The organism is Oharaeibacter diazotrophicus (assembly GCF_004362745.1).
GTDB lineage: Bacteria > Pseudomonadota > Alphaproteobacteria > Rhizobiales > Pleomorphomonadaceae > Oharaeibacter > Oharaeibacter diazotrophicus.
The window spans coordinates 1-54150 of the sequence record NZ_SNXY01000012.1 but is presented as its reverse complement, the minus strand read 5'-3'; the positions used below and the strand labels follow the sequence as shown (position 1 = coordinate 54150).

The following is a 54150-nucleotide window of genomic DNA, read 5'->3' as shown; positions in this document are numbered from 1 at the left end:
GACACCTACCAGTGGTTCGTCGACATCGTCGCCGAGCGCCGCGGCCTCGACCGCGCCACGGCCCTGAAGCTCGCCGACGGTTCGATCTGGTCGGGCCGGCAGGCGCTGCCGCTGAAGCTGGTCGACGAGATCGGCGGCGAGGACGAGGCGATCGCATGGCTCGGCACCCGGAAGGTCGACACCGCCCTGCCGGTGCTCGACTGGGAGCCGAAGCGCGACCAGGGTCCGTTCGGCCTGTCCGGCATGGCACGCGCCCTGGTGGCGAACGTGCTCGGCTTCGATGCCGGCGCGCTCGCGCCGATCGGATCGCTTGACGGTCTGGTTTCGGTTTGGCAGGCTGGAACCTCCGACCTGAAATAGGAATTTCGGTTTACCGATCCGGAGGGACCGTTCGATGATCAAGTCGGAACTCGTCAGCCGCATCGCCGCGCAGAACCCGCATCTCTACCAGCGGGACGTCGAGAACATCGTCAACACCATCCTCGACAAGATCACCGAGGCCCTCGCCAACGGCGACCGCGTCGAGTTGCGCGGCTTCGGCGCCTTCTCGGTCAAGGCGCGCGACGCCCGGATCGGGCGCAACCCGCGCACCGGCGAGAAGGTCGCGGTCGACAAGAAGTCCGTGCCCTTCTTCAAGACGGGCAAGGAGATGCGCGAGCGGCTCAACCCGGATTCCGATCAGGCCTGATCCGGGCCCCCGCGCGCCGGCCGGCCGATCCACCGGTCGTCGGATGGAACGAGCCGGGCCCCTCGGGCCCGGGAACGAAGGGAGTTCGGCGTTGAAGAGCCTCGTCCTGCTGCTCGTCGGCGGCCCGGTCGCCGTGGTGCTGATGGCGATCGCGGTGGTCAACAACCAGCCCGTCACCATCGCCTTCGACCCCTTCACGCCGTCGACGCCCTTCCTGGCGCTGACGGTGCCGCTCTACGTCGTGTTCTTCGGCGCGCTGCTGCTCGGCATCGCGCTCGGCGGCGTCGCGACCTGGGCGCGCCAGGGCCGCTTCCGCAAGGCCGCCCGCGTCAACCGCCGCGAGGCGGCGCGCTGGCGCGTCGAGGCCGAGCGCCTCAAGGAAGTCGCGGCCGCCCCGGCGCCGTCAGGCGGCACCGCTCTCCCCGCCCCGCGCCGCGCCGCCTGAGCGGCCGCGATGCGCATCGTCACCGGCGAGGACATCGCCGCCGTCCTGACGCCGTCGGCGGTGATCGACGCGCTCGACGCCGCCTTCCGCAGCCCGATCGAGGTGCCGCTCCGGCATCATCATCCGATGCCGCGCGCCGGCGAGCCCGAGGCGACGCTGCTGCTGATGCCGGCGTGGCACGGCGCCGCGGCCGCCGGCCCGCACTACACCGGCATCAAGATCGTCTCGGTCGTGCCCGGCAACGCGGCCCGCGGCAAGGCGACCGTGATCGGCTCCTATCTGCTGATGGACGGCCTCACCGGCGCGCCGCTCGCCGTGCTCGACGGCCGCGAGCTGACGCTGTGGCGCACCGCCGCCGCCTCCGCCCTCGCCGCCTCGTACCTCGCCCGGCCCGACGCCCGCCGTCTGCTGATGATCGGCGCCGGCGCGCTCGCGCCGTTCCTGATCCACGCCCACGCCGCCCGCCGCGGGATCGACGAGGTCGAAATCTGGAACCGCGATCCGGGCAAGGCCGCCGCCCTCGCCGCGCGGCTCGGCGGCTCGCTCGCCGGCCGGCCGGCGCGGATCTCCGCCGTCACCGACCTCGACGCCGCGCTCGGGCGCGCCGACATCGTCTCGGCCGCCACCCTCGCCGGCGAACCGCTGGTGCGGGGCGAGCGCCTCGCCCCCGGCACCCACGTCGACCTCGTCGGCGGCTTCACGCCGGACATGCGCGAGGCCGACGACGCCGCGATCCTCCGGGCCGAGCTCTACGCCGACACCCGCGCCGGCGCCTGCCACGAGGCCGGCGACCTCGTGCAGCCGATCCGCGCTGGCCTGATCACCGAGGACGACGTCCGCGCCGACCTGTTCGAGCTCTGCCGCGGCGCCCATCCCGGCCGGACGTCGGCCGAGGCGATCACCCTGTTCAAGTCGGTCGGCACCGCGCTCGAGGACCTCGCCGCCGCGGCGCTGGTGATCGGGCGGCTCGACGCCGCGGCGTGATCGCCCCGGCTCTCCTCGTCGACGCGCCCGTGGTGCCGCGCGGCACGCTCGTCCTTGCCCACGGCGCCGGCGCGCCGATGGACAGCGCGTGGATGGCCTCGGCCACCGCCGCCCTGGTGGAGGCGGGCCTTCGCGTCGTCCGCTTCGAGTTCCCCTACATGGCCGCCCGCCGCGACGGCGCCCGCCGGCCGCCGCCGAAGGCCGACAGCCTCGTCCCGGCTTGGCGCGCCGCCCTCGACGTCGTCCTCGCGCGCTTCGACGGTCCCGTCCTGATCGGCGGCAAGTCGCTCGGCGGCCGGGTCGCGACGATGACCGCCGCCGATCCGCTCGACCCGCGCGTCGTCGGTGTCGTCGCGCTCGGCTATCCGTTCCATCCGCCCGGCGCACCGGAGAAGCTGCGGCTGGCGCCGCTCGCGGCGGCCCGGCTGCCGGTGACGATCGTCCAGGGCGAACGCGACCCGTTCGGGAACCGCGTCGAGGTCGCGGGCTACGATCTGCCGGCCGGTGTCGCGATCCGCTGGTGCGCCGACGGCGACCACGACCTCGCGCCACGCCGGGCGAGCGGCCACACGCTCGCCGGCCATCTCGCCACGGCCACGGCGGCCGCCGTCGCGGCGCTCGCCGGGACGGCTCAGTCCGCGATGTCGTAGTCGGCGGGATCGAAGTCGTAGTGGCTGGAGCAGAATTCGCAGGTGACGCCGATGCGGCCACCCTCGATCATGTCGCGCCGCTCTTCCGGCGTGAAGCTCTTCAGCATGTCGTCGACCCGCTCGCGCGAGCAGCGGCAGCGCTCGACCAGCGGCTGGCGCTCGAACACGCGGACGCCGCGCTCGTGGAACAGCCGGTAGAGCAGCGTCTCCGCGGGGACTGCCGGATCGGTCAACTCGACGTCTTCGACGGTGCCGACGAGGCTCAGCACCTCGTTCCAGGCGTCGTCCTCGTCGACCGGCGGCACCACCGTGCCCTCGGGCGCGTCGCCGGGGGCGAGGTCGCGCTGCTTCACGCGGTCGGCGCTCTCGGGCAGGAACTGCACCAGCAGGCCGCCGGCCCGCCAGGACCGCCGCGGCCCGCGGCCGGGATCGCGCGTCAGCACCTCGGTGACCGCGAGGCGGACCCTTGTCGGGATCTGCTCCGACTGGGCGAAATAGAGGTGGGCCGCCTCCTCGAGCGAGCGGCCGTCGAGCGGCACGATGCCCTGGTAGCGCGCGGTGTAGCCGCCCTGGTCCACCGTCATCGCCAGCGTGCCGGTGCCGAGTAGCGCCTCGGGCGAGTCCGCACCGGCCGCGCTGGCGGCGACGACGCGGTCTCGATCGAAGCGGGCGCAGGCGCGGATGCGGTCCGGGGTCTCGAAGTCGACCACCAGCATGTGCACCGGCCCGTCGGACTGGGTCTGCAGGATGAAGCGGCCCGAGAACTTCAGCGACGTGCCGAGCAGGGCGGTGAGCGCCACCGCCTCGCCGAGCAGGCGCGACACCGCCGGCGGATAGTCGTGGCGGTGCAGGATCGAATCCACCGCCGCCCCGAGCGTCACCACCCGGCCGCGGGCGTCGAGCCCCTCGACCGCGAAGGGCAGCACGCTGTCGTCGCCGGGAACCGGGCCGTCCGTCACGGGATCCACCATCAGCCGATCGCTCCGAGGCACCAGGCCAAAATGCCCTTCTGCGCGTGCAGGCGGTTCTCGGCCTCGTCGAAGACGATCGACTGCGGACCGTCCATCACCGAGCCGGTGACCTCCTCGTCGCGGTGGGCGGGAAGGCAATGCATGAACACCGCCTCCGGATCCGCCGCCGCCATCAGCCGGTCGTTCACCTGATAGGGCGCGAGCAGGTTGTGGCGGCGCTCGGCGTCGTCGTCGCCCATCGACACCCAGGTGTCGGTGACGACGCAGTCGACGCCGTCGACCGCCTCGTAGGCGTCGGTGGTGACGTGCACGATGGCGCCGTTGGCGCGGGCCCAGTCGACCACCTCGCGGCGCGGCGCCAGCTCCGGCGGCGTCGCCACCCGCATCTCGAAGCCGAAGCGGGCGGAGGCGTGGATCCACGACGCCAGCACGTTGTTGCTGTCGCCGGTCCAGGCCACCTTGCGCCCGGCGATCGGGCCGCGGTGCTCCTCGAAGGTCATGACGTCGGCCATGATCTGGCAGGGGTGCGACAGCCGGGTCAGGCCGTTGATCACCGGCACGCTGGCGTTGGCGGCGAGCTCGGCGAGGGCGGCGTGGTCGAGGATGCGGATCATCACCGCGTCGACGTAGCGCGACAGCACCCGGGCGGTGTCGGCGATGGTCTCGCCGCGGCCGAGCTGCATCTCGTCGCCGGTCAGCATCAGCGTCTCGCCGCCGAGCTGGCGCATGCCGACGTCGAAGGAGACCCGGGTGCGCGTCGACGGGCGCTCGAACACCATGGCGAGCACCTTGCCGGCGAGCGGGCCCTCGCCGCGGCGGGTGCCGCGGCCGGAGGCCTTCAGCTCCGCCTTGATGGCGGCGGCGCCGTCGAGGATGCCGCGCAGGGTGGCGCCGTCGAGGTCGGTGAGGTCGAGGAAGTGCCGGGGCGTGGTCATGGCGTCGGCTCCCCTCACGCGGCCTTGGCTTCGATCGCGGCGGCGGCCGCGTCGATGCGGGCGATCGCCTCGCGGACCTCGGCCTCGTCGACGATCAGCGGCGGCAGCAGCCGGACGACGTTGTCGCCGGCGGCGATCGTCAGCAGCTTTTCGCCGCGGAAGGCGGCGGCGACCTCGGCCGGCGCCAGCTTGCACTTGAGGCCGAGCATCAGCCCCTCGCCGCGCACGCCCTCGAACACCGTCGGGTGCTGGTCGACGACCTGGGCGAGGCCCTGCTTGAGGCGGAGACCGAGCGTCTGCACGTGCTCGAGGAAGCCCGGCGCCAGCACGACGTCGAGAACGGCGTTGCCGACCGCCATCGCCAGCGGATTGCCGCCGAAGGTGGTGCCGTGGCTGCCGGCGGTCATCGCCGCCGCCGCCGCCTCGGTGGCGAGGCAGGCGCCGACCGGGAAGCCGCCGCCGAGGCCCTTGGCCGAGGCGAGGATGTCGGGGGTGACGCCGGTCCACTCGTGGGCGAACAGCTTGCCGGTGCGGCCGATGCCGGTCTGCACCTCGTCGAAGATCAGCAGGATGTCGTTCGCGTCGCAGATCTCGCGCAGCGCCCGGAGGTCCTGCGCCGGGATCGGGCGGATGCCGCCCTCGCCCTGGATCGGCTCGACCAGCACGGCCGCCGTCTCCGGCGTGATCGCCGCCTTCAGCGCCTCGAGGTCGAAGAACGGCACCTGGTCGAAGCCCTCGACCTTCGGGCCGAAGCCGTCGAGATACTTCTGCTGGCCGCCGGCGGCCAGCGTCGCCAGGGTGCGGCCGTGGAAGGCGCCCTCGAAGGTGACGATGCGGATCCGCTCCGGCCGGCCCTTGGCCCAATGGTAGCGCCGCGCCGTCTTGATGGCGCATTCCAGCGCCTCGGCGCCGGAATTGGTGAAGAACACCCGGTCGGCGAAGGTCGCCGCGACGAGCCGGGCGGCGAGCCGCTCCTGCTCCGGGATCCGGAAGGCGTTGGAGACGTGCCAGAGCCGGCTCGCCTGATCGGTCAGCGCCGCCACGAGATGCGGGTGGGCGTGACCGAGGGCGTTGACGGCGATGCCGGAGCCGAAGTCGAGCCAGCGGCTGCCGTCCGAGGCGACCAGCCAGGCGCCCTCGCCTCGCTCGAAGGCCACGTCCGCGCGCGCGAAGGTCGCGAAGAGCGGATCGGCGGGACTTGCGGCGGTCATCGGCAGGGTTCCTCTGGTCCAAGGGTGGTCTGGGTCGGGGGGCTTCGGGCTGAGTGCGGCCTCGGGTCTGGTTCTTCTCGCGCGCCCGCGTGCGAGCGGGGCGCCGACAAAAACGTCAAGCCGCGCCCCCGGTTCGGCGGCGCGGCCTCGCCATGGCCTATAGCACGGACGCGACCTGCACTGTCAATGCTTTTGCCGGGGCGAGCAGCGCCGGGGGATTCATCTTGGCGCCTCCGTGCGAATGCTGACGGCCCGCCCGGATTCGTCTGCCTCCGGGTGTCGCGACGAAGCCACGATATTTGGGGAAAAGTCGTGTCGCGCCCGAAACGGAGTCCTGCGCCGCTTGCCACGGATTCAACGGCTATTGTAGCGTCCGATCGATCGCTACGAGATCTCGTAGAGCCACGACAATCACCGGGTCATTCGAGTACGCGGAGTGCGTTTCCGGACAGAGCCATGTCCGGGCGGGGCCGACGGGATTCTGCCGCGGCGGCGGCGATGAGAAGGAAAGACGACATGTCCTGGACCGATGAACGCGTCGAACGGCTGAAGACGTTGTGGGCCGAGGGCCTCAGCGCGAGCCAGATCGCCGCCGAGCTCGGCAGCGTCACCCGCAACGCCGTGATCGGCAAGGTCCACCGTCTCGGCCTGTCCGGCCGCGCCAAGCCGCAGGTCCAGGCCGCCCGTCCGGCGGCGGCCGCCGCGGCCGCGCCGCGCGTCAAGTCGCCCGCGCCGCCCCGGCCGGTCGCTCCGGTGGCGCCCGTCGCGGCCCGCCCGGCGCCGCGCACGATCAGCATCGGCAACGTCGCGGTGAAGGCCGAAGAGATGCCGGAGACCCGCCTCGTGCCGGCCGCCCCGCGCGTCCTCGAGGCCGAGGCGATCGTCTTCGAGAAGATGACGATCCTCAATCTCACCGAGCAGACCTGCAAGTGGCCGATCGGCGACCCGGGCCGGCCCGACTTCTTCTTCTGCGGCCGCAAGTCCGACAGCGGCATCCCCTACTGCGCCTACCATGCCCGCATCGCCTACCAGCCCTCCGCCGACCGCAAGGCCCGCGACAAGCGTCAGGCGGGCTGAGGCAGAAAGTGGGTCCCGGGGCGGGCGATGTCTTTGCCCGCCCCGAGTTCTAGTGTCCTTCGTCAGGCGTACTGGATCAGCACCCAGACCACGGCCTTCTGATCGTAGGGAGGCATCACGTTGCCCTCAGCGATCGGTGCGGTGGCAGTGCGATGTTCGACCTGCCAGACCCCGCTTTCGGGGCACCGGCTACCGGTCGAGGCCTTCGTTCCAAGCGGCTTCCTGGCCATGCTGCACTCCTTCGATTGCTCGTCCGAGGAGTTGACATGCCGAATCGCGGGATTCATGATCCCGATGTCTGCACGACAGAGTTCGCCCTCGGACACAATTCGATGCGAACTTCGGTTCGCCCGACGCGCCAACGTCGGGCGAACCTTATCAACTTGCACGAGTCTTCACGCGATTCCCGCAAGCCGTCAAGAGCAGCCCGTTTTCTGCACAGCAATTGGCACCGGGATACTCACACGCGCGCGCCGTGTACCAAGTTGTGCAGCCCTCAGAGCTTCCTGAGCATCACCGTCTCGATGGCGTGGCGGCCGCTCTTCTTCAGCACGAGGTCGGCGCGGTAGCGCGTCGGCAGCACGTTCTCGCGCAGGTTCGGCAGGTTGATGCGGTCCCACAGGCCGTTGGCGATGCCGATCGCCTCGTCCTCGCCGACCTCGGCGTAGCGCGTGAAATAGGAGCGCGGGTCGCGGAAGGCGGTGTCGCGCAGCCGCATGAAACGCTCGACGTACCAGCGGCGGAGGTCGAGGTCGTCGGCGTCGATGAAGATCGAGAAGTCGAAGAAGTCCGAGACGAACGGGATCGCCTTGCCGTCCTTCGGGCCGCGGCCCGCCTGGAGCACGTTGAGGCCCTCCAGGATCAGGATGTCCGGCCGGTCGATCGTCACGGTCTCGCCGGGCACCACGTCGTAGACGAGGTGGCTGTAGACCGGCGCCGTCACGTTCGGCGTGCCGGCCTTGATGTCGGAGAGGAAGCCGAGCAGGGCGCGCTGGTCGTAGCTCTCGGGGAAGCCCTTGCGCTCCATCAGTCCCTCGGCCTTCAGCACGGCGTTGGGATAGAGGAAGCCGTCGGTGGTGATCAGGTCGACCTTCGGGCTCGACGCCCAGCGCGCCAGCATCGTCTTCAGGATGCGCGCGGTGGTCGACTTGCCGACCGCCACCGAACCGGCGATGCCGATGATGAACGGCATCTTGGCGCCGGAATGGCCGAGGAAGCGGCTGGTCGCCCGGTGCAGGCCCTGCGTCGCCTCGACGTAGAAGGACAGGAGCCGCGACAGCGGCAGGTAGATGTCCTCGACCTCGGCCAGCGACACCGGGTCGTTGAGCGAGCGCAGGCGGATGACGTCCTCGATGGTGAGGGTCATCGGCGTGCCGCGCCGGAGCTCGGCCCACTCCGCCCGCGAGAACGTCTGGTAGGGCGAGAGGTTGGCCCGAACGCTCTGATCCATGACCCGAACCCCGGCCGCGCGGCCCCGCGCGGCGATGCGCCGAGCGCCGCCGCCCCGGGTCGCCCCAGGGCGCGACGGCGCCGTCATGGCCGCGTCATACCACGAATGGAATGGACGGACCGTTATTCTTTCGGCCGTGCGGCCTTCTCCTCGAGACCGGACCGTCCGGTACGCGCGGCGAGTTCCGCCATCACGTCCGACAGCGGCACGCCGGCGAGTCTGAGCACCACGATCAGGTGGTAGAGGAGGTCGGCGGTTTCCGAGGCGAGGCCCTTGCGGTCGCCCGAGACGGCGGCGATCACCGCCTCGACCGCCTCCTCGCCCACCTTCTGCGCCGCCTTGGGCATGCCCTTGGCGGCGAGCTTGCGGGTGTAGGACGTGGCGTCGCCGTTGGCGAGGCGGTCGTCGACGATGTCCTCGAGGTCGAACAGGGTGAAGCCGGTCATGCCGCCGCTCCCGGGCCGTCGAGGCGCATCGGCAGGCCGGCGGCGGCCATGTGGCGCTTGGCCTCGCCGATGCCGAAGGTGCCGAAGTGGAAGATCGAGGCCGCGAGCACCGCGGTGGCGTGGCCGTCGCGCACGCCCGCGACCAGGTGGTCGAGCGTGCCGACGCCGCCGGAGGCGATCACCGGCACGTGCACCGCGTCGGCGACGGCGCGCGTCAGCGGGATGTCGAAACCGGCCTTGGTGCCGTCGCGATCCATCGAGGTCAGGAGGATCTCGCCGGCGCCGAGCGAGACGACCTCGCGCGCGAAGGCGACCGCGTCGATCCCGGTCGGCTTGCGGCCGCCGTGGGTGAAGATCTCCCAGCGCGGCGCCTCGCCCTCGGCCGAGACCCGCTTGGCGTCGATCGCCACCACGATGCACTGGTCGCCGAACTTGTCGGCGGCGCGGCCGACGAAGGCGCGGTCGGTGACCGCGGCGGTGTTGATCGAGACCTTGTCGGCACCGGCGAGCAGCAGCGCGCGGATGTCGTCGGTGGTCCGCACCCCGCCTCCGACCGTCACCGGCATGAAGCAGCGCTCGGCGGTGCGCCGAACGACGTCGAGCAGGGTGCCGCGGTTCTCGTGGCTCGCCGTGATGTCGAGGAAGCACAGCTCGTCCGCCCCGGCCGCGTCGTAGGCCGCCGCGGCCTCGACCGGATCGCCGGCGTCGACGAGGTCGACGAAGTTGACGCCCTTGACGACACGGCCGTCCTTGACGTCGAGGCAGGGGATCACGCGGGCTTTGAGCATGACGGCGGATGTCCTCGGATTCGATCGGAGCTATAGCCGGCGGCGCGTTACGGCGCCACCGCGAACCCCTTCGCCGTCAACCGGCGGCGGCGATGGCGGCCAGCGCCGCCTTCGGGTCGAGGCGGCCGTCGTAGAGGGCGCGGCCGGAGATGGCGCCGTCGAGGATGAGGGCGTCGGGCTCGAGCATGCGCTCGACGTCGGCGATCGAGGCAAGGCCGCCGGAGGCGATCACCGGGATCGAGACGGCGCGGGCGAGTTCGAGGGTCGCCTCCATGTTGAGGCCCTTCAGCACGCCGTCGCGGTCGATGTCGGTGTAGACGATCGCGGCGACGCCGGCGTCCTCGAACTTGCGCGCGAGGTCGACGGCGGTCAGCTCCGAGGTCTCGGCCCAGCCCTCGACGGCGACGCGGCCGCCCTTGGCGTCGATGCCGACCACGATCCGGCCGGGATGGCGCGCCGCCGCGGCGCGCACCAGCGCGGGGTCGCGCAGCGCCACGGTGCCGAGGATGACGCGGGAGACGCCGCGTTCGAGCCAGCCGTCGATCGCCGCCATGTCGCGGATGCCGCCGCCGAGCTGCACCTTCATGCCCGGCGCGACCGCGGCGAGGATCGCCTCGACCGCGGCGCCGTTGACGCTCGCGCCGGCGAAGGCGCCGTTGAGGTCGACCACGTGCAGCCAGGGAAAGCCGATGTCGCGGAAGGCGCGGGCCTGGGCGGCCGGATCGGCGTTGTAGACCGTCGCCCGGTCCATGTCGCCGAGCACCAGCCTGACGCAGGCGCCGTCCTTGAGGTCGATGGCGGGATAGAGGATCACGGCGTCCACTTCAGGAAGTTGGCGATCAGCCCGAGGCCGAGGCCCTGGCTCTTCTCGGGATGGAACTGGGTGCCGACCATGGTGTCGCGCGCGACCACGGCCGTGACCGGCCCGGCGTAGTCTGTGACGGCGACGACGTCGGCCGGATCGGCGGGGACGAAGTGGTAGGAGTGCACGAAATAGGCGTGCAGGCCCTTGTCGCCCGTCGGCAGGCCGGCGAGCACCGGGTGCGCGCGCAGCACCGTCAGCGTGTTCCAGCCCATGTGCGGGATCTTCAGCGCCGGATCGGCCGGTTCGATCAGCCGGACCTCGCCCGGGATCCAGCCGAGCCCCGCGGTCACGGTCTTCTCGAGCCCGCGGCTCGCCATCAGCTGCATGCCGACGCAGATGCCGAGGAAGGGCGTGCCGCGGCCGCGCACGGCCTCGGTCAGCGCCTCGACCATGCCCGGCACTGCGTCGAGCCCGGCGCGGCAGTCGGCGTAGGCGCCAACGCCCGGCAGCAGGATGCGGTCGGCGGCGCGCACCACCTCGGGGTCGGCGGTGACGTGGACGGCGCCGACGTAGCCGCTCTCGCGGGCGGCGCGCTCGAAGGCCTTGGCGGCCGAGCGCAGGTTGCCGGAACCGTAGTCGACGATCGCGACGCTCATCGCTCGCGTCCTCCGCTGGAGGGGAACAGGCCGATCACCCCGCTCGGCATCGGCCGCGGCGCCCGCGAGGGGACCGGCACCTTGGGCGCCGGCGCGTCGGGCGCGGCGTAAGGCAGGTCGGTGCCGTCCCACGAGGGCGCGACGGCCGGGTCGGCGGACGCCGGCGCGGCGGCGGGGTCGACGAGCAGGGCGTCGAAGAAGCGCCGTTCGGCGACGTCGCGATCGCCGCCCTCGACGACGCCGACGAGGCGCCAGCCGCGGCGCTCCAGCGTCCAGCGCAGAAGGTCGCGGGCCTCGAGGGCGAGGAACAGGCCGAACAGCGCCGCCGCCAGCGGCACGTAGGGCCCGGGCAGCGCCCGGCCGGCGAACTCGAAGGCGACCATGGCGGCGAGCCAGCCGAGGAAGACCAGCCACATCCGGTTCCACAGGAACCAGACCCCGGGCAGCACCAGCGCCCAGATGGAGAAGCCCTCGCGCACAAAGCGGACCTCTTCGGCACGGCTCGCCGGCGGATCCTCCCCGGGCGGGGCGTGGACGGTGTAGATCGCCATCTCAGCCCTCGAGCACGCCCTTGGTGGACGGGACGCGGTCGGCCTGGGCCGGGTCGATCGCCACCGCGACCCGGAGCGCCCGGGCGAGCGCCTTGAAGCAGCTCTCGGCGATGTGGTGGTCGTTGGCGCCGTAGAGCGTCTCGACGTGCAGCGTGATGCCCGACTGCATCGCGAAGGCGCGGAACCACTCCTCGACCAGCTGGGTGTCGAAGCTGCCGATCTTCGGGGTGTGGAAAATGGTGCGGAACACCAGGAACGGCCGGCCGGAGATGTCGAGCGCACAGCGCGTCAGCGCCTCGTCCATCGGCAGGTAGGCCGAGGCGTAGCGGGTGATGCCGCGCTTGTCGCCGAGCGCCTGTCGCACGCACTGGCCGATCGCGATGCCGACGTCCTCGACGGTATGGTGGTCGTCGATGTGCAGGTCGCCCTCGGCGTGCACCGTGAGGTCGATCAGGCCGTGGCGCGCCACCTGGGTCAGCATGTGGTCGAAGAAGCCGACGCCGGTCGAAATGTCGGCGACGCCGGTACCGTCGAGGTCGACGGCGACGGAGATCGCGGTCTCGTTGGTCTTGCGCGTCAGGGCGGCCTTGCGCATCGCGCGGGATCCGGGCTCGAGGGGCGGGCGGGGTCGCCGCCGTTCTAGCACCTGCGACCGGCGATGCAAGGCGAACCGGATCCGCCTCGCGGACGACCTCCCGGCCGGCTTCGCGCCCCGCCGCCCTTGCGGGGGGATGCCGCGGCCGCTACATCGGGAACCGACCGGTAGCCGGAGCAGAACCGCCCCATGCGCGCGATCCTCGACGTCGTCCTCATCGCCCTCGACCTCTACACCTACGTCATCATCGCGGCGGCGATCTTCTCGTGGCTCTACGCCTTCAACGTGGTGAACCCCCGCAACCAGGTGGTCTCCATGATCGGCAACGCGCTCTACCAGATGACCGAGCCGGTGCTGCGCCCGATCCGCAACGTGATGCCGAACCTCGGCGGCCTCGATCTCTCGCCGATCGTGCTGCTGCTGCTGATCATGCTGATCCAGCGCCTGATCATCTACTATGTCTACCCCCTCGCGTTCTGACGCGGGCGGTCCGTTCCGCCTCGACGGCGCCGACCTGCTGGTAGACCTGCGCCTGACCCCGCGGGCCGGCCGCGACGGCTTCGACGGCGTCAAGCGGCTCGCCGACGGCCGGGCCGTCGTCGCGGCCCGGGTGCGCGCGGTGCCGGAGGACGGCAAGGCCAACGCGGCGGTGGAACTGCTGGTCGCCGGCGCCGCCGGCCTGCCGAAGTCCGCGGCGTCGGTCGTCGCCGGCGCGACGGCACGGGTGAAGACGGTGCGGCTCACCGGCGGCGCATCGGCCGCCGCGACGCTGAAGGCCGCCGTCGGCGTCGGCGCCTGATCGCCCCGCCTCCGCCGCCTATTCGCCGTCCTCGAGCGGACGGGCCTCGTCGGGCAGCATGATCGGCACGCCGTCGCGCACCGGGAAGGCGAGCCGCGCCGAGCGCGACACCAGCTCCTGGGTCGCCGGCCGCCATTCCAGCGTCGTCTTGGTCAGCGGACAGACCAGGATCTCGAGCAGCTTGGGGTCGACCGACCCGGCCCGCCGCGCCTCCACCTCGCCCATGGCCCCCTCCCCTATTGCAGCGGTCGCTCGTCGCGGCGGGCACGGGCGAGCGCGACCTCGGTGATCGCCACCAGCGTGTCGGCGCGGGTCCTGAGGTCGCGCGCCTCGAGCAGCGCCTGCTTCTCGCCGGGTCCGAACGGCGCCATCATCGCCAGCGCGTTGACCAGCGTCTCGGTCGGCGTCTTCTCGACGCCGTCCCAGTCGGCCTCGAGGTCGTTGGCCGCGAGATAGTCGCGGAAGGTGCGCAGCAGGCCGGCGCGGTCGACCTCGCCCTCGCCGCCGCGCACGACGAAGTCGGCGGCGAAGTCGCGGGCATCGACGCGCGCGACCCGGTAGAGCCGCCCGGACGGCGGCTCCTCGACGATGCGGAAACGCGCGACGCCCACCAGCGTGATCAGGTAGCGCCCGTCGCCGGTCTCGCTGAAGGCGGTGACGCGGCCGACGCAGCCGACCTCGCACAGCGGCGGCGCGCCGCCGGGCGGCACGACCGCGCCGTCGAAGCGCGGCTGCACCATGCCGACCAGGCGCGGGCCGGCGAGCGCGGCGTCGAGCATCGCGACGTAGCGCGGCTCGAAGATGTTGAGCGGCAGCTGCCCGCGCGGCAGCAGCAGCGCGCCGGACAGCGGGAAGACCGGGATCTCCAGCGGGAGATCGTCCGGTCCGGCGTAGACGGCGTTGCCGACCTGCATGGCGGTCTGGCTCTCCTGGATCCTGGCGTGCGGCGTCCGCCCCGGACGCCGTTCCAAGGGAACATAGGCCGGATCGCCCGGCCGGGAAGCCGCCGGACGTCGGCGGCTTCCGAGGTCCCGCTCAGGCGAACAGCACCGACGACAGCCGGCGGCGGCCGTAGAGCGTCATCGGGTCGGTCGGGCCCCAGGCCTCGAAGAACTGCACCAGTTGCTTGCGGGCGGCCTCCTCGCGCCAGGCGCGCTCGCGCCGGACGATCTCGACGAGGTGGTCGACCGCCTTCTGCTTCTCGCCGCGGGTGGCGAGCGCCACCGCCAGCTCGAAGCGGGCGTCGTTGTCGGCCGGGTGGCCCTCGACGCGGCGGACGAGGTCGGCGACGTCGCCGAGGCTGGCGGCCTGCTCGGCGAGCTCGAGCTCGGCGCGGGCGCCGGCGACGGCGGCGTCGCCCTCCTTGCCGGCGGGCACGCGGCCGAGCACGGCGCGGGCGTCCTCGAGCTGGCCCACGCCGACCAGCGCGCGGGCGATGCCGGCGAGGGCGGCGAGATTCTCCGGCTCGACTTCGAGCACGGCGCCGAAAGCGTCGGCGGCGCCCTCGAAGTCCATCTCGGCGAGGGCGGCGTTGCCGGCCTCGACCGCCTGCTCGACCGGGCTCGGGCCGACCGGACCGGCGACGCGCTCGATGAACTGCTTGATCTGGCCCTCGGGCAGCGCGCCCATGAAGCCGTCGAGCGGCCGGCCGCCGACGAAGGCGATCACCGCCGGGATCGACTGGATGCCGAGCTGGCCGGCGACCTGCGGGTGGTCGTCGATGTTCATCTTGACCAGCCGCACCTTGCCGCCGGCGGCGCGCACCACCTTCTCGAGCACCGGGGTGAGCTGCTTGCACGGCCCGCACCACGGCGCCCAGAAGTCGACCAGCACCGGCACGACCTTGGAGGCCTCGAGCACGTCGCGGGCGAAGTCGCGCGTGGTGGTGTCGCGGACGAGGTCGTCCGCCGCGGCGGGCGCCGCGCCGAAGCCGTTGCCGAAGGTGAAGGTCGGATTGCTCATGGCTCGCTTCTCGGGTTCGGTCGGGACCGGCGGCCGGAGCCGCGAGGGGTCCCCTCGGTCGGTGCCTATTTGGCGTCAATCGCCCCGGAACACAAACCCCGATTCACCCCGAGGCGCGGCGTCATTCCGTGACGGGCAGGTCGAGGATCATCGGCTCGTGGCCGGTCGAGCGCAGGAAGACGAGGAGATCGGCCGCCGAGATCGCGGTCGTCGCGGTGTTGACCAGCGGATGGAAGTTGAGCGGATCCATCGCCATCATCGTCTTCTCGAGCACCACGGTGACGAGGCCATCGGTGTCGTTGATCGCGCCGAACGGCGTCACCGACCCGGGCTTGACGCCCCACATCGCCTCGAGCTGCTCGCCCGAGCAGAACGACACCCGCCCCGACGCGCCGATCACCTCGTGCAGGCGCTTCAGGTCGATCTTGGCCTCCTCGCGCAGGGTGACGCAGAACACCCGGCTCTTCTTGTCCTTGACGAAGAGGTTCTTGACATGGGCGCCCGGAATGGTGCCGCGCAGCCGCTTGCTCTCCTCGACGGTGAACAACGGTTCGTGCTCGATGGTCGCGTGGGCGATGCCGAGGCGGTCGAGGTGGGCGAAGAGGTCGTCGCGGGACAAGGGCATCCGCAGGGGCTCCGCAAGGCGGTGGGACGGGACGAAAGCCCGCCTTTTACCCGCTCGCGGCGGAAATGCCAGCACCGGCGCGACGATGCCGCGGCCCGTTGTCGACACCGGACGTCTGCCCCCAACGCAGAACCCATGGGGGCCACCGACGATCGTGCGGTGAAACCGGCGACGCAGAACCCTCGGACCGGCGAGAGACACTTTCGCGGATCAAGGTTGCGATTCGGTTTCGAGATGCGGAAATCGCGATATCAATGGATGGTGCGCCGGCCGGCGCATAACCACCATTCCTGGTGACGACGGCTCGACGGCACCGGGGCGGCGTTGCAAATTGCGACGGCGGGACCGCTCAGGCGGCCGCGCCGCCGATCCAGACGTCGAGAAATCCGTCGAGCCAGCGCCGCGTCATCGCGTCGAACTGGCCGCGGCCCTGGAAATGCGCGTGGCGCGGCTGCGCTCCGGGCAGCGACAGCCGGGCGGCGCCGCGGGTGGTCCAGCGGTTCAGCATGGCGTAGGTCAGTTCGGTGTGGAACTGGATGCCGTAGGCGTTGCGGCCGACCCGGATCGCCTGGTTGCGGAAGGTCTCACCGGCGGCGAGCAGTTCCGCGCCGGCCGGGATGTCGAAGCCCTCGCGGTGCCACTGGTAGACCATGGTCGGCCAGTCCGGGACGACGCTCAGCCCGGCCTCGGTCGGCTCCAGCGGATAGTAGCCGATCTCGGCCATGCCGCCGCCGTGCGGCTCCACCGTGCCGCCGAGCTGCTTCACCAGCATCTGCGCGCCGAGGCAGATGCCGAGGAAGGGCTTCTCCTCGGCGAGCGGCACCGCGATCCAGTCGATCTCGGTGCGCACGAAGGCGTCGGGGTCGTTGGCCGACATCGGCCCGCCGAACACGATCGCGCCGGCGTGCTCGGAGAGGCTCGCCGGCAGCGGGTCGCCGAGCACCGGGCGGCGGATGTCGAGCGCGAAGCCGCGGCGCACCAGCATGTCGCCGAGCCGGCCGGGGCTGGAGCCCTCCTGGTGCAGCACCACCAGGATCTTCGGCCGGAGCGCCATCGGCACCGACGACGGCGTCACCACGTGGCGCGCCGGCACGGCGTGGCCGGCGGTTGTGCGGACGTCCGGAGGGGCGCCGTCCGCCGTCACGGCCGGTCTCCCGCTTCGACGCGCTTGCGCAGGCGGATGCGGTCGCGCGCGGAGACGCCGAGCAGTTCGGCGACGCGCCAGACCACGTTGTCCTCGAACTCGTGGACCTCGCCGTCGGCGAACACGATCTCCCACATCATCGCGATCACCCGCTCGCGGCCGGACTGGTCGAGCTGGCGCTTCAGCACGCTGGTGAAGCCGTAGAGGTCGACCGCCTCGCGGTCGCGCACCCTGGCGCGCTCGATCAGGTCGTCGGCCTCGCCGGGCGAGAGGTCGAAGGCCCGCGTCAGCGCCTCGCGCAGCGCCGCCTGCTCCTTGTCGGAGACGTCGCCGTCGACGGCGATGGCGTGCACGAGCAGCGCCGCCGTCGCGACCCGCTCGTCGAGCGCGGCCGCCGCCGGCCGATCGCGGCCGGCGAGGTCGGAGAGCAGGGAACGGATCGCGTCGAACATGGCTCGCTGCCGGAAACTGCGTATGTACGAGAAAGATCGGACGACCGCCGCCGCCCGGCAACCGTCCGCGGCGCTGCATCACGGCAAATTTCCCGCGGTGCGACAGAGATGTCACAAGCCCGCGACCGGGGCGCGGACGAACGGCGGCGGTGGCGCGGCGTGGCGGAGGGCGGCTGGCGTCCCGGAAGGGATTCGAACCCCTGACCTACGGTTTAGGAAACCGTTGCTCTATCCTGCTGAGCTACCGGGACGCGGGCCGGCGGGCGCGAAGAAGGCCCGTTCCCTGCGTGTAACGCGGCGGCGGCGGTGGCGCAAGACGGTCCGCCGCGGCCCGTCAAGCCGTCGCGTCGGAGAGCCGGGCGAGCGCCCAGCGGGCGGCGTCCGCGATCACCGGATCCGGGTCGTCACGGTGGGGCGCCGCGGCGGCGGCGAGCGCGGGATCGCCGCTGTTGCCGATCGCCACCAGCACGTTGCGCAGGAAGCGAGCGCGGCCGATCCGCTTCACCGGCGAGGCCGAGAACAGCGCGCGGAAACCGGCGTCGTCGAGGCCGGCGAGGTCGGCGAGCCGCGGCGCCACCAGCTCCGGCCGGGCCGCGAGCTTGATCTCGGCCGCCGCCGCCGCGAACTTGTTCCACGGACAGACCGCGAGGCAGTCGTCGCAGCCGTAGACGCGGTTGCCGATCGCCGCGCGGAATTCCTCGGGGATCGGCCCGTCGTGTTCGATGGTGAGGTAGGAGATGCAGCGCCGGGCGTCGAGCTGGTAGGGCGCCGGGAAGGCGTCGGTCGGACAGGCGTCGAGGCAGGCCCGGCACGAGCCGCAGCGGTCCTCGGCGGGGGCGTCGACCGGCAGGACGGCGGTGGTGAAGATCGCGCCGAGGAACAGCCAGGAGCCGAAGTCGCGCGAGACGAGATTGGTGTGGCGGCCCTGCCAGCCGATCCCGGCGGCGGCGGCGAGCGGCTTCTCCATCACCGGCGCGGTGTCGACGAACACCTTGACGCGCGCGCCGCTGCGCGCCTCGAGGAGTTGCGCCACCTCCTTCAGCCGGCCCTTGAGGACGTCGTGGTAGTCGCGGCCGCGGGCGTAGACCGAGACGTTGCCGACGGCGCGGTCGGCGAGCCCGGCGAGCGGATCGCCCTCGGGGCCGTAGTTGGCGGCGAGCATCACGACGCTGCGGACCTCCGGCCACAGGACGCCGGGGTCGGCGCGCTCGTCGGTGCGCTCGGCGAGCCAGGACATGGTGCCGTGACGGCCGGCGGCGACGAAGGCGGCGAGCCGCGGCCCGGCCGCGGCGATCGCGTCCGGCGTCGTCACGCCGACGGCGGCGAAGCCGAGCGCGGCGGCGCGCGCCCGCACGATGCTCAGAAGTCGAGGTCCGCGTAGATCCGGTTCGCCGGCAGGCCCGGCATCTTGTCCTGCAGCAGGCCGCGGAACGACGGCCGCGACTTCACCCGCGCGTACCAGGCCTTGGCGTGGGCGTCCTCGTCCCATGGCACCTCGCCGAGATAGTCGATGACGGAGAGCTCGGCCGCGGCCGCGAGATCGGCGAAGGTCAACCGGTCGCCGGCGAGCCAGTTCCGCGTTCCCGCCAGCCAGCCGATGTAGCGCAGATGGTGCTTGACGTTGAGGCGCGCCACCCGGAGCACCTGGTTGTCCGGGGCGCCGCCGCCGAGCGAGGCCGGGATCTCCAGCTTCAGCAGCTTCTCCATCGCGAAATACTGGGTGACCTCGTCCTGCATCTTGTGGCCGAACCAGTCGACCAGCCGGCGCATCTCGGCGCGCGCCTCCGGGTGGTTCGGCATCAGCCGGCGGTCGGAGAGGGCGTAGCCGCGGGTCTCGTCGACATATTCCATGATGGTGGCCGGGCCGACGATCGGCGGGCCGTCGTTCTCCACCATCACCGGCACGGTGGCGGCCGGGTTGAGCGCCAGGAAGTCCGGCCGACGCTCCCAGGGCCGCTCGACCACCATCTCCACCTTGGCCTCGTGTTCGGCGAGCATCAGCCGGACGAAGCGGGACGCGGACGAGAACGGGTGGTGGAAGAGCTTCAGCATGTCGTTCCTACGCGAGGCGTCGCCGCGGGGGCGCCGACCGGGGATGGCGTCGACGGCGGCGCTTCCCCGGGGAGGACGGGGCTGCACCCGCGGACGCGGGGTATCGTCGGCCGGACGGCGGATCGGCCGCGGATCGCCCTGGCCGCGGCGGCGCCGTTTTCCGCGCGCGCCACGATTGCGGCTCGGATATAGAGCCGGCCGGAGTAATGAACAATCGGTTTAAGATTCGCGTGCTACGCCGGGTCTTCCACGGCGTTCACCGAGCGAGGTCGCGATGGATTGGTTGCTGCTGCTGAAGGCCCTGGTGCTCGGCTTCGTCGAGGGGCTGACCGAGTTCATCCCGGTGTCCTCCACCGGCCACCTGCTGCTGCTCGGCCATTTCCTCGGCTTCAAGTCGACCGGCCGCACCTTCGAGGTGCTGATCCAGCTCGGCGCCATCCTCGCCATCCTCGCCGTCTACGCCGACCGGCTCTGGCAGATCGCCATGGCGCTGCCATCCGAGCCGCTCGCCCGCCGCTTCGTGCTCGGCGTGCTGGTCGCCTTCTTCCCGGCGGTGATCGTCGGCGTGATCGCCCACGACTTCATCAAGACCGTGCTGTTCGAGACCCCGGCGCTGGTCTGCACCACGCTGATCCTCGGCGGTATCGTGCTGCTGGTGATCGACCGCCGGCCGCCGGCCGTCCGCTTCAAGGACCCGACGCGCTATCCCTGGACGACCTATCTCGCCATCGGCCTGTTCCAGTGCCTCGCCATGGTGCCGGGCGTGTCGCGCTCGGGCTCGACCATCGTCGGCGCCATGCTGCTCGGCGTCTCCAAGCGCTCGGCCGCCGAGTTCTCGTTCTACCTCGCCATGCCCACCATGGCCGGCGCCTTCGCCTACGACCTCTACAAGAACCGCGACGCGCTCTCGATGGACGACGCCGCCACCATCGGCGTCGGCTTCCTCGCCGCCTTCGTCGCTGCGCTCCTGGTGGTGCGCGCCCTGCTCGACTTCGTCGGCCGCCACGGCTACGCCCCGTTCGGCTGGTGGCGCATCGCCGTCGGCACCGCCGGCCTCGCCGGGCTCTGGCTGGTCGGCTGATCCCCCAAGAGGCGGCCCCGAACGGAAAGAGGCGCCCTGCGGCGCCTCTTTCGCATCGTCGGAACGGGAGTAACGGCCTCCTCAGACCGCCTTGTGGCGGTCGTACTGGCCGTGGACGGTGTAGCGGTAGAGATAGGTCGGCAGGATCGCCGCCATCGTGTGCGGCACGATGCCGAGGCCGGCGAGCGTGCGGCCCTCGGCGGTGGCGGCGTCGGACACCACGTTGTCGGTCTTCAGCAGCTCGACCTGGTCGGCCGTGATCGGCGCGCCGGGCAGCCAGCCCGTGAGCTTGGCGGCGAGTTCGGCGATCCCGAACGGCACCGACACGATCGCGCGCTTGCGGCCGGTCTCGCGGCAGACCCGCTCCATCACCTCGCGGAAGGTCACGACCTCGGGGCCGCCGAGTTCGACGACGCCGGCCGGCACCGCACCGTCGACCGCGCGCGCGACCGCCTCGGCGACGTCGCCGACGAACACCGGCTGGAACCGGGTCTCGCCGCCGCCGATCGCCGGCAGCACGGGCGAGAACCGCGCCATGTCGGCGAAGCGGTTGAAGAAGTCGTCCTCGGGACCGAACACGATCGAGGGCCGGAGAATCACCGCGCCCGGCACGGTCTCGCGCACCGCGGCCTCGCCGGCGGCCTTCGAGCGGGCGTAGCCGGACGCCGAGGCGGCGTCGGCGCCGATCGCCGAGACGTGGACGAGGCGGCCGATGCCGGCCGCCCGCGCCGCCTCGGCGACGGCGCGCGCGCCGAAGGCGTGGACGGCGTCGAAGGTCTGCGCGCCCGAGCCGGCGAGGATGCCGACGAGGTTGACGACCGCGTCGGCGCCCTGCACCGCCCGGTCGACCGAGGCGCGGAAGCGCAGGTTGGCCTGGACGGCGTGGATCTGGCCGACGGTGCCGAGCGGCTGCAGGTGGCCGGCGAGGTCGGGCCGGCGCACCGCGACGCGGACCCGATAGCCGCGGCGGGCGAGCGCGCGCACCACGTGGCGGCCGAGGAAACCCGATCCGCCGAACACCGTGACGAGGCGGGGCTTGTCGCTGATCTCTGCCATGGCTGCCGAATCCGAGAAGGGTCTGAGAAGCTGTCGGAGCGCGCCCCGCGCACCCGCCCGCGAGGGTGGGGCGCCGGACCGCTCCGCTCTTATGCCAGGAGCGGGCGGCCTGTACAGCCCGTGTTTTCGCGGTGCGGCGCGGACCGCGGCGACGATGTCGACGAAGCGTCACGAACGCCGTTGACAAGCCATCCGCGCTCCCCTACACACCGCGGCACCGACGCACCTGCCCAGGTGGCGGAATTGGTAGACGCGCAGGTTTCAGGTACCTGTGCCGCGAGGCGTGAAGGTTCGAGTCCTTTCCTGGGCACCATGCGGCGGTCGATTTTTCGAAGCCGGTCACCGGATCCAAGTGGTCCGCTGGCCGGCTTCTTCACGTCGGGCACCCGCGACGCGCGCCCGGCGCACGGAGCGCCCCGATGACCATCCGCACCCATGTCGGCGACCTCCCCGATCTCGACCGCTACGGCGCGGTCGTCGCGGTGGACACCGAGACCCTCGGCCTGCAGCCCCACCGCGACCGCCTCTGCGTCGTCCAGCTCTCGCCCGGCGACGGCTCGGCCGACGTGGTGCAGATCCGCAAGGGCCAGCGCGAGGCGCCGAACCTCGTCCGCCTGCTGTCGGACCCGGACCGGGTCAAGATCTTCCACTACGCCCGCTTCGACCTCGCGGTGCTGTTCCAGACCTTCGGCGTCACGGTCGCCCCGGTGTTCTGCACCAAGATCGCCTCGAAGCTGACGCGGACCTACACCGACCGCCACGGCCTCAAGGACGTCACCCGCGAGCTGCTCGGCATCGAGATCTCCAAGCAGCAGCAGTCGTCCGACTGGGGCGCCGCCGAGCTGACCCAGGCCCAGCTCGACTACGCCGCCTCGGACGTGCTCAACCTCCACGCCCTGCGCGAGCGGCTGACGGTGCTGCTCGAGCGCGAGGACCGCGCCGGCTTCGCCGACGCCTGCTTCCGCTTCCTGCCGACCCGCGCCCGTCTCGACCTGCTCGGCTGGGGCGAGGAGGACATCTTCGCGCACACCTGACCGGGGGGCGGCGACCGCTCACTTTCCGGCGAGCGCGCGCCGCGACCCGCGTCCGCGGCTAGGAATCCGAAACGGTCTTTGCCATATCTTTGTCCTGCACCCGGGCGGGCCGGGCGCGGAGCGGTCGCGCGTTCCCCGAGGGGGAACGCGGCGGCCGACGGCAAGGGCGAGACTTGAGCTCCACGGTTCCGTACGGCTACGGCGGCGACGTCCGCCAGGATCCGGCCCATGCGCCGGAGCGGGTGCGCGCGTTCGATCGCGCCGCCCGCCACAGCCGTCGCGTGCGCCGGCTCCGGATCGCGCTACCCGCCCTCAGCATCCTGCTCGTGGCGCTGGTCGCCGGCTACGGCGTCGCGACGCGGATCGGCCTGTCGCTGGCGATCGGCAAGCTCGCCATCACCGCCGAGGGCCTGTCGATGGACGCGCCGCGGCTGTCGGGCAGCGACGGCAAGGGCCGCACCTACGAGGTCACCGCCGACAAGGCGGTTCAGGACCTCTCCGATCCCCAGGTGATCCGCCTCGGCGGCATCCGCGCCCACGTCCGCCAGGCCGACGGCAGTTCGGCCGACTTCTCCGCCGCCAGCGGCGTCTACGACGCCCGCGCCCAGACCCTCGTGCTCGACCGCGACATCGCCATCCGCGCCAGCGACGGCACCGCCGCGGACCTCGAGCGCGCCGAGATCGACCTCGCCACCGGCGAGGTCTCGTCCGATGCGCCCGTCGCCTTCTCCTCCTCCCTCGGCGCCATCAAGGCCCGCGGCATGGAAGTCGGCGAGAAGGCCAATTCCGTAACCTTCGGCGGGGGCGTCAAGATGACGGTCGATCCCGCCGCCGTCCGGCGCTCGGGGGGCAACCCGCTCGCACCCGTGACGGGCGACAACGACGGGAACGCCCCAAGATGACCCTGAGATCACGCCTCGCGCGCCACGGCCTCGCCGCCGCCCTCGCCGCGACGATGGCCCTTTGCGGCGCCGCGTCGGCCGAGGAGCGCAAGAGCGGCGCGGCGACGCTGCCGAACGGCTACCAGGGCCTCGGCGTCTCCTCCACCGACCCGATCCAGTTCGAGGCCGAATCGCTCGAGGTCCGCGAGCAGGAGAGCCTCGCGATCTTCTCCGGCAACGTCGTGGTGCGGCAGAAGCAGACCGTGCTGAAGACCGAGAAGCTCACGGTCTTCTACGAAAAGGACCCCGGCGCGGCCGGCGGCGCCGGCGGCGACCCGACCCAGGGCGGCCAGCAGGTCCGCCGTCTCGAGGCCAGCGGCAAGGTGCTGGTCACCTCCGGCCCGCAGACGGCCAGCGGCGACAACGCGGTGTTCGACACCAAGGAGAACACCATCGTCGTCACCGGCAACGTCGTGCTGACCCAGGGCGACAACGTCATCCGCGGCCCGAAGCTGATCATCGACATCGACAGCGGGCAGGCCAAGATGGCCGGCGGGCGCGTCCAGATGCTGATCGAGCCGAACAGCCTGAAGCAGCAGCCGACGTCGAACTGACCCTCGCCATGCCAACCCGGACCCGCACGGCCGCCCTCGGCCTCGCCGACGGCGCCGCGACCGACCTCGTCGCCTCCGGCCTCGCCAAGAGCTACCGCGACCGCCGCGTCGTCCACGACGTCGGGCTGGTGGTGCGCCGGGGCGAGGCGGTCGGCCTGCTCGGCCCCAACGGCGCCGGCAAGACCACGGTGTTCTACATGATCACCGGGCTGGTGCCGCCGGACGGCGGCCGGATCCTGCTCGACGGCCACGACATCACGCCCTACCCGATGTACCGCCGCGCCCGGCTCGGCATCGGCTACCTGCCGCAGGAGGCCTCGATCTTCCGCGGCCTCACGGTCGCCGGCAACATCCGCGCCGTGCTCGAGGTGGTCGAGCCCGACCGCACCGCCCGCGAGCGCGACCTTGCCGAACTGCTCGAGGAATTCGGCCTGACCCGGCTCGCCGACCAGCCGGCGATCGCACTGTCCGGCGGCGAGCGCCGCCGCGTCGAGATCGCCCGCGCGCTCGCCACCCGGCCGTCCTTCATGCTGCTCGACGAGCCCTTCGCCGGCGTCGACCCGATCGCGGTCGGCGACATCCGCCGCCTCGTCCGCCACCTCACCGCCCGCGGCATCGGCGTGCTGATCACCGACCACAACGTCCGCGAGACGCTCGGCCTGATCGACCGCGCCTACATCCTGCATTCCGGTTCGGTGCTGGTCGAGGGCCGGCCCGACGACATCATCGCCGACCCGGACGCGCGCCGCGTTTACCTTGGAGAGGAATTTACCCTTTGATCCCGACTCCCCGGCTAAGGTAGAAAGCAAGAACCGGACCACGCCGTTGGTGGTTCGGCTGGCCGGGGGGGCCGGATCGGCGGCAGGGGGTGCGGACGGGCGATGGCGTTATCGGCACGACTCGAGCTGAAGCAGAGCCAGTCGCTGGTGATGACCCCGCAGCTGATGCAGGCCATCAAGCTGCTGCAGCTCTCCAACCTCGACCTCGTCGCCTATGTCGACGCCGAACTCGAGCGCAATCCGCTGCTCGAGCGCGAGGCCGGCGACGACGCCCCCGAACCGGAGGCCCGCGCCTCCGACGGCGCCGACGGCGAGCGCGCCGACTGGTTCGAGGACGACGGCGCCCCCTCGCCCGAACGCGTCGCGGGCGTGCTCGACACCGACCTCGGCAATGTCTACCCCGACGACGCCCCGGCTCCTGCCGCCGAACAGCGCGGCCTCGACGCCGGCGCCCTCGTCGGCAGCGAATGGGCCGGCGTCGGTTCCGGCGGTGGCGGCGGCGAGGACTTCGACTTCGAGAACGTCCTCACCGGCGAAATCGGTCTGCACGACCATCTCGCGGAGCAGATCGCCCTCGCCATCGCCGACCCCGCCCTGCGCCTCGTCGCCCGCGACCTCGTCGACCAGGTCGACGAGGCCGGCTACCTGCGCGCCGACCTCGACGCCGTCGCCGAGCGCCTCGGCATCGCCCGCGCCACCGTGGACGAGGTGGTGGCCGTGCTCCAGACCTTCGAGCCCACCGGCGTCTGCGCCCGCGACCTCTCCGAGTGCCTCGCCCTGCAGCTCGCCGAGCGCGACCGCCTCGACCCGGCGATGCGCGCGCTGATCGACAACCTCGACCTGCTCGCCCGCCGCGACCTCGCCCAGTTGCGCCGGCTCTGCGGCGTCGACGACGAGGACCTCGCCGACATGATCCGCGAGGTCGTCGCCCTCGACCCCAAGCCGGGCGCGTCGTTCGGATCGACCGTGGTCCAGCCGGTGGTGCCGGACGTGGTGGTCCGCCCCGGCCCGGACGGCGGCTGGCTGGTCGAGCTCAACGCCGAGACCCTGCCGCGCGTGCTGGTCAACCAGGCCTACTACACCGAGGTCTCGCGCACCGCGCGCGGCGACGCCGACAAGGCCTATCTCGGCGACTGCCTGCAGACCGCCAACTGGCTGGTCAAGAGCCTCGACCAGCGCGCCAAGACCATCCTCAAGGTGTCGAGCGAGATCGTCCGCCAGCAGGACGCCTTCCTCGCCCGCGGCGTCGCGCACCTGCGTCCGCTCAACCTGCGCATGATCGCCGACGTCATCGGCATGCACGAATCCACGGTGTCGCGCGTCACCTCCAACAAGTACATGGCGACGCCGCGCGGCATCTTCGAACTGAAGTACTTCTTCACCTCCTCGATCGCCTCGGCCGAGGGCGGCGACGCCCATTCCGCCGAGGCGGTCCGCCACCGCATCCGCCAGCTCGTCGACGCCGAGGACCCCGCCGACGTCCTGTCCGACGACACCCTCGTCAAGCTCCTGCGCGACGCCGGTATCGACATCGCCCGCCGGACGGTCGCAAAGTACCGCGAGGCGATGCGGATCCCCTCGTCGGTGCAGCGCCGGCGCCTGAAGCAGAGCCTCACCGCCTGACGGCAACGGGAGGAACCCCGGGATGGCAGACCTCGCGCCGTTGACTTCGGGTCCCCATCTACTAAAAGACACGCCGCATCGGCGGAGCCGGTCCCTCGCCGGGACCGGACCCACCGGCGGCGCAGCCGGAAACGGCGGGCCGTGCGCTAGGGACGACGCGCGGGACGCGGCCCGACCAGGGGTCCGAAGGACCCGTTCCGAACATCCCGAGCGTCGTCTTGAGGGAGGTCAGACATGCCGCTTCGCGTCTCCGGGAAGAACGTCGACATCGGTCAGGCGCTCCGTGAGCACCTGGGCAACCGGATCGCCGAAGCCCTCGGCAAGTTCTTCGACGGCGGCTACACCGGCACGATCGTGGTGGCCCGCGAGGGCTCGTCCTACACGGTCGACGGCAACATCCACCTGACCTCGGGCACGGTGCTCCAGGCCCACGGCAAGGCCCACGAGGTCTACGCCGCCGCCGACCAGGCCGTCGACAAGATCGCGCGGCGCCTGCGCCGCTACAAGCACAAGCTCAAGGACCACCACGGCCCCGAGGGCCGCGACGACGGCTTCGAGCCGGTCGAGGCCCAGGCCTACGTCCTCGCCGCCCCCGACGAGGACGACGAGGTGCCGGCCGACTTCGCGCCGGTGGTGGTGGCCGAGACCACGCAGACCATCCGCACCGCCACCGTCGGCGGCGCGGTGATGGACCTCGACCTCTCCGGCGCGCCGGTGGTCGTGTTCCGCAACGCCGGCAGCGGGGCGATCAACATCGTCTACCGCCGTGCCGACGGCAACATCGGCTGGATCGATCCGGCCATCGTCGAGATGGCGCGCTGACGCCGCGCGCGCCGCGGGACACCGGGCCGACGCCGATCGCGCCCGGCCGGGATCCCGCGGCGCCCGGTCGCCGTTCCCGTCGGTGCACAGCGCCGGCGAGACGGGGCCGCACACGGGTAGAGAGCCACGCGGCGCCGGTCCGACCGGCCGCCCCATCCGAGGCCGAGACATGGATCTGATCGACCTACTGCCGACCGAGGCGGTGCTGGCGAGCCTGAAGGTCAACTCCAAGAAGCAGGCGCTCCAGGAGATGGCGGCCAAGGCGGCCGAAGTCACCGGGCGGTCCGACCGCGAGATCTTCGACACGCTGCTCCAGCGCGAGAAGCTCGGGTCCACCGGCGTCGGCCACGGCGTGGCGATCCCCCACGGCAAGCTGCCCGGACTGGCGCGGCTGGTCGGCGTGTTCGCCCGGCTCGACAAGCCGGTCGACTTCGACGCCCTCGACGACCGCCCGGTCGACCTGATGTTCCTGCTGCTCGCCCCCGAGAACGCCGGTGCCGACCATCTGAAGGCGCTGGCGCGGATCGCGCGCGTCCTGCGCGAGCAGGCGATCGCCGGCAAGCTGCGCGCCGCCGACGACGCCGCCGCGATCTACGCGCTGCTGACCCAGCCGCCGGCCTCCAACGCGGCCTGAGCCGCGGCGTCGCCGCGATTGACGGGGCGGCCGGGATCGCTAGGCTTGCGGCCGTGTGGAGCCGGGCCCGCCCCGGATTCGCCGCCGTCGCACGCCAGGATGTCCCCGCGAGGCCGGCCGCAGCCGCGGCGCCCGCAGTCGAGTGCTTCATGGGCCAGATCTCCGGGACCCTCGCCAAGCTCGTCGACGCCTTCGTCGAGGTGGTCGCGCCCGTCTTCGGGCGCTTCGTGTCGTCGAGCCGGATTGTCGCCGTCGAGGCCGACGGCGGGCTGGCGCTCTACGCCGTGCGGCGTGGCCGCGCCGAGCCGGTCGGCACCGCCGAGACCGCGGCGGCCAAGGAGATCCGCCGGTTGAAGCGCGCCGGCGGCGCCGCCGTCGAGCTCCGCCTCGCCCCGAAACGCGTCCTGACCCGCACGCTGGAACTGCCGGCCGCCGGCCGCGAATATCTCGAGCCCATCATCGAGCACCGCCTCGAACGGCTGACGCCGTGGCGCCCCGACCGCGTGCTGTTCGGCTACGCCGCCGGCACGACCGCCGGCGAGGGCACCATGACCGTCGAGTTCGCCGCCACCTCGTCCGACCTCGCCGCGCCCGCGGTCGCCCGGCTCGAGGCGCTCGACCTCGCCCCGACCGCGCTCGGTTCGGCCGCCGAGCCGATCGCGACGCCGCTGCGCGTCGACCTCTACCGCGGCCGTCGCGACGTCGGCCGCGTCCGGCTGCGCCGTGGCGTGGTCGTCGCCGTCGCGCTGCTCGGCCTGTCGGGCGTCGGTGCCCTCGCCGCCGGCACGGTGCTGACCGGCCTGTCGGACCAGCGGCTCGCCGAACTCGACAAGCGCCTCCTCACCAAGCGCGCCGTGCTGCGCGCCGCCGCCGGTGCGGGGCGGACGGAGGGCCGCGACAAGGAACTGATCGAGGCGAAGACGCCGGCCACGTCGCTGGTCGTGCTGATCGACCGGCTGTCGCGCGCCGTGCCCGACGACACCTACCTGCGCGAACTCTCGATCGAGGGCCCGAAGGTCCGCCTCGTCGGCTTCTCGGCCGACGCCCCGGCGCTGATCGGCCTGCTCGACGCCGATCCCGGCCTCTCCGACGTCCGCTTCGCCGCCCCGGTCACCCGCACCGACGACGGCCGCGACAGCTTCGACATCGTCGCCGTCCGCGACGTCGGCACGCCCGGCGGCGAAACCGCGGCCGTCGACGGCGCCGCCCCCGCCGCCGGAGGCCTGCCGTGAGCGCCGCCCCGTCCTCCAGCACGCTCCGCCTCGTCGCGGTGGTGGTGTTCCTCGCCCTGCCGGCCGCGGCGCTGGCGACCGGGCTGTTCCAGCTCGTCGCCTGGCGCGAGACCGAGGACCTGATCGCCCGCCAGGAGGCGCTGCTGCGCGATCTCGACGCCCGTCTCGCCCGCACCGGCGCCGACGGCGTCGTCGCCGTCGACACCCGCACGCTCTATCTCGCCGCCGGCAGCCGCCCGCTCGCCGGCGCCGACCTGCAGACCCGGATCGGCAAGGCGATCGCCGACGTCGGCGGCAAGCTGGTCGAAGCGCAGGTGATCGACGACCCCGACCTGCCCCCGGACGCCATCGACCTCAAGGTCACCTTCGACGCCACCAACGGCGGCCTCCTGCGCCTGCTGCACGGCCTCGAGACCGGGCTGCCGCTGATGACGGTCGGCACCGCCGCGGTGCGCGAGCTGCCGAGCCAGGACGGCGCCGGCGCCGAGGACCCGGTGCTGCGCATCGACCTCACCGTGCGCGCCTGGTTCAAGGCGGAGGCCTGAGATGACCCCCGCCCTCCGCTCCGGCCTCCTCTTGGCCTTCCTCGCCGCCGCCCCGGCCGTGGCACAGGACGTCCCGTCCGCCGAGCCGGTCGACGTCGGCACCGCCACCGACGCCGCCGCGGCGGCGACCGCGGCCGGCGCCGACCGCTTCCTCCTCAACAATCTCTCGACGCTCTCGCTCGAAAGCCTCGACGGCTTCCGCGACCGCCCGCTGTTCACCGCCTCCCGGCGCGCCCCGGCGCCGCCGGCGCCCGAGCCGGAACCGCAGCCGCAGCCCGAACCCGAGCCGGAACCCGCGGTGGCACCCGATCCGCCGAACATCCGTCTCGCCGGCGTGCTCGGTAAGGGCGAGGAGACCATCGCCCTCGTCCAGGACCTCGGAACCGGCAAGACCAACCCGGTGCGCGTCGGCGACGCCATCGAGGCCTGGACGGTGGCCGCGATCGATCCGACCGCGCTGCACCTCGCCTACGAGGACCAGGTCTCCGACTACGTGCTGTTCGAGCCCGGCTCGAGCCCCGCATCGCCGGCCGGCGGTGCGCCGGGCGCGATCGACGGCATGAACGATCCCGACGCCCTGCCGCAGTTCGACGCCTCGGGCAACCCGGTCGATCCCGCGCTGAACTTCGACGATCCCGGCGCGGCCGGCTCCAACAACCCCGCACGGCACCGCGACGACGGCTCCGTGCCCGGCGGCGGCGACGTCTCGCCCGACGGGTCGGGCAACCTGCCGCCCGGCTTCGCCCCGCCGCCTCCGGGCGCCCCCGACACCGGCGGCGACGGTGGTGGTGCCTCCAACTTCGGCGGTTCCAACTTTCCGATCGGTCAGCCCTGACCGACGGCGCCGGTGGCGCTGCCGCCGGCTTGACAGCGCCGCGACGCCGCTCCTAGCGTCCGCCCCGCGCGCCGTCGCGGCGTGCGGCAATCGATCGCGGAATCCGAATTCATGAAACTCGAGAACAAGGTGGCCATCGTCACCGGTGGCGCGCGCGGCATCGGCCGGGCGATGGCGGAGGCCTTCGGACGCGAGGGCGCCGTGGTGGTGGTCGCCGACGTGCTCGCCGACGAGGCCGCCGCCACCGCCGCCGCGATCGGCGGCGGCGCGTTCGCCGTCCGTCTCGACGTCACCGACCCCGCCAGCATCGACGCCATGGTCGACACCGTCGTCGCCCGCGCCGGCGGCATCGACGTGCTGGTCAACAACGCCGCCGTCTACGACCTCGCGCCGGTGGTCGAGGTGACGCGCCCCGGCTGGGACAAGCTGTTCGACATCAACGTCAAGGGCCTGTTCTTCACGCTCCAGGCGGTGGCGAGGGCGATGATCGCGCGCGGCCGCGGCGGCAAGATCGTCAACATGTCGAGCCAGGCCGGCCGGCGCGGCGAGCCGCTCGGCGCGGTCTATTGCGCCACCAAGGCGGCGGTGATCTCGCTGACCCAGTCCGCCGGTCTCGACCTGATCCGCCACGGCATCAACGTCAACGCCATCGCCCCCGGCGTGATCGACACGCCGATGTGGGACCACGTCGACGCCCTGTTCGCCGCCCGCGAGGGCCTGCCGATCGGCGCCAAGAAGCGCGAGGTCGGCGCCGCCGTCCCCTACGGCCGCATGGGCCGGCCGGACGACCTCGCCGGCGCCGCCGTGTTCCTCGCCAGCGCCGATTCCGACTACGTCGTCGCCCAGACGCTCAACGTCGACGGCGGGAACTGCATGAACTGACGAGGCAACCTGTTCCGCGCGCAGGGTTGCCGCCCGCCGCCATCCGCGAGATAGTGACGGTCCGGGGGGAAACGGGATCCGGACACCGATGGAGCGGGGGCACCTGCGCGAGCAGGAGATGCTCGATCTCGTCGACCGCGTCTATGCCGCGGCGGCGGATCCGGGCACGTGGAACGACACCCTGCAGGCGCTCGCCGAGGCCTTCGGCGGCGTCGGCGCCACCATGATCCTGCACGCGGTCGACGCGGCCGACGTCGCGGCGGTCAGCCCGGCCCTGCAGGGCGCCGTGCCCGACTACGTGGCGCACTGGTGCCGCCACGACAGCATCGGCGCCGAGGCCTTCCGCAGCCGGCTCAAGGGCGTCTTCTCCGACCTCGACATCTTCTCCACCGAAGCCTTTCGCGCCGATCCCTTCTACCAGGAGTTCCGGCGCGACCACGGCATGCGCCACCTGCTCTGCCTCGTCGCGGCGACCGCCGAGGGCGACCGCCTCACCGTCTCGATCCAGTTCCCGACCGACGTCGACGAGATCGACCGGGCCCGCCGGGTCGACTTCGAGCGGCTGTCGCGCCACCTGTCGCGGGCGATGCTGCTGACGACCCGGCTCGGGGGGCTGGCGACGGCCGGAAACGAACTCGCCGAGGCGCTCGGCCGGCTCGGCTTCGGCGCCGCCGTGCTCGACGGCCGTGGCGCGGTGCTGGTCGCCAACGCCGCCTTCGAACGCCTCGTCGCCGGCCATCTGGCGCTCGCGCGGCCGAAGCCGCGCTTCCGCGTCGCCGCGGTCCAGACCGCCTTCGAGGCCATGGTCGCCGACGCCCTCGCGCGCACCGCGAGCGGCCACCCCGACTTCCTCGCCCTGCCCCGCCCCGACAGCCGGCTGCCGGTCTACCTGCGCGTCGTCCCGCTGCCGCGGGCCGGCGACGACGATCCGCGCCGGCGCCACGCGCTGGTGATGGTCAACGATCCGCTGGAGGGTGGCGGCGGCGTCGCCGCGGCGTTGATGCAGGCCGGCCTGACCGCCGGCGAGGCCCGCGTCGCCGAACTGGTCGGCGGCGGTCTGGTGCCCGCCCGTGCGGCCGAGGAACTGTCCCTCTCCGAGGAGACCGTCCGCACCGTTCTGAAGAAGGTGTTCGCCAAGCTCGACGTCGGCCGCCAGGGCGAGCTGGTGCGCCTCGTCGAGCGGATCACACCGCTGTTCAGGCTCTGACGCTGAACGTCGAGCCAGCGTTTCGCCGGACTGTTCACGCCCGTCGAACGGCGTTTCCACCGGGCGAGATCTCCCGCCCCGCGCGGGCGCGGGCTATCCGGGAAGGGACGCTGCCGGTTCCGGCGCCTCCGACGGAGGCGCATCCGGCCCCGCGAAGGGACGAGACCCCATGGACACCGCGCCGCACACCGCCGCCGCCATCGACGCCGCCACCGCCGTCGGCCCCGTCGCCCTGACCGTGCGCGACCGCGCCCGCGTCGCGGCCTGGTACCGCGACGTGCTCGGCATGGTCCCGCTCGCCGAGGATGGGCGCGCCGTCGTGCTCGGCGCCGCCGACGGCACGCCGCTCGTCACCCTGGTCGGCGCGCCCGACGCCCCGCTCGCCGGACGCCGCGCGCCCGGCCTCTACCACGTCGCGATCCTGCTGCCCGCGCGCGCCGACCTCGGCCGCTGGCTGCGCCACACCGCCGCCGTCGGCGCGCGCCTGCAGGGCGCCTCCGACCACCTCGTCTCCGAGGCGACCTATCTCGCCGACCCCGAGGGTAACGGCATCGAGGTCTACCGCGACCGTCCCCGCGCCGAGTGGCCCCGGCGCGACGGCCGGATCCACATGGACAATTCGCCCTTCGACATCGCCGGCGTGCTCGCCGACGGCGACGCCGTCGGCCGGCGCTTCGACGGCCTGCCGGCCGGCACCGTGGTCGGCCACGTCCACCTCAAGGTCGCCGACGTCGCGGCGACGCGCCGCTTCTACGTCGACACCCTCGGCTTCGAGGCGACCGAGGAGGGCTATCCGTCCGCGCTGTTCGTCGCGGCCGGCGGCTACCACCACCACTTCGGCCTCAACGCCTGGGAGAGCGCCGGCGGCACCCGCGTGGCCGGCGCGACCGGCCTTCGCCACGCCACCGTCACCATGGCGCCGGCCGCGCGCGCGGCCCATGCCGCCCGCCTCGCCGCCGCCGGCCTCGGCGCGGACGCCGGTCCCGCGACCGCCGCGGTCGACCCCTCCGGCAACCGGCTGCTCTTCGTCGACCGCCCGATCGACGCCGCGACCGCCCTCGCGCTCGCCGACGCGTGATCCCCTTTCCCCTCCCCGGGGCCGCTCCCGCGGCCTCGCCTTGAAGTCCCGGGAGGGGCTCGCCATATTCGCGTCGTGCCCCTCGGGGCCGGCCGGACGCCGCCAGGGTCCGGCGCAACGTCAAGGTCGCTTCCCGAGCGAGGACTTTGATCGATGACGCGTTTGACAACTTTCCAGAGCCCGTTCCTGCTGGGCTTCGACGACATCGAGCGGGCGCTCGACCGGGTGGCCAAGGCCACCAACGACGGTTATCCGCCCTACAACATCGAGCGCATCCCCGGCGACGGCGCCGGCGACGTGATCCGCATCACCCTCGCGGTGGCCGGCTTCACCCGCGACCAGCTCGACGTCTCGGTGGAGGAGAACCAGCTGATCATCCGCGGCCGTCAGGTCGAGGACAAGGCGCGGCACTTCCTCCACCGCGGCATCGCCGCGCGGCAGTTCCAGCGCACCTTCGTGCTGGCCGAGGGCATCGAGATCAAGGGCGCGGACCTCAAGGACGGCCTGCTCTCGATCGACCTCACCCGCCCGCAGCCCGAGCGGATCGTCCGCAAGATCGAGATCTCCGCCCGCGACTGACGGCGGTCCGAAGGTCCGATCCCCGCGGCGGAACCGTCGCACCGCACGGCCCGTTCCCTCTCGTGGGCGGGGCGGACACCCGAACGTCAACATCCACGTAAGCGTTCCGACCGTAAGATCGGAATGCGTTCCCGTCGGGCGCACGGCGACATGCTCGCCGCGGGCCCGGCACCCGCCCACGCCGGCCGAAAGACCGGCGCGCGACGGACCACCGACCGGACAGTCCAGCGGTTCCCGGCCACGTCACGGCGGGACCCCGAGGAGGTGCGTCATGAACGACCAGGAGCATCACCACCACGCCGAGCGGGCGATCATGCCCGACGCGGCCTTCTTGCAGCTAGGCGACGGCAAGGTCGCCTACATCCGCAAGATCGATTCCGACGACGTCGGTTCGCTGTTCCCCGGCGCGCCGCATCTCGCCCCCGGCCTGAAGCTGTGGGCACTGCTCGCCGCCGACGGCACGCCGATCATGCTGACCGACAGCCGCGAGGCCGCGCTCGCCAACGCCCAGGAAGCCGACCTCACCACGGTGAGCGTGCACTGAGCCCCGTCCGGACCGCCGGCCCGCCGCCGGCGGTCGGCCACGAACTCAGCCGGTCGTCCGGAGCACCTCTTCCATCGAGGTGACGCCGAGGCCGGACTTCATAAGGCCGTCCTCCAGCATCGAGGTCATGCCGCCCGCACGCGCGATCTCCAGGATCTTCTGCGGATCCGGCTCGTGGCGGATGTGGTGGCGCAGCTCGCCGTCGACGCGCATCGCCTCGAAGATGCCGACGCGGCCGCGGTAGCCGGTGTGGCCGCAGGCCTCGCAGCCGACCGGTCCGTGGAACACCCAGGACGGATCCATCCGGAACCCGCGCGTCTCGGCGAGTCCCTCGGCGATGTCGGCCTCGCGCGCGTCGGGCCGCTTGCAGCGCTCGCACAGCCGCCGCACCAAGCGCTGGCCGAGCACGCCGCGCAGCGTCGAGGCGATCAGGTAGGGCTCGACGCCCATGTCGGCGAGGCGGATCACCGCGTCGGCGGCGGTGTTGGTGTGCAGCGTCGTCAGCACCAGATGCCCGGTCAGCGCCGCCTGGATGCCGATGCTGGCGGTCTCGCCGTCGCGCATCTCGCCGACCATGATCACGTCCGGGTCGTGGCGCAGGAACGAGCGCAGCGCCGCCGCGAAGGTCAGGCCGATCTGGGCGCGGATCTGGGTCTGGTGGATGCCCGGCAGCTGGTACTCGATCGGGTCCTCGACCGTGATGATCTTGCGGGTCGGGTCGTTCAGCATCGACATCGCCGTGGCGAGCGTCGTCGTCTTGCCCGAGCCGGTCGGGCCGGTGACGATGACGATGCCGTGCGGCTCCTCGATCAGACTCTCGAAGATGCGCTGGTCCGCCTCGGTCATGCCGATGCGGCCGAGTTCGAGCAGGCGGGTGTCCTTGAGCAGGATGCGCAGCACCGCCGTCTCGCCGTAGAGCGTCGGCGCGATCGCGACGCGCAGGTCGGCCTCCTGGTTGCCGATCCGGATGTTGGCGCGGCCGTCCTGCGGCAGACGGCGCTCGGCGATGTCGAGCGAGGCGAGGATCTTGATGCGCGAGATGATCGCCGGCGCCAGATGCTTCGGGAAGCTCTGGTCGGGCCGGAGATAGCCGTCGACGCGGAAGCGGACCCGGAGGTTGTCGCGCCCGGTCTCGACGTGGATGTCGGTGGCGCCCGCCTCGAGCGCGCGCTCCAGCATCTGGTCGATCGTCCGCACGATCGGGGCGCCGCGGGCGAGGTCCTGCAGCGCCTCGACGCTGTCCGACAGGGCGACCGCCGCCTCGCCCTCGCCGGCGTCGGCGAGATCGGGCTCGACGGCCGGCTCCTCGGCGCCGGCGCGCTCGAACAGGAGGTCGACCTCGTCGAAGGTGACGACGACCAGCTCCGCCTCGCCGCCGAGGGCGAGCCGCACCGCCTCGACCGGCTCGCGCCGGGCCGGGTCGGCGACGGCGAGCACGGCGCGGCCGTCCTGCGAGAACGGGAAGATCGCGGCCTCGCGCAGATAGCGCCGCGACAGGTCCTGGAAGGCCGGCGGACGCTGCGACAGCTCCGCGAAACTCGCCCGCCTCAGACCGTGGAACTCGGCCGCCGCGTCGGCGAGTTCGGCGCCGGTGGCGACGCCGGAGCGCCAGAGTGATTCGAGGTCGGCGCGGTCCGCGCGCGGACCGGAGGCGTCGTTGAGGATGCCGCGGTCGCGCAGGAAGGTGATGAAGCCGCCGTCCCGAACCGGACTCTCGATCGCCGCCATGCCCCGCCCGCCTCCTCGAGACCGCCCCGAACCCGCGGCGGAACGCGCCCCGGCGCCCACCGTCCCGTAGAGATAGACGGCACCCGGGGTCGACGCAAATCGACCCCGCCGCCACCCCGTCGGGGGTCGATGCGATGCGTCCGCGACGACACACATGTTGAAAAACGGTGAAGCTCCGGGACATATCGGACGGGAGCGGAGCAATATGGCCGGAAGGACCCATCCGTCCGGTGTATCGTTCGCGCGCCGTGGATCCGGGCGCAGTCGTCGGATCGCCTGAGGGGCACCGTTCGTTATGTGGGCATTGCGGCTCCTGCTCGTGATCGTCGGCCTCGCAGGGGTCGTCTCGTGCGCCAGCCTCGACAGCGAGCCGGACAGCCGCGGCTCGGTGTTCGAGGGCGGCGTGTTCGGCGACCTGCGTGCCCGCAAGCCCAAGCCCTCCGCCAGGGAGCCGCAGGGCCTGATCCCCGTCGGGGGCGGCGGCTCCGGCCGTTCGCAGATCTTCGGACCCGGCGCCTATGCCGCCGACGGCACCGCCGCGGCCGGCGCCCGCACCGGCGCGGCGACGGACCCCGCGGCGGGCGAGGCCACCGGCGCCTCGCAGCCCGACGCCTACCGCCTCAACTTCGACAACGCCGAGATCCGCGACGTGGTTCACGCCGTGCTCGGCGAGGCGCTCGGCCTCAACTACACCATCTCGCCCGACGTCGCCGGCACCACCTCGATCTCCTCGGCGCGCCCCGTGAGCCGAAACGAGCTGCTGTCGACGCTCGAGACCGTACTCTCCAGCCAGGGCTTCTCGCTGACGAAGTCCGGCGGCGTCTACCGGGTCGGCCCGCTGCTGCCGGCGGCCGGCGCCGTCGACGTCGGCCGCCGCTCCAGCCCCGGCTACGGCGTCTCGATCGTGCCGCTGCGCTTCGTCTCGGTGCAGGCGATCTCGCGACTGCTCGGCGGCTTCGTCACCGACGCCGAGAGCCTGCGGATCGACCGGACCAAGAACGCCCTCGTCATCTCCGGCCCCGGGCCGAAGCGCGAGGAGGTGGTGCAGACCGTGCTGTCCTTCGACGAGGACTGGATGGCGAACCAGTCGGTCGCCATCCTCGAGCTGAAGCGGGCCCAGCCTGACGCGATCGTCTCCGAGCTCGAGCGCGTCTTCGACAGCGGCGCCAACGGCAACGCCAACGGCGCGATCCAGTTCAAGCCGATCAAGCGCCTGCGCGCCGTGCTGGCGGTGTCGTCGAACCAGACCCTGATCCGCCGCGCCGAGACCTGGGTCCGCCGGCTCGACCAGGAGAACGCCGACGGCGAGGGCAACGTCTTCATCTACCGGGCGAAGTACCGCGATTCCAAGGAACTGGCCAAGATCGTCGGCACCCTGTTCGGCATCTCGGCCGACACCTCGCTGTCGACCGGAGGCCAGCAGGGCACGTCCGGCGGCGGCAGTGGCACCTCGGGCTCGGGCTCGACGACCGGCTCGCCGATCTCCGGTAGCTCCACCGCCGGGGGCACCGACCCGACGCAGTCGACCGATCCGAGCCAGACCGGCGAGACCCCGATCGACAACGTCACCGGCGCCGGCGAGGACAGCGGGGGCGGCGACCAGTCGGGCACCTCTGCCTCCGATTCGGCCTCGCCCGACGTGATCGACCTCACCCGTCAGGGCAACGAGGGCGCGAACACGGCCGTGCGCATCAGCGCCGACCCCACCAACAACTCGGTGGTCGTGTTCGCCGACGGCGACACCTTCCGGAAGATCCAGGCGACCCTGCGCGAACTCGACGTGCCGCCGCTCCAGGTCGCGATCCAGGCGACCATCGCCGAGGTCAAGCTCAACACCACGCTGCAATACGGCGTGAAGTATTACTTCCAGTCGGGCGACGCCGGCGTCAACTTCCAGAACTCCGAGGCCTCGACGCTGACCCGCACGCTGCCGGGCTTCAACTTCCTGCTCGGCGCCGCCTCCGATCCCGACATGATCATCTCGGCGCTCGACAAGGTCACCGACGTCGAAATCCTGTCGTCGCCCTCGCTGGTGGTGATGGAGAATCAGACCGCCAACCTCCAGGTCGGCAACTCGGTACCGATCCAGGTGTCCCAGCGCACCAGCAACGACACCTCGAACGCGGTCACGGTCAACGAGATCGAGTACCGCAACACCGGCATCATCCTGAAGGTGACGCCGCGGATCGGCGACAACGGCGCCGTCACGATGAGCATCGACCAGGAGATATCGAACGTCGCCGACCAGTCCAACAAGCTCGGTCCGACCTTCTCGCAGCGCAAGGTGTCCTCGCGCATCTCGGTGGTCTCCGGCCAGACCGTGGTGCTCGCCGGCCTGATCACCTCGTCCAAGGACAACGGCCGCACCGGCCTGCCGCTCGTCAACCGGATCCCGATCCTGCGCGACGCCGCCGGCGACACCTCCAAGAAGGGCGAGCGCACCGAACTCGTCGTCCTGATCAAGCCGGTCGTCATCCACGACGGCGAGGACGCCCAGACCGTCGCCGAGGACCTGCGCTCGCGGCTGTGGTCGATCGGCCAGCGCGAACGGCAGAGCCCCTGAGATGGCGGACGGCGCCGGCCTCCGCGACCTCGTCGGCGCGACGCTGGCGGCGCTCGCCGCCGTCGCGGTCGTCCTTGCCGCCGGCGGCGGCCGCGAGGCGGTCGCGGTCGCGGCGGTGGTCGCGCTCACCGCCTGGGTCGCGGTCGAGGACGCCGCGAGCTTCACCATCCCCGACGGCGCCGTCGTCGGCCTCGCCCTGGTCGGCGCCGCCGTCCGCCTCGCCGACGCCCGCGCCTTCGGCCTGCCGCTCGCCGACGAGGCGCTGCGCGCCGCGGTCGAGGTCGCCCTCACCGGCGGCGCGCTCTGGCTGGTGCGCGAGATCTTCTACCGCCGCCGCGGCTTCGACGGCCTCGGCTTCGGCGACGTCAAGCTCGGCGCCGCCGGCGGCGTCCTGGTCGGCGCGCCCGGCTTCGCCGCCGCCCTCGCTGCCGCCAGCGCGGCCGGCGTCGCCGTCCTCCTCGTCCGCCACGGCCGTTCGCAGAGCCTGCGCGCCGAGAAGCTCGCCTTCGGCACCCTGCTGGCGCCCGCCCTCGCCCTGGTGTTCGCGCTCGCCCGCCTCGCCCCCGACGTGCTGCCGGGAGGGCTCGCGCCGTGACCCATTTCGCCTACAAGGCCATCAACGCCTCGGGCCGCATGCTCGCCGGCGTCATGGAGGCCGGCAGCCGCGCCGAGGTGCTGGAGAATCTCGAGCGCGCCGGCTTCACGCCGATCTCCGCCGACGAGACCCGGCCGGCGAGCACCGGCGGCTGGCGCGAGCTCGTGACGCCGGAGCCGAAGTCCGAGGACATCACCGGCTTCACCCTCGACCTCGCGATGCTGCTCAAGGGCGGCGTGACGCTGGACGAGGCGCTGGTGATCCTGTCGCAGATGGAATCCCGGCGCTGGCTCGCCAAGCTGATCCGTACGCTCCACGCCGAGCTCACCGGCGGCAAGAGCCTCAGCCAGGTGCTGGCGCAGCACCCGAAGCTGTTCCCGCCGATCTACGTCAAGACCGTCGAGGTCGCCGAGACCACCGGCCGCCTCGAGGAGGCGCTGACCGGCATCGCCCGCGAGCGCCAGCGCGTCGAACTCCTGCGCAAGCGCTTCTTCTCGTCGATCTCCTATCCCCTGTTCCTGGTGGTGGCGGCGAGCGGCGTACTGGTCTTCGTGCTCGCCTACATCATCCCGCAGTTCGAGAAGGCGATCGCCGGCTTCCGCGACAAGCTCGACCCGTCGGCGCTCAGGGTGTTCGAGCTGTCGCGGATCTTCCGAGAGAACCTCGACATGATCGGCGCCGGCGCGATCGGGCTGCTGATCCTGTTCGTGGTGATCGGCCGGCTCGGCCGCGGCGGCTCGCTCTGGATCACGCTGCTCGCGCGGATGCCGGTGACGCGGACCGTAATCACCTACGACATCACGCTGACCTTCTGCCGGACCCTGGCCATCCTCGTGCGCAACGGCGTCGACATCTCCACCTCGCTCCGCCTGATCCGCGGCGTCGTGCGCCTGCCGGCGGCGGGCGCCGAGATCGACAAGGTGATCGCCGACGTCCGCCAGGGCAAGCGGCTGTCGGAATCGCTGGCGAAACGGAACCTCCTGCCCGGCCACGTCGTGCAGATGATCCGGGTCGGCGAGGAATCCGGCAACCTCGCCGACAGCGCCGACCGCATCGGCGGCTTCTACGAAGCCAAGTTGGACACGGCCCTCGGCCGTGTTACTGCCATCATCGGGCCTGCTATGATGATCGGCGTCAGCCTGCTCGTCGCCTGGCTGATCATCTCCGTGATGACGGCGCTCATCAGCATCAACGACCTCCTGGTATAGGCAATCATGGATCGACCCGCGCTCCGCCGTTCCCTCGAGACGTACCGCGCCCGACGCGACCGCAAGGGCGGCTTCACCCTGGTCGAGCTCCTGGTCGTGCTCGTCATCCTCAGCCTCGTCATGGGCCTCGTCGGCCCGCGGGTCCTGAGCTACCTGTCGTCGTCGCGCTCGCGCGCCGCCAAGCTGCAGATCGAGTCCTTCGCCGGTGCGCTCGACCTGTTCTTCCTCGACAACGGCCGCTATCCCACCTCCTCGGAGGGCCTCGGCGCCCTGATCAAGCGGCCGCCGTCGGCCGACAAGTGGGGCGGTCCCTACCTGCAGCAGGACGCGGTGCCGCTCGATCCCTGGGGCAACGCCTACGAATACCGCGTGCCCGGCACCAAGGCGCCCTACGTGATCGTGTCCTACGGCGCCGACGGCAAGAAGGGCGGAACCGATGACGGGGCCGACGTCTCCAACGAGTGACCGCGCCCGCCCGGGGCACCGGCGCGGCCGCCGCGCCGGCTTCACCCTGATCGAGCTGTCGCTCACCCTCGCGATCCTCGGCCTCGTCGCGGCGCTCGCCCTGCCCAAGGTGATGCCGGTGCGCACCGCGACGGACCTGCGCGTGCGCGCCTATCAGGTCGCGGCGACCATGCGCGCCGACCGCAACGCCGCCGACCGGACCGACCGGCCGGTGGTCACCGCCGTCGACGTCGGCGCCCGCCTCGTCCGCTCCGGCACCACCGGCGCGGTCATCGCGCTGCCGGACGACGTGGTGTTCCGCTTCGACGGCCGCCCGGCCGGCGTCGTCTTCTCCCCGGACGGCCGCTCCAGCGGCGGCCTCATGGTGATCGGCCGCGGCAAGTCCGGCTACGGCGTCCGCGTCGATCCGATCACCTCCGCCGTCACCATGGTCGAGGTGAAGCTGTGACCGGGACCGCGCCGCGCGGGCGCCGCGACGGCTTCACGCTGATCGAGGTGCTCGCGGCCTTCGTCGTGCTCTCGCTCGTCGCCGTCGTGCTGACCCGCGGCCTCGTCTCGGCCCGTTACGGCACCGCGTCGGTGAACGAGACCCTCGCCGCCGAGAAGGTGGTGCGCAGCCTGCTCGAGGGGCCGATCCCCGCCGCCCTCGCGAGGCCCGGCCGCAAAACCGGCCGCGCCGGCGACTATCCCTGGGTCATGACCAGCGAGGCGGTCGGCCTCGCCCTGCCGAAGCCCGGCGACGGTGCCCCGCCCGCCTTCGTGCCGGTCCGCCTCACCGTCGAGGTGTCGATGCCGCGCGGCCGCCGGCTGGCGGTCGAGACCGTCCGCCTCGTCAAGGCGCCGGCGTCGTGACCGGCCGGCGCCCCGCCCGCGGCGCCCCCCGCGCCGGCTTCGTGCTCGTCGAGGCGCTGGCGACGCTGGCGATCGGCGCCTTCGTCGTCGCCGGGCTGGCCGGCCTGATCACCGTGGTGATCCGGCTCGGCGACCGCACCGCCGCCGACCTCGAGCGCCGCGAGACCATCGGCCGTGCCGTCGCCGGCCTTGAGCGCGAGATCCGGGGCATGAGCCGGGGCCGCTTCGCCGGCGAGCGCCACGGCGACTTCCTGTTCGCCGGCGGGTCCGACCGCCTGCTCTTCACCCTCGACCGGCCCGACGCCACCGGCCTCCTCGCCACCGCGGCCGTCGCCTACCGGGCCGGCGTCGTCGAAGACCGCGCGGTGCTGCTGCGCACCGAAGCACCCGTGCGGCCCGACCTCGACGACGCCCGCACCCTCGTCTTCCCGGCGCCGGTGCGGCTCTACCAGGGCGATCTCAGGGTCGCCTTCGCCTATTTCGCGGCGCAGGCCGACGGCAGCGGCGAGGTGCTGACCGACGACTGGACCAAGCCCGGCAAGCTGCCGGCGGCGATCCGGATCGCCCTGACCGACCGCGCCGGCACTCTCGTCGACAGCGTCCGCGTGCCGATCCTGGTCGACGCCGAACCCGGCTGCGCCGTCGAGGGCAAAGGCTTCTGCAGCCTCGCCGACCAGCAGCGCCAGGGCGAGGGCGCCGCGCCCCAGGGCGAGCCGGGCGCTCGCCCGAACCGCAACCGCAACGGCCCGGCGGCGGCGAGGGTGCGATGACCGGACGCGCGCCCCGAGCCGGCTTCGTGCTGGCCTCCGTCCTCGGCGTCCTGGTGCTGTTCGCCGGGCTCGTCGGCGCGATCACCCTGCTGGTGCGCTCCGGCGTCGACGACGCCCGCCTCGCCGTCGACGACCTCGAGGCGGACGCCCTCGTCCGCGCCGGCCTCGAACTCGCCGGCTACCAGCTGTTCGTGCTGAAGACCCCCGCCGCCGGCCTCGCCGGCCAGCAGATCCGGCTCGACGCGGGCACGGTGACGCTGTCGGTGCTGGCCGAGAGCGCCCGCATCGACCTCAACGGTTCGGATCCCAAGCTGATCGCCGCGGCCTGGCTTGCCGCCGGCCGCAAGACCTTGCGGCCGGAGCAGTTCGCCGCCCGCGTCGCCGACTGGCGCGACGCCGACGGCGACGTCGGCGAGGGCGGCGGCGCCGAGGCCGCGGACTACGACGCCGCCGGCGTCGGCTGGCGGCCGCGCAACGACGGCTTCCGCTCGGTCGACGAGCTGCGCTGGGTGCTCGGCGTCGGCGCCGACGACGTCCGCGCGCTCCGGCCCTATTTCACCGTCGCCAACCCCGCCGGCACGATAGACCTCTACGACGCCCCCGAGGCGGTGCTGCGGGCGCTGCCGGGCCTGTCGTCGAGCGCGGTCGGCCGCCTCGTGAAGCTCCGGCAGAAGCGCTCCGACGAGACCTCGGAGGCGTTGAAGAAGCTCGTCGGCGAAGCGGCGCAGGCCCTGGCGACCACCGATCCGCCGGTCGCCTACCGCATCGGCCTGAAGGTGGCGTCCGGCCGCGGCGTCGCGCGCGACGTCGAGGTGGTGATCACGGCCGATTCCACCGGCACGGCGCCCTATCGCGTGATCGAGTGGCGAGGCTGACGTCGTGTGATCGCATGGTCCGGCGCCGGAGATGATCCGGCCGGCGGCGGCCGATCAGGCCGACGGCGCCGCCCCGCGCAGCGTCGCCTCGACGCGCAGCACCCGGCGGGTGAGGGAAGCGGAGGCGACGAGGCCGGGCACGGCGACCACGGCCATCAGCACGTAGGTCGCGGTCTCGCCGAGGCCGAGCAGGCCGGCGATCGCCCAGGCGAAGGCGAACACCGCACCCAGCATCTCGGTGACGATCAGCAGCGTGGCGCCGACCGCGGACATCACCGCGTCGGTCTTGCTGTAGGTGCCCTCGTCGGGAATGCGGTTGGTGACCATGGTCGCCTCGTTTCGTCCGGCCGGCATCAACGCCGCGCCGGCACGCCTTGTCAAGCGGATCCGCCGGTTCGGTCCGGCGATCGTTCGAAGCTGCAATTCATCCTTCCCCTCAGGGGAAGGTGGCCCGAAGGGCCGGAAGGGGTCGCCTTTGCGGGTCGGACCAAGCGCGATTTGATCGAGGGGAGCCTCGTTCCATCCAAAACGCGCCCGCGGAACGGAAAAAGGGGCGACCCCTCCCCCTCGCTGCGCTCGGACCCTCCCCTGGAGGGGAGGGATGAAAGGCGGTTTCGAGCGGTTGTCCTGGCCGCCTTCGTCCGGCCTGTGCGTTTTCGCACCGCGGCCGGGCCGCGTCCCGGGCATCGATGGTCCCACGAAACGCCGCGCCGCGCGGCCGAGCGAAGGACCAGCCCCCATGACCATGATCGTCGAGACCCTGCCCCGCCGCACCTTCTCCCGCCGCCTCGCCGAGGCTCTGGTCCGCACCGGCCTCGTCGGCGCCAGCCGCGCCGAGACCGTCGCGGCCCTCCGCCGCTTCGCCCCCGTGCCGGCGATCCGCCGCTTCGCCCCCGCCGGCCATTCCGTCGGCTGCGCCGGCGCCGCCGCGCCCTTCGCCGACCCGCTGCTCTGAGGCCGGGTCGGAGGCGGCCGCCACGCGGGACGCGACGAGCGTTCACCAATCGGCGATTCGCCCCCTTCCCCGCCCGCCGGGGCGGCCCTAAAGCTGGTGATCGAAACAAATCCTTAAGGATTTTGCGAGGGTCCGGGCCGCGATGGCTCCGGTTCGGGGGGATGGCGAGATGACGGACAGGGCTCCGCTCGGGGCGCGGCTGCGCTACGCGTTCGACAAGACCATGGCGGCCGGCCCGATCGCGCTGATCGGCTGGCTCGGCGTGCTGTCGCTGGCGGTGGTGCTGGTCGCCGGCGCGTTCCTGGCCGTCACGGCGATCGCGCCCGAGGGCGGCGAGGCGCTGAGCTTCGGCGAGGGCTCCTGGGAGGCGCTGATGCGCACCCTCGACAGCGGCACCATGGGCGGCGACGCCGGCTGGGGCTTCCGCTGGGTGATGCTGCTGGTCACGCTCGCCGGCATCTTCATCGTCTCGGCGCTGATCGGCGTCCTGTCCTCCGGCCTCGAGGGCAAGCTCGACGAGTTGCGCAAGGGCCGCTCGAAGGTGCTGGAGCGCGACCACACCGTCATCCTCAACTGGTCGCCGTCGATCTTCGACGTCATCTCCGAGCTCGTGATCGCCAACGAGAGCCGCAAGCGGCCGCGCATCGTCGTGATGGCCGACCGCGACAAGGTCGAGATGGAGGACGAGATCGCCGACAAGATCCCGGACCTGCGCAACACCCGCGTCATCTGCCGCTCGGGCGATCCCACCGACCTCTACGACCTCGCCATCGTCAACCCGCAGACCTCGCGGGCGGTCGTGGTGCTGTCGCCCGAGGGCGAGGATCCCGACAGCCGGGTGATCAAGACCGTGCTCGCCCTCACCAACGACCCGGCGCGGCGGCCGGAGCCCTACCGCATCGCCGCCGAGATCCGCGACCTCGCCAAGGCCGACCTCGCCCGCGTCGTCGGCGGCGACGAGCTGCAGCTGGTGCTGGCCGACGACCTGATCTCGCGCATCGTCGTCCATTCCAGCCGGCAGACCGGCCTCTCCGCGGTCTATTCCGAGCTGCTCGACTTCGACGGCTGCGAGATCTACGTGGTCGAACAGCCCGACCTCGTCGGCCGCCGCTTCGGCGACGCGCTGTCCGCCTTCGACGACTGCGTCCCGATCGGCCTGTCGGTCGGCGGCGCCATCGAGCTCAACCCGCCGATGGAGACCGTGATCGGGCGCGGCGACAAGGTGATCGTGATCGCCGAGGACGACGACGCGATCCGCATCAAGCCGCCGGCGCGCGCGCCCGACGAGGCCGCCATTCGCCCGGCGGTCGAACGGCCGCGCCTGCCCGAGCGCGCCCTGCTGCTCGGCTGGAACCGCCGCGCCCCGATCATCGCCCGCGAGCTGTCGCGCTACGTCGCCCCCGGCTCGGTGCTGACCGTCGTCGCCGACGTGCCGGACCTCGAGGAGCGCGTCGGCGCGGTCGAGCTGGTCGGCTCCAACCTCCGCCTCGAATACTGCGTCGCCGACACCACCAGCCGCACCGTGCTCGACGGCTTCGACGTGCCGTCCTACGACCACGTCCTGGTGCTCGGCTACATCGAGACGCTCGCCGCCCAGGCCGCCGACACCCGCACGCTGGTGACGCTGCTGCACCTGCGCAAGATCGCCGAGGCCGCCGGCCGCCACGTCTCGGTGGTCAGCGAAATGGTCGACGTCCGCAACCGCGTCCTCGCCGAGGTCAGCCGGGCCGACGACTTCGTCGTCAGCAACAAGCTGGTCAGCTTGATGCTGGCCCAGGCGGCGGAGAACGAGGCGATGTCGGCGATCTTCGCCGGCCTGCTCGACGAGGCGGGCTCGGAGATCTACCTCCGGCCGATGTCGGACTACGTCGCGCTCGACCGCCCGGTCGACTTTCACACCGTCACCGCCGCCGCCCGCGCCCGCGGCGAGGTCGCGCTCGGCTGGCGCCGCCGCCGCTCCGGCGAGACCGACGCGCGCAACATGGGCGGCGTCGTGATCAACCCGGCCAAGTCCACCGCCGTCGCCTTCGAGGAGGCCGACCGCGTCGTCGTGCTCGGCCGCGACGGCTGACCAAGGCCCGCCGACGCGCGTCGCCGGCCGCGCGACTTCACGGCCGCGGGCCGCGTTCTTGACGAATCCTTCACCCTGTGTGGCGAACCTCGGCGGATCGTTCCGCCGGGGATTTCAGATGTTCCACAGGACCTTTCTCGCCGCCGCCCTCCTCGCCCTCGCCGCCGCGCCGGCTACCGCCGCCTCCTGCGGCAACGACGCCGCCGGCTTCCCGGCCTGGCTCGACGCCTTCCAGGGCGAGGCGGTCGCCGCCGGCATCGCGCCCGGCGTCGCCGCGTCGGCCCTCGGCGGCCTCTCCTACTCCAAGGAGGTGATCCGCCTGGACCGCGGCCAGAAGGGCACCTTCAAGGTCGACTTCGCCACCTTCGCCGCCAAGCGCGTCACCAAGGGTCGCCTCGTCGCCGGCAAGAAGATGCTGCGCACCCACGCCGACCTGCTCGCCGGCATCGAGCGCCGCTACGGCGTCCAGCCCGAGGTGCTGGTGGCGATCTGGGGCATGGAGACCGACTACGGCGCCGTCCGCGGCAAGATGCCCGTGATCCGCTCGCTGGCGACGCTCGCCTACGACTGCCGCCGCTCCGACTTCTTCCGCAACGAACTCCTGTCGGCGCTGACGATCATCCAGCGCGGCGACAAGTCGCCGGCCGACCTCGTCGGCGCCTGGGCCGGCGAGATCGGCCAGACCCAGTTCCTCGCCTCGAATTACCTGAAATACAGCGTCGACTACGACGGCAACGGCCGCCGCGACCTGATCCGCTCGGTGCCGGACGTGCTGGCCTCGACCGCCAACCTGCTGAAGTCGCACGGCTGGTCGGCCGGCGCAGACTACGCGCCCGGCGGCGGCAACTTCCCGGTGCTCGCCGCCTGGAACAAGTCCGACAACTACCAGCGTGCCATCGCGCTGATGGCCGGCAAGCTCCTGGAGTGAGACCCCCGGGGCCGGGACCCCGGCGCGCGCACCGTGGCGAGCGCACGAGGTCCCGACCCGTCGGGACCTCGTGGGACGGATATCATACCGAGCTCGCGACGCTCCGACCCATGGTCGGAGCGTCGCGGGCGAGAAGCGCCCGACCGGGCGCCGGCCGAAAGGCCGCAAGGTCCCGACCCGTCGGGACCTCGCAGGACGCGCATCATTCGGCCGCCGCGGCGGGCGGGGTCTTCTTGGCCGCCTTGGCCGCGGCCGCCGTCTTGCCGCCGGCCGTCTCCGCCTCGGCGGCGTCCGCCTCGGCCTCTTCGGCCTCGGCCGCCAGCGCGGCCGCCTCGGCCTCGGCCTCCAGCGTCGTCACCGCGTCCCAGGCGGCGTCGAGGTCGACGTCGAGCAGGAACTCGGTGAGGTCGACCGGTCGATCGACGAGCTTGGCGTCCGCGACGAGGCCGAAACCGCGCCGGCGCACGCGCTCGGCGGGGGCGCCCATGTCGAACACCACCGGCGGAATGCCTGTCTTGAAGGCGAGCGACAGCGCGTAGCAGAAGGTCTCCGGCCAGATGCTGGGGATCAGCAACAGGTCCGGCTGCACCAGCTTCAGGAGCTTGACCGCGCCGGCGTCGCCCTCGTAGTGGCCGCTGATGGTCACGCCGAGGTCGGACAGTTCCTTGTCGGAGCTGGTGTAGCCGACGACGCAGTAACCGACGTCGCGCTTGCGGGTGCGGGCGTCGCGGGCGAGCGCCATCAGCACGTCGGCGCCCTTGTGCGGGCCGATCGCGCCGACCACCGCCACCACCAGCGACGAACGCTTGCGCACGCGCTTGACCTGGGCGTCGGCGTCGAGCAGCGGCTCCTCGTGCGGCTCGACGACGAAGTCGATCTCCGGGAAGCGCTTCTTCTGGATCGCCGCGCTCGCCTCGGACGGCACCACGGCGCGGGCGGCCCCGCCGAGGAAGGTCCGGTAGGTGGCGACGCGCTCGGCCGGGTCGACGGCGTCGCGCACGAAGGGATCCGGCACCTGCAGGCAGGACCGGCAGGCGTCGATGCCCGGCACGCCGCAGTGACGGCCGTCGATCCGCACCAGGTTGAAGCGGTGGCAGAACGAGCCGAAGTCGTGGCCGACGTAGGTGTAGGGCGCGCCGCTGCCGCGGATCGCGTCGAGCACGAAGGAATGCGAATTCCAGTCGAGGCCGGCGACGCTGTTGAACTCGATCCCCGCCGGCTCGAGGAAGCGCAGGAAGTCGCGGAACAGCTGCTTGTCGAAGCGCAGGTCGACGCCGCGCGCGTTCGGCAGGAACATGTCGACGCCCGGCGGCAGGTCGATCACCAGCTGCTGCAGGCCGGTGACGCGCAGGACGAGGTAGTTCTCCTCCTCGACGTCGTCGCGCTTCAGCCGCTCGTCGATGTAGGTCTTGATGCCGCCGCCCCAGTCGTGGGTGACCAGCAGCAGGCAGCCGCGGAAGCGCTCGGCGACGCGGCCGAGGTCGAGGCGCTTGCGCGCGAACACGCTCGGATCGCCGCCGATGTAGCGGTGCACCAGCATCGGATAGTCCGGGTGCTTGCGGATCAGCGCCTTCTGCCCGGCCTCGTATTCCGCCGCCTTGCTGGCGCCGAACGAGATCGAGCCGACGTGGAAGCAGAAGATGTCGGTGGCCAGCACGTTGCGCCAGCCGGCGCCGGCGAGCCGGCGGCAGAGGTCGTTCTCCTCGCCGTAGCCCTTGGCGAAGGCCTCGATGTCGAGCGGGCCGACTTCGTCGAGGGCGGTGCGGCGCACGTACATGCAGAAGCCGACGCCGGTCGGCACGTCGACGACGATGCCCTTGTTGACCTTCGCCGCGATGGCGTCGATCTCCTCGATCGTCACCTCGAGCGGGATGATGTTGTCGGCGTCGGTGCGCGGATAGCTGCAGATGGTGGCGTTGTTCGACAAGGGCGTGATCGAGCCGATGTCCGGCTCGCGGTCGGCGTGCGCCGTCATGCGGTCGAACCAGCCCGGCATCACCTCGGCGTCCGAGTTCAGCAGCACGATGTCGAAGCCGGCGGCGATCTCGATGCCGCGGTTGCAGGTGCCGACGAAGCCGAGGTTCTTCTCGTTCTCGTAATACTCGAACAGACCCTCGGCCGCGAGTTCGCGCAGCTCGGCGGTGAGGTCGGGATCGGGGCTGCAGTCGTTGATCACGAGCAGGGCGTAGGGCACCTCGCCGCGGCAGCGCAGCACCGCGTGGATCGAGGCGAGCGTCTCGTCGCGGCCCTTGTAGACCGGGATCAGCACCACGCCACGGCAGATCGGCGAGATCTTGGCCGGCTCCACCGTCTTCCAGGCGGCCTTGCGCGGCGCGATCATCTCGTGCCAGACGCCCTCGCCGCCCGGGTTGGTCTTGAGGCCGAGGCGGCGGCCCTTGGCGACGTAGTGCAGGAACGGATTCTCGCCCGGCGCCATCAGCTGGCGGTAGGCCTCGAGGTACCACGTGGTGTCGAAGGTGGCGTTCGGGTTGCGCCGCTCCTTCCAGCCCCAGGCGATGAAGTGGTTGAACGGATCGGCGCCCGACGCGCCGACGTCCTGGTAGCGCGACACGTAGAACTTCGCGTCGAACTCCTTGTAGATGTCGTCGACCACCGACCCGACGCCCGCCGGCAGACCGAGCAGCGCCGCGATCTCGCGATCGGCGTCGGCGTTGCGGTCCAGGCGGAACGCGGTCATGTAGGAGACCACCGCCTGCTCGGGGCGGCCCGAGATCTTCAGGGCGTGGCCGAGCTGCAGGTGGGTGTCGGCGAGGTTTTCCAGCGCCAGCGCCGACTGGTAGCAGCCGATCGCCTGATCGACGCGGCCGAGTTCCTTCTCGCAGTGACCGGCCTGGACCCAGATGTGCGCCATCGACGGATCCTGGGCGAGCGCCTTGCGGTAGGCATCGAGCGCCGGGGCCCACTGCTTGCGCGCGTTGAAGCGGTCGCCGGTCCGCACGAGGTCGCGGACGGAAGGGGGCCGGACGATTTCACCGAAGATCCTGCGCAATGAATACACGGGCCGATTATCCGATCTCGTTGTCAAAACCGGGGGTCACGACCGGTCGCCCGGCCGCCGCCCCATGCTGCGATGCGATGCTACAAAAGCGGAAAGGCCGCGACATGTCCATCCAGGGTAAAAAAAACATCATGCCCGCGCCGGCGCCGACCGGGACGTCGCCGGCGCGGAAATCCGCCACGGCGCGGCGCTCGCGGAGCGGGCGAGATGGGCGGCGAGCACGGCGGCCGAGGGCGGGCGGACCAGCCTGAACGGCATGAGGTCCATGACCCACCAGGGGTTCGCGAACGGATCGCGGGCGAGCGCCTCCGGCCAGCGCGCCGCCATCACCGCGCGTTCCGCGGCGTTGCGCGCCATCCGCTCGGGGCTCTCGTGCTCGTGGCCGCGGCTCTTCGATTCGTGGTGCACGAGGCGGATCGACGGCGTCTCGACCACGGCGAGCCCGCGGGCGCGCAGCGCGAAGCAGAGGTCGACGTCGCTCCAGGCGATCGGCAGCGCCACGGCGTCGAAGCCGCCGACCGCCTCGAAGTCTGCCCGCCGAAGGGCGAGGAACGCGCCGGTCACCGCCGCGACCGCCCGTGTCGCCAGATACCGGCCGTCGGGACCCGCGGCGTCGCCGGCCTCGTGGACGCCGTCGTGGATCATGCCGTCGCCGCGCCAGCCGGCGAGGAAGCCGGCGTGCTGCACCGTGCCGTCGGGATAGACCATTCGGACGCCGACCGCCCCGATCTCCGGCCGCGCCAGCAGCCCGCGCAGCACGTCGTCCCAGCCGGTCGTCAGCATCCGCATGTCGTCGTTGGCGAACACCAGCAGCGGCGCGTCGGTCGTCGCCGCGGCGCGGTTGTTGAGATGCGACCAGTTGAAGGGCTCCGGCGCGGCGATCACCCGCACGCCCGACCGGGCGAGATCGTCCAGCAGCGCCCGCGTCTCCGTGAGGACGCCGCCGTTGTCGACGACGACGAGGTCGAGCGCGTCCGCCGCCGCCGCGGTGGCGCGCAGACTGGCGACGAAGGTGCCGAGGTCGCCCGGATTGTCGCGGCTCGGCACGATCACGGCGATGCGCGCGCGCTCCGCCGGCGCGGACGCGGGCATGGCCGGAACCGCGGCCGGCGGGTCCGCTCTCGGTGGATCCGGCCGCCGCGCCTCCGCGAACAGCGGCCACGCCACGTGGGCGAGCCCGGGTCCGAGCGTCGCGGCGCGGGCGACGGCGAGGCGGAGCGCGTCCGGTCCCGCGTCCGCGCCGAGTTCGGCGAGCGCGGCGGCGACGGCCGCGGGACGGGCGAGCACGCTGCCGGGATCGACGGTCCGCTCGGCGGCGGCGAAGCGGTCGGGCAGGCCGCGCAGCTGCGGCACCGGGCCGTCGGCGCCGTCGATCTCGGCGTCGGCGACGACCGCCGGTGCGCCGGTCGCGGCCAGGGCGTCGGCGAGCCGGGCGAGCGCGTCCCGGGCCGGCAGCGCGCCCGGCGCCGGCAGCAGCACCGGGCCGTCCGCGGATGTCGCCAGCCGGACGGCCACGGCCGGCGCCGCGTCGGCGGACGCCGCGTGCCAGACGATCCGCGGTTCGGCGACGGCGACCCGCGCCACCGCCGCGGCGAGGTCGGGGTCGTCGCCGACGATCGCGAGCCGCCAGTCCGTGCCTTCGCTCGCCGCCACCGCCGCCGTCAGCCGGTGCAGCCGGCCGAGGCCGTAGGCGGCGGCGAGCGCGACGACCGTGACCACCGTCCCCGCCGGTGCCGGCACGAGCGGCGCCGGGTGCCGGAAGCCGTCGCGGGCGAGCGGCCACAGCCCCACCGGCAGGCCGGTCTCGGCCTCGAGTTCCGGCCGTTCGGCCGCGATCTCGGCGAGGCGGGCACGGAGGTGCGCCGCCTCCTCGGCGAGGGCGGTCGCCCGCGCGAGTTCCCCGTTGGCGTCGCGCCGCATGTACCAGCTCTCCTGATGGCGGGGGTCGGTGGTGCCGGCGAGCCAGCGGAAGGCGCCGTCGTGCCAGGGCGCGGCCGCGGCGGCGTCCTCGAAGGCGGCGATCGCCGCGGCGCGCCGGCCGGTCACCAGATGCAGGCGGCCGAGCTGCAGCCGCGGCTCGGCGGCGCCCGGCGCCAGCGCCGCGGCGCGGCGGAAGGCGTCCTCGGCGCCGGCGAAGTCGCGGCCGTCGAGCAGCATGTTGCCGAGCTGGACCAGGAAGATGCCGTGGGCAGGCGCGGCCGCGACGATCTTCCGGTAGGCCAGCGCCGCCTCCTCGCGCCGGCCGGCGTCGCGCAGGGCGTCGGCGTGACGGGTGAAGGCGGCCATCTCGGCCCCGAGCTGGCGGGCGCCCCGCATCAGCTCCATGTCGTCGCGCCGGCGTTGCAGGTCGGCGCGGGCGGGCGATAGCGCGAGGGCGGCGGCGAGCACGTCGGCGGAGGCGGCGTAGCGGCCGCAGCGGCGCTCGCGCTCGGCGAGACGGACCAGGAGCTCGACGTCGCCGGGGGCGAGCGCCGCCGCCGCCCGTGCGGCGTCGGCGGCCCGGCGGTAGAGGGCCGAGGCGTGCAGGTCGCCGGCGAGCGCGCCGAAGCGCTCCGGCGTCGGCACGACGAGGGCCGAAAGGCCCGCGGGGAGCACGGCGAGCGGGCGGAGACGCGCGCGCCGGAGCGCCGCCGCTGCGCCGTCCGCCACCCGCGCCACCCTGCCGCGCCACCCGTCCACGTCCCTCGCCATCGTCGCCGCAGCTCCCCGCCAGACCGTGAGGATGTCTAGTACGACGACGCCCCGCCCGCCATGGGGCGGTGCCGTTTTGCGGTGCACTCGCGCGACGGGCCCGGACATGCTAGTTTTCCGGGCAGACGCGCGTCCGGACCGGCCGCGCGGCCGGGGTCGACGTCATTTCGGGAGGCAAGCGCGTGAGCGGAACGGGCGAAGGCGAAGGCGCGATGCTGGTGCGGCTGAACCGGGTTCGGCCCGGCGGCGAGCGCGCCGCGGGTCCGGCGGCCGGCGGGGCCGCGGCCGGCGCGGCCGCTCCCGCACGTGGTGCCGGCGCCGGCCAGGGCGCGGGCCCCGCCCGCCGACCCGCCGCCGCCGTTCCCGCCGTCGCCCCCGACGGCCCCGCCGTCCCGGGTCCGGCGAGCCCCACCGCCCCGGCCGTCCCGAACCGCCGCGTCCCCCTGCCCCAGAAGCAGACCGGCCGCGGCGGCCTGCGCCTTGCCGGCCGCAACCCCTCCCTCGACCGCCTCCTCGCCGCCAGCCGGCCCCGCGTCTCCGGCTCCGCCCTCTCCTTCCTCCTGATGGTCGCCCTCCCGACCGTCGTCGCCGCCCTCTACTTCGCCTTCGTCGCCTCCCCCCAGTACGTCTCCGAGTTCCGCTTCGCCGTCCGCGCCCAGGACGCCATCCCCCAGGACTCCCTCTCCGCCGCAACCGCCGTCAGCCCGATCTCCGTCCT

Annotated in this window: 59 protein-coding genes, 2 tRNA genes and 1 pseudogene (1 of these 62 only partly in view); 37 read left to right on the top strand and 25 right to left on the bottom strand. The window is 72.6% G+C overall.

Going from position 1 to position 54150, the window contains the following annotated elements; translation table 11 throughout:
* The 5 genes from sppA to EDD54_RS21645 all read left to right on the top strand — a co-directional run.
* Nucleotides 1–360 carry the 3' portion of a signal peptide peptidase SppA gene (sppA, locus tag EDD54_RS21665; RefSeq protein ID WP_126540665.1) on the top strand. It extends 597 nt beyond the left edge of the window, so the window shows 360 of its 957 coding nt (coding positions 598–957); the start codon falls outside the window, past its left edge; it ends in the stop codon at nt 358–360.
* 34 nt (nt 361–394) lie between these two features.
* The gene (gene ihfB, locus EDD54_RS21660; RefSeq protein WP_126540664.1) at nt 395–688 is read left to right on the top strand and encodes an integration host factor subunit beta; all 294 of its coding nucleotides are present in this window, start codon (nt 395–397) and stop codon (nt 686–688) included.
* A gap of 91 nt (nt 689–779) precedes the next feature.
* On the top strand, nt 780–1133 hold the full coding sequence (locus tag EDD54_RS21655) for a LapA family protein (RefSeq protein ID WP_245515854.1): 354 nt from the start codon (nt 780–782) through the stop codon (nt 1131–1133).
* A gap of 9 nt (nt 1134–1142) precedes the next feature.
* Nucleotides 1143–2117, top strand: coding sequence for a bifunctional Delta(1)-pyrroline-2-carboxylate/Delta(1)-piperideine-2-carboxylate reductase (lhpI, locus tag EDD54_RS21650; RefSeq protein ID WP_126540662.1), 975 nt, complete (start codon nt 1143–1145; stop codon nt 2115–2117).
* Nucleotides 2114–2767, top strand: a complete 654-nt coding sequence (locus tag EDD54_RS21645; RefSeq protein WP_321184087.1) for an alpha/beta family hydrolase — start codon at nt 2114–2116, stop codon at nt 2765–2767. Before lhpI ends, EDD54_RS21645 begins: the two co-directional genes overlap by 4 nt.
* On the opposite strand, the gene EDD54_RS21640 is transcribed toward EDD54_RS21645, so the two are convergent.
* Genes EDD54_RS21640 through EDD54_RS21630 form a run of 3 tightly spaced genes read right to left on the bottom strand, consistent with a single transcriptional unit; the run spans nt 2749 to nt 5884 of the window.
* On the bottom strand, nt 2749–3738 hold the full coding sequence (locus EDD54_RS21640; RefSeq protein WP_126540661.1) for an Hsp33 family molecular chaperone: 990 nt from the start codon (nt 3736–3738) through the stop codon (nt 2749–2751). The two genes, EDD54_RS21645 and EDD54_RS21640, sit on opposite strands and share 19 nt — an antisense overlap.
* Nucleotides 3738–4673 carry an ornithine carbamoyltransferase gene (gene argF / locus EDD54_RS21635; protein WP_126540660.1) on the bottom strand — a complete coding sequence of 312 codons (936 nt, stop codon included), beginning with the start codon at nt 4671–4673 and terminating at the stop codon, nt 3738–3740. Before argF ends, EDD54_RS21640 begins: the two co-directional genes overlap by 1 nt.
* Before the next feature lie 14 nt (nt 4674–4687).
* The gene (locus EDD54_RS21630; RefSeq protein ID WP_126540659.1) at nt 4688–5884 is read right to left on the bottom strand and encodes an aspartate aminotransferase family protein; all 1197 of its coding nucleotides are present in this window, start codon (nt 5882–5884) and stop codon (nt 4688–4690) included.
* 516 nt (nt 5885–6400) lie between these two features.
* Here EDD54_RS21630 and EDD54_RS21625 point away from each other — a divergent pair.
* On the top strand, nt 6401–6961 hold the full coding sequence (locus EDD54_RS21625; protein WP_126540658.1) for a GcrA family cell cycle regulator: 561 nt from the start codon (nt 6401–6403) through the stop codon (nt 6959–6961).
* A 62-nt stretch (nt 6962–7023) separates the two neighbouring features.
* On the opposite strand, the gene EDD54_RS23130 is transcribed toward EDD54_RS21625, so the two are convergent.
* From EDD54_RS23130 to hisB, 8 genes are all read right to left on the bottom strand, one after another.
* Complete coding sequence (locus tag EDD54_RS23130; RefSeq protein ID WP_165644850.1) at nt 7024–7191, bottom strand: hypothetical protein; 168 nt, start codon at nt 7189–7191, stop codon at nt 7024–7026.
* A gap of 266 nt (nt 7192–7457) precedes the next feature.
* Nucleotides 7458–8411, bottom strand: coding sequence for a type I pantothenate kinase (coaA, locus tag EDD54_RS21620; RefSeq protein WP_126540657.1), 954 nt, complete (start codon nt 8409–8411; stop codon nt 7458–7460).
* A gap of 122 nt (nt 8412–8533) precedes the next feature.
* Nucleotides 8534–8857: a phosphoribosyl-ATP diphosphatase gene (locus EDD54_RS21615; RefSeq protein WP_126540656.1), complete on the bottom strand. Its 324-nt coding sequence runs from the start codon at nt 8855–8857 to the stop codon at nt 8534–8536.
* Nucleotides 8854–9645, bottom strand: a complete 792-nt coding sequence (hisF, locus tag EDD54_RS21610; protein ID WP_126540655.1) for an imidazole glycerol phosphate synthase subunit HisF — start codon at nt 9643–9645, stop codon at nt 8854–8856. The genes EDD54_RS21615 and hisF overlap by 4 nt, the downstream gene beginning before the upstream one ends.
* Nucleotides 9646–9721: 76 nt before the next feature.
* Nucleotides 9722–10459: a 1-(5-phosphoribosyl)-5-[(5-phosphoribosylamino)methylideneamino]imidazole-4-carboxamide isomerase gene (hisA, locus tag EDD54_RS21605; RefSeq protein ID WP_126540654.1), complete on the bottom strand. Its 738-nt coding sequence runs from the start codon at nt 10457–10459 to the stop codon at nt 9722–9724.
* Nucleotides 10456–11106, bottom strand: a complete 651-nt coding sequence (gene hisH, locus EDD54_RS21600) for an imidazole glycerol phosphate synthase subunit HisH (protein WP_126540653.1) — start codon at nt 11104–11106, stop codon at nt 10456–10458. The genes hisA and hisH overlap by 4 nt, the downstream gene beginning before the upstream one ends.
* Nucleotides 11103–11657: a DUF2628 domain-containing protein gene (locus EDD54_RS21595; RefSeq protein ID WP_126540652.1), complete on the bottom strand. Its 555-nt coding sequence runs from the start codon at nt 11655–11657 to the stop codon at nt 11103–11105. The genes hisH and EDD54_RS21595 overlap by 4 nt, the downstream gene beginning before the upstream one ends.
* A gap of 1 nt (nt 11658) precedes the next feature.
* Nucleotides 11659–12252, bottom strand: a complete 594-nt coding sequence (hisB, locus tag EDD54_RS21590; RefSeq protein ID WP_126540651.1) for an imidazoleglycerol-phosphate dehydratase HisB — start codon at nt 12250–12252, stop codon at nt 11659–11661.
* 189 nt (nt 12253–12441) lie between these two features.
* Here hisB and EDD54_RS21585 point away from each other — a divergent pair, with 189 nt between their 5' ends.
* Nucleotides 12442–12732 (top strand): YggT family protein, encoded by a 291-nt coding sequence (locus tag EDD54_RS21585; RefSeq protein WP_126540650.1) that lies wholly within the window; start codon nt 12442–12444, stop codon nt 12730–12732.
* Complete coding sequence (locus EDD54_RS21580) at nt 12710–13051, top strand: DUF167 family protein (protein ID WP_126540649.1); 342 nt, start codon at nt 12710–12712, stop codon at nt 13049–13051. Before EDD54_RS21585 ends, EDD54_RS21580 begins: the two co-directional genes overlap by 23 nt.
* Before the next feature lie 18 nt (nt 13052–13069).
* Here EDD54_RS21580 and EDD54_RS21575 read toward each other — a convergent pair whose 3' ends face one another.
* The 9 genes from EDD54_RS21575 to EDD54_RS21535 all read right to left on the bottom strand — a co-directional run bounded on the left by EDD54_RS21575 (nt 13070) and on the right by EDD54_RS21535 (nt 19286).
* Complete coding sequence (locus tag EDD54_RS21575; protein ID WP_126540648.1) at nt 13070–13276, bottom strand: Trm112 family protein; 207 nt, start codon at nt 13274–13276, stop codon at nt 13070–13072.
* A gap of 11 nt (nt 13277–13287) precedes the next feature.
* Nucleotides 13288–13965, bottom strand: coding sequence for an LON peptidase substrate-binding domain-containing protein (locus EDD54_RS21570; RefSeq protein ID WP_126541899.1), 678 nt, complete (start codon nt 13963–13965; stop codon nt 13288–13290).
* Between the two features lie 121 nt (nt 13966–14086).
* Nucleotides 14087–15013, bottom strand: coding sequence for a thioredoxin (trxA, locus tag EDD54_RS21565; RefSeq protein WP_126540647.1), 927 nt, complete (start codon nt 15011–15013; stop codon nt 14087–14089).
* A 121-nt stretch (nt 15014–15134) separates the two neighbouring features.
* Nucleotides 15135–15638 carry a prolyl-tRNA synthetase associated domain-containing protein gene (locus tag EDD54_RS21560; protein ID WP_126540646.1) on the bottom strand — a complete coding sequence of 168 codons (504 nt, stop codon included), beginning with the start codon at nt 15636–15638 and terminating at the stop codon, nt 15135–15137.
* 349 nt (nt 15639–15987) lie between these two features.
* On the bottom strand, nt 15988–16692 hold the full coding sequence (locus EDD54_RS21555; protein WP_126541898.1) for a glutamine amidotransferase: 705 nt from the start codon (nt 16690–16692) through the stop codon (nt 15988–15990).
* 86 nt (nt 16693–16778) lie between these two features.
* Entirely contained in the window at nt 16779–17234 is a 456-nt protein-coding gene (locus EDD54_RS21550) for a tellurite resistance TerB family protein (protein ID WP_126540645.1), read from the bottom strand.
* Between the two features lie 174 nt (nt 17235–17408).
* Nucleotides 17409–17485, bottom strand: a tRNA-Arg gene (locus EDD54_RS21545).
* Nucleotides 17486–17568: 83 nt separating this feature from the next.
* A complete protein-coding gene (gene queG, locus EDD54_RS21540; protein WP_245515853.1) occupies nt 17569–18588 on the bottom strand; it encodes a tRNA epoxyqueuosine(34) reductase QueG in 1020 nt (339 codons plus the stop codon).
* A 5-nt stretch (nt 18589–18593) separates the two neighbouring features.
* Complete coding sequence (locus EDD54_RS21535) at nt 18594–19286, bottom strand: glutathione S-transferase family protein (protein WP_126540644.1); 693 nt, start codon at nt 19284–19286, stop codon at nt 18594–18596.
* A 274-nt stretch (nt 19287–19560) separates the two neighbouring features.
* Here EDD54_RS21535 and EDD54_RS21530 point away from each other — a divergent pair, with 274 nt between their 5' ends.
* Nucleotides 19561–20367: an undecaprenyl-diphosphate phosphatase gene (locus EDD54_RS21530; RefSeq protein WP_126540643.1), complete on the top strand. Its 807-nt coding sequence runs from the start codon at nt 19561–19563 to the stop codon at nt 20365–20367.
* 81 nt (nt 20368–20448) lie between these two features.
* On the opposite strand, the gene EDD54_RS21525 is transcribed toward EDD54_RS21530, so the two are convergent.
* On the bottom strand, nt 20449–21423 hold the full coding sequence (locus EDD54_RS21525) for a complex I NDUFA9 subunit family protein (protein ID WP_126540642.1): 975 nt from the start codon (nt 21421–21423) through the stop codon (nt 20449–20451).
* Between the two features lie 228 nt (nt 21424–21651).
* Here EDD54_RS21525 and EDD54_RS21520 point away from each other — a divergent pair.
* The 16 genes from EDD54_RS21520 to EDD54_RS21445 all read left to right on the top strand — a co-directional run bounded on the left by EDD54_RS21520 (nt 21652) and on the right by EDD54_RS21445 (nt 34712).
* Nucleotides 21652–21736, top strand: a tRNA-Leu gene (locus EDD54_RS21520).
* 106 nt (nt 21737–21842) lie between these two features.
* On the top strand, nt 21843–22457 hold the full coding sequence (locus EDD54_RS21515; RefSeq protein ID WP_126540641.1) for a ribonuclease D: 615 nt from the start codon (nt 21843–21845) through the stop codon (nt 22455–22457).
* Between the two features lie 173 nt (nt 22458–22630).
* Nucleotides 22631–23359, top strand: a complete 729-nt coding sequence (gene lptC / locus EDD54_RS21510) for an LPS export ABC transporter periplasmic protein LptC (RefSeq protein ID WP_126540640.1) — start codon at nt 22631–22633, stop codon at nt 23357–23359.
* On the top strand, nt 23356–23952 hold the full coding sequence (locus EDD54_RS21505; protein WP_207620484.1) for an LptA/OstA family protein: 597 nt from the start codon (nt 23356–23358) through the stop codon (nt 23950–23952). Before lptC ends, EDD54_RS21505 begins: the two co-directional genes overlap by 4 nt.
* A gap of 8 nt (nt 23953–23960) precedes the next feature.
* The gene (gene lptB, locus EDD54_RS21500; protein WP_165644673.1) at nt 23961–24731 is read left to right on the top strand and encodes an LPS export ABC transporter ATP-binding protein; all 771 of its coding nucleotides are present in this window, start codon (nt 23961–23963) and stop codon (nt 24729–24731) included.
* A 102-nt stretch (nt 24732–24833) separates the two neighbouring features.
* Nucleotides 24834–26354 carry an RNA polymerase factor sigma-54 gene (gene rpoN, locus EDD54_RS21495; RefSeq protein ID WP_126540639.1) on the top strand — a complete coding sequence of 507 codons (1521 nt, stop codon included), beginning with the start codon at nt 24834–24836 and terminating at the stop codon, nt 26352–26354.
* Between the two features lie 234 nt (nt 26355–26588).
* Complete coding sequence (gene hpf / locus EDD54_RS21490) at nt 26589–27176, top strand: ribosome hibernation-promoting factor, HPF/YfiA family (RefSeq protein ID WP_126540638.1); 588 nt, start codon at nt 26589–26591, stop codon at nt 27174–27176.
* Between the two features lie 169 nt (nt 27177–27345).
* Entirely contained in the window at nt 27346–27810 is a 465-nt protein-coding gene (ptsN, locus tag EDD54_RS21485; RefSeq protein WP_126540637.1) for a PTS IIA-like nitrogen regulatory protein PtsN, read from the top strand.
* 149 nt (nt 27811–27959) lie between these two features.
* Nucleotides 27960–29042, top strand: coding sequence for a PilN domain-containing protein (locus EDD54_RS21480; protein ID WP_126540636.1), 1083 nt, complete (start codon nt 27960–27962; stop codon nt 29040–29042).
* Nucleotides 29039–29587: a type II secretion system protein GspM gene (gene gspM / locus EDD54_RS21475; protein WP_126540635.1), complete on the top strand. Its 549-nt coding sequence runs from the start codon at nt 29039–29041 to the stop codon at nt 29585–29587. The genes EDD54_RS21480 and gspM overlap by 4 nt, the downstream gene beginning before the upstream one ends.
* A 1-nt stretch (nt 29588) precedes the next feature.
* Nucleotides 29589–30422: a hypothetical protein gene (locus EDD54_RS23295; protein ID WP_126540634.1), complete on the top strand. Its 834-nt coding sequence runs from the start codon at nt 29589–29591 to the stop codon at nt 30420–30422.
* 111 nt (nt 30423–30533) lie between these two features.
* The gene (locus EDD54_RS21465; protein WP_126540633.1) at nt 30534–31304 is read left to right on the top strand and encodes an L-iditol 2-dehydrogenase; all 771 of its coding nucleotides are present in this window, start codon (nt 30534–30536) and stop codon (nt 31302–31304) included.
* Nucleotides 31305–31392: 88 nt separating this feature from the next.
* Nucleotides 31393–32511, top strand: a complete 1119-nt coding sequence (locus EDD54_RS21460) for a helix-turn-helix transcriptional regulator (protein ID WP_126540632.1) — start codon at nt 31393–31395, stop codon at nt 32509–32511.
* Between the two features lie 169 nt (nt 32512–32680).
* Nucleotides 32681–33589 carry a VOC family protein gene (locus EDD54_RS21455; protein ID WP_126540631.1) on the top strand — a complete coding sequence of 303 codons (909 nt, stop codon included), beginning with the start codon at nt 32681–32683 and terminating at the stop codon, nt 33587–33589.
* A gap of 153 nt (nt 33590–33742) precedes the next feature.
* Nucleotides 33743–34168, top strand: a complete 426-nt coding sequence (locus tag EDD54_RS21450; RefSeq protein ID WP_126540630.1) for an Hsp20 family protein — start codon at nt 33743–33745, stop codon at nt 34166–34168.
* Nucleotides 34169–34481: 313 nt separating this feature from the next.
* A complete protein-coding gene (locus tag EDD54_RS21445; RefSeq protein WP_126541894.1) occupies nt 34482–34712 on the top strand; it encodes a BQ00720 family protein in 231 nt (76 codons plus the stop codon).
* A 45-nt stretch (nt 34713–34757) separates the two neighbouring features.
* Here the strand turns inward: EDD54_RS21445 and EDD54_RS21440 are convergent, their stop codons facing one another.
* A complete protein-coding gene (locus EDD54_RS21440) occupies nt 34758–36440 on the bottom strand; it encodes a GspE/PulE family protein (RefSeq protein ID WP_126540629.1) in 1683 nt (560 codons plus the stop codon).
* A 304-nt stretch (nt 36441–36744) separates the two neighbouring features.
* Between EDD54_RS21440 and gspD the strand changes: the two genes are divergently transcribed.
* The 8 genes from gspD to EDD54_RS21400 are packed head-to-tail and all read left to right on the top strand — an operon-like array spanning nt 36745 to nt 43768.
* Nucleotides 36745–39003 carry a type II secretion system secretin GspD gene (gene gspD / locus EDD54_RS21435; RefSeq protein ID WP_166653477.1) on the top strand — a complete coding sequence of 753 codons (2259 nt, stop codon included), beginning with the start codon at nt 36745–36747 and terminating at the stop codon, nt 39001–39003.
* 1 nt (nt 39004) lies between these two features.
* On the top strand, nt 39005–39598 hold the full coding sequence (locus tag EDD54_RS21430; protein ID WP_126540627.1) for a prepilin peptidase: 594 nt from the start codon (nt 39005–39007) through the stop codon (nt 39596–39598).
* Nucleotides 39595–40806 carry a type II secretion system F family protein gene (locus EDD54_RS21425; protein WP_245515852.1) on the top strand — a complete coding sequence of 404 codons (1212 nt, stop codon included), beginning with the start codon at nt 39595–39597 and terminating at the stop codon, nt 40804–40806. Before EDD54_RS21430 ends, EDD54_RS21425 begins: the two co-directional genes overlap by 4 nt.
* A 6-nt stretch (nt 40807–40812) precedes the next feature.
* On the top strand, nt 40813–41271 hold the full coding sequence (gspG, locus tag EDD54_RS21420) for a type II secretion system major pseudopilin GspG (protein ID WP_126540626.1): 459 nt from the start codon (nt 40813–40815) through the stop codon (nt 41269–41271).
* Nucleotides 41243–41719: a pilus assembly FimT family protein gene (locus tag EDD54_RS21415; protein WP_126540625.1), complete on the top strand. Its 477-nt coding sequence runs from the start codon at nt 41243–41245 to the stop codon at nt 41717–41719. The genes gspG and EDD54_RS21415 overlap by 29 nt, the downstream gene beginning before the upstream one ends.
* Nucleotides 41716–42123 (top strand): prepilin-type N-terminal cleavage/methylation domain-containing protein, encoded by a 408-nt coding sequence (locus tag EDD54_RS21410; RefSeq protein WP_126540624.1) that lies wholly within the window; start codon nt 41716–41718, stop codon nt 42121–42123. Before EDD54_RS21415 ends, EDD54_RS21410 begins: the two co-directional genes overlap by 4 nt.
* A complete protein-coding gene (locus EDD54_RS21405) occupies nt 42120–42893 on the top strand; it encodes a PulJ/GspJ family protein (RefSeq protein WP_126540623.1) in 774 nt (257 codons plus the stop codon). The genes EDD54_RS21410 and EDD54_RS21405 overlap by 4 nt, the downstream gene beginning before the upstream one ends.
* A complete protein-coding gene (locus tag EDD54_RS21400) occupies nt 42890–43768 on the top strand; it encodes a type II secretion system minor pseudopilin (protein ID WP_126540622.1) in 879 nt (292 codons plus the stop codon). The genes EDD54_RS21405 and EDD54_RS21400 overlap by 4 nt, the downstream gene beginning before the upstream one ends.
* 54 nt (nt 43769–43822) lie before the next feature.
* Here EDD54_RS21400 and EDD54_RS21395 read toward each other — a convergent pair whose 3' ends face one another.
* Nucleotides 43823–44095, bottom strand: coding sequence for a hypothetical protein (locus tag EDD54_RS21395; RefSeq protein ID WP_126540621.1), 273 nt, complete (start codon nt 44093–44095; stop codon nt 43823–43825).
* 412 nt (nt 44096–44507) lie between these two features.
* Here EDD54_RS21395 and EDD54_RS21390 point away from each other — a divergent pair, with 412 nt between their 5' ends.
* The 3 genes from EDD54_RS21390 (at nt 44508) to EDD54_RS21380 (ending at nt 47722) form a co-directional block, all read left to right on the top strand.
* Nucleotides 44508–44723 carry a hypothetical protein gene (locus EDD54_RS21390; RefSeq protein ID WP_126540620.1) on the top strand — a complete coding sequence of 72 codons (216 nt, stop codon included), beginning with the start codon at nt 44508–44510 and terminating at the stop codon, nt 44721–44723.
* Between the two features lie 169 nt (nt 44724–44892).
* Nucleotides 44893–46794 (top strand): CASTOR/POLLUX-related putative ion channel, encoded by a 1902-nt coding sequence (locus tag EDD54_RS21385; RefSeq protein WP_126540619.1) that lies wholly within the window; start codon nt 44893–44895, stop codon nt 46792–46794.
* 118 nt (nt 46795–46912) lie between these two features.
* Nucleotides 46913–47722, top strand: coding sequence for a lytic murein transglycosylase (locus tag EDD54_RS21380; RefSeq protein ID WP_126540618.1), 810 nt, complete (start codon nt 46913–46915; stop codon nt 47720–47722).
* A gap of 202 nt (nt 47723–47924) precedes the next feature.
* On the opposite strand, the gene EDD54_RS21375 is transcribed toward EDD54_RS21380, so the two are convergent.
* Complete coding sequence (locus EDD54_RS21375) at nt 47925–50741, bottom strand: glycosyltransferase (protein ID WP_126540617.1); 2817 nt, start codon at nt 50739–50741, stop codon at nt 47925–47927.
* A 129-nt stretch (nt 50742–50870) separates the two neighbouring features.
* A complete protein-coding gene (locus tag EDD54_RS21370; RefSeq protein ID WP_166653476.1) occupies nt 50871–53432 on the bottom strand; it encodes a glycosyltransferase in 2562 nt (853 codons plus the stop codon).
* A 182-nt stretch (nt 53433–53614) separates the two neighbouring features.
* Here EDD54_RS21370 and EDD54_RS21365 point away from each other — a divergent pair.
* Nucleotides 53615–54150: pseudogene (locus tag EDD54_RS21365) on the top strand (hypothetical protein); the annotation flags it as partial.

Coding starts and splice junctions, on each gene's coding strand:
- ihfB (WP_126540664.1), top strand. CDS start 395: ATGATCAAGTCGGAACTCGTCAGCCGCATCGCCGCGCAGAACCCGCAT.
- lhpI (WP_126540662.1), top strand. CDS start 1,143: ATGCGCATCGTCACCGGCGAGGACATCGCCGCCGTCCTGACGCCGTCG.
- EDD54_RS21640 (WP_126540661.1), bottom strand. CDS start 3,738: ATGGTGGATCCCGTGACGGACGGCCCGGTTCCCGGCGACGACAGCGTG.
- argF (WP_126540660.1), bottom strand. CDS start 4,673: ATGACCACGCCCCGGCACTTCCTCGACCTCACCGACCTCGACGGCGCC.
- EDD54_RS21630 (WP_126540659.1), bottom strand. CDS start 5,884: ATGACCGCCGCAAGTCCCGCCGATCCGCTCTTCGCGACCTTCGCGCGC.
- EDD54_RS21625 (WP_126540658.1), top strand. CDS start 6,401: ATGTCCTGGACCGATGAACGCGTCGAACGGCTGAAGACGTTGTGGGCC.
- EDD54_RS23130 (WP_165644850.1), bottom strand. CDS start 7,191: ATGGCCAGGAAGCCGCTTGGAACGAAGGCCTCGACCGGTAGCCGGTGC.
- coaA (WP_126540657.1), bottom strand. CDS start 8,411: ATGGATCAGAGCGTTCGGGCCAACCTCTCGCCCTACCAGACGTTCTCG.
- EDD54_RS21615 (WP_126540656.1), bottom strand. CDS start 8,857: ATGACCGGCTTCACCCTGTTCGACCTCGAGGACATCGTCGACGACCGC.
- hisF (WP_126540655.1), bottom strand. CDS start 9,645: ATGCTCAAAGCCCGCGTGATCCCCTGCCTCGACGTCAAGGACGGCCGT.
- hisH (WP_126540653.1), bottom strand. CDS start 11,106: ATGAGCGTCGCGATCGTCGACTACGGTTCCGGCAACCTGCGCTCGGCC.
- EDD54_RS21595 (WP_126540652.1), bottom strand. CDS start 11,657: ATGGCGATCTACACCGTCCACGCCCCGCCCGGGGAGGATCCGCCGGCG.
- hisB (WP_126540651.1), bottom strand. CDS start 12,252: ATGCGCAAGGCCGCCCTGACGCGCAAGACCAACGAGACCGCGATCTCC.
- EDD54_RS21585 (WP_126540650.1), top strand. CDS start 12,442: ATGCGCGCGATCCTCGACGTCGTCCTCATCGCCCTCGACCTCTACACC.
- EDD54_RS21580 (WP_126540649.1), top strand. CDS start 12,710: ATGTCTACCCCCTCGCGTTCTGACGCGGGCGGTCCGTTCCGCCTCGAC.
- EDD54_RS21575 (WP_126540648.1), bottom strand. CDS start 13,276: ATGGGCGAGGTGGAGGCGCGGCGGGCCGGGTCGGTCGACCCCAAGCTG.
- EDD54_RS21570 (WP_126541899.1), bottom strand. CDS start 13,965: ATGCAGGTCGGCAACGCCGTCTACGCCGGACCGGACGATCTCCCGCTG.
- trxA (WP_126540647.1), bottom strand. CDS start 15,013: ATGAGCAATCCGACCTTCACCTTCGGCAACGGCTTCGGCGCGGCGCCC.
- EDD54_RS21560 (WP_126540646.1), bottom strand. CDS start 15,638: ATGCCCTTGTCCCGCGACGACCTCTTCGCCCACCTCGACCGCCTCGGC.
- EDD54_RS21555 (WP_126541898.1), bottom strand. CDS start 16,692: ATGGCGCTCCGGCCGAAGATCCTGGTGGTGCTGCACCAGGAGGGCTCC.
- EDD54_RS21550 (WP_126540645.1), bottom strand. CDS start 17,234: ATGTTCGACGCGATCCGTTCCCTGCTCTCCGACCTCGCCGGCCGCGAT.
- EDD54_RS21535 (WP_126540644.1), bottom strand. CDS start 19,286: ATGCTGAAGCTCTTCCACCACCCGTTCTCGTCCGCGTCCCGCTTCGTC.
- EDD54_RS21530 (WP_126540643.1), top strand. CDS start 19,561: ATGGATTGGTTGCTGCTGCTGAAGGCCCTGGTGCTCGGCTTCGTCGAG.
- EDD54_RS21525 (WP_126540642.1), bottom strand. CDS start 21,423: ATGGCAGAGATCAGCGACAAGCCCCGCCTCGTCACGGTGTTCGGCGGA.
- EDD54_RS21515 (WP_126540641.1), top strand. CDS start 21,843: ATGACCATCCGCACCCATGTCGGCGACCTCCCCGATCTCGACCGCTAC.
- EDD54_RS21505 (WP_207620484.1), top strand. CDS start 23,356: ATGACCCTGAGATCACGCCTCGCGCGCCACGGCCTCGCCGCCGCCCTC.
- lptB (WP_165644673.1), top strand. CDS start 23,961: ATGCCAACCCGGACCCGCACGGCCGCCCTCGGCCTCGCCGACGGCGCC.
- rpoN (WP_126540639.1), top strand. CDS start 24,834: ATGGCGTTATCGGCACGACTCGAGCTGAAGCAGAGCCAGTCGCTGGTG.
- hpf (WP_126540638.1), top strand. CDS start 26,589: ATGCCGCTTCGCGTCTCCGGGAAGAACGTCGACATCGGTCAGGCGCTC.
- ptsN (WP_126540637.1), top strand. CDS start 27,346: ATGGATCTGATCGACCTACTGCCGACCGAGGCGGTGCTGGCGAGCCTG.
- EDD54_RS21480 (WP_126540636.1), top strand. CDS start 27,960: ATGGGCCAGATCTCCGGGACCCTCGCCAAGCTCGTCGACGCCTTCGTC.
- EDD54_RS23295 (WP_126540634.1), top strand. CDS start 29,589: ATGACCCCCGCCCTCCGCTCCGGCCTCCTCTTGGCCTTCCTCGCCGCC.
- EDD54_RS21465 (WP_126540633.1), top strand. CDS start 30,534: ATGAAACTCGAGAACAAGGTGGCCATCGTCACCGGTGGCGCGCGCGGC.
- EDD54_RS21460 (WP_126540632.1), top strand. CDS start 31,393: ATGGAGCGGGGGCACCTGCGCGAGCAGGAGATGCTCGATCTCGTCGAC.
- EDD54_RS21455 (WP_126540631.1), top strand. CDS start 32,681: ATGGACACCGCGCCGCACACCGCCGCCGCCATCGACGCCGCCACCGCC.
- EDD54_RS21450 (WP_126540630.1), top strand. CDS start 33,743: ATGACGCGTTTGACAACTTTCCAGAGCCCGTTCCTGCTGGGCTTCGAC.
- EDD54_RS21445 (WP_126541894.1), top strand. CDS start 34,482: ATGCCCGACGCGGCCTTCTTGCAGCTAGGCGACGGCAAGGTCGCCTAC.
- EDD54_RS21440 (WP_126540629.1), bottom strand. CDS start 36,440: ATGGCGGCGATCGAGAGTCCGGTTCGGGACGGCGGCTTCATCACCTTC.
- EDD54_RS21430 (WP_126540627.1), top strand. CDS start 39,005: ATGGCGGACGGCGCCGGCCTCCGCGACCTCGTCGGCGCGACGCTGGCG.
- gspG (WP_126540626.1), top strand. CDS start 40,813: ATGGATCGACCCGCGCTCCGCCGTTCCCTCGAGACGTACCGCGCCCGA.
- EDD54_RS21415 (WP_126540625.1), top strand. CDS start 41,243: ATGACGGGGCCGACGTCTCCAACGAGTGACCGCGCCCGCCCGGGGCAC.
- EDD54_RS21400 (WP_126540622.1), top strand. CDS start 42,890: ATGACCGGACGCGCGCCCCGAGCCGGCTTCGTGCTGGCCTCCGTCCTC.
- EDD54_RS21395 (WP_126540621.1), bottom strand. CDS start 44,095: ATGGTCACCAACCGCATTCCCGACGAGGGCACCTACAGCAAGACCGAC.
- EDD54_RS21390 (WP_126540620.1), top strand. CDS start 44,508: ATGACCATGATCGTCGAGACCCTGCCCCGCCGCACCTTCTCCCGCCGC.
- EDD54_RS21385 (WP_126540619.1), top strand. CDS start 44,893: ATGACGGACAGGGCTCCGCTCGGGGCGCGGCTGCGCTACGCGTTCGAC.
- EDD54_RS21380 (WP_126540618.1), top strand. CDS start 46,913: ATGTTCCACAGGACCTTTCTCGCCGCCGCCCTCCTCGCCCTCGCCGCC.
- EDD54_RS21370 (WP_166653476.1), bottom strand. CDS start 53,432: ATGGCGAGGGACGTGGACGGGTGGCGCGGCAGGGTGGCGCGGGTGGCG.